The sequence below is a fragment of the Devosia sp. genome (genome assembly GCF_039927955.1).
In the GTDB taxonomy this organism is placed as follows: Bacteria; Pseudomonadota; Alphaproteobacteria; order Rhizobiales; family Devosiaceae; genus Devosia.
The window spans coordinates 1-57671 of the sequence record NZ_JBDSUA010000056.1; the positions used below are offsets into that span (position 1 = coordinate 1).

Sequence of the window (57671 nt, forward strand, 5' to 3'; positions counted from 1 at the left end):
CACGCCCTCCCCCTGATAACATTCGCCACAATTGACGCTTAGCTCAAGCGAACTGCCGCATGCGAGGCCTGCCATGAACTGGATCGATAACTTCGTCCGCCCGAAAATCCGCTCGTTTCTCTCCAACAAGCGCGAAACGCCGGAAAACCTCTGGGTCAAGGATCCCGAGTCGGGCGAGATGGTGTTCTATCGCGATCTCGAAGCCAATCAGTGGGTCGTGCCCAATTCGGGCTACCACATGAAGATCAAGCCCGCCGACCGGCTGGCCAATTTCTTTGACGGCGGCAGCTACCAGACCATGCCGGTTGCTGCGGTGCCGATCGACCCGCTGAAGTTCCGCGACCAGAAGCGCTATATCGACCGCCTCAAGGAAAGCCGCATCAAGACCGGCAATGAGGACGCGGTGATCGTGGCCACCGGCAAGCTCTATGAGCGCGACATCACCGTTGCCGTGCAGGATTTCGATTTCATGGGCGGCTCGCTCGGCATGGCCGCCGGGCAGGGCATCATCACCGGTCTTGAAACCGCTGCCAAAAGCAAAACCCCGTTCGTGCTGTTCGTCGCCTCGGGCGGCGCCCGCATGCAGGAGGGCATGCTCAGCCTGATGCAGATGCCGCGCACCACCGTGGCGGTGCTGCGCCTGCGCGAAGCCGGCCTGCCGTTCTTTGTGGTGTTCACCGATCCCACTACCGGCGGCGTTACCGCGTCCTATGCCATGCTGGGCGATATTCATCTGGCGGAGCCGGGCGCGCGTATCGGCTTTGCCGGCGCCCGCGTTATCGAGCAGACCATCCGCGAAAAGCTGCCCAAGGGGTTCCAGAGCTCGGAATTCCTTTATGAGCATGGCATGGTCGATATGGTGGTGCACCGCCATAACCTGCGCTCCACCATTGCTTCGCTGGCCGGCATTCTGACCAAGACCGGCGCCTTGCCTCAGGCCGATGGCAAGGATAGCCAGGCCCGTATCTCGATGCGCGACGCTGCCATGGCGGCCGAGGGCGGCGATGATCTGGTGGCCTCGCCGCAGGCTGCTCACGCCGAATAGGCCGCGCACGATGGGTACTCTGCGCGATTTTCGTGCAGAGCCCCGCAAATCCCCCGGCCCGGCGTTACGTCTTTACCCGCACTTAACGACGTTAGCTTACCCTTTCGGCTGATGGGGAAGTTGCGCCCTTTGGTGCGCAATGCGGTTTCCCCATGCCTCATGCTTGGGAGAGTACTGTGTTCAAACGTAGCGCCATGCCGATTGCCCGTAAGCTGCCTCTGGCGCTGTTAGGATCGGCACTGCTGGTGAGCCTTGGCGTCGGTATCGCCAGCTACATGATTGGCTCGCAGGCCCTGCGCACTGCGGCGGAGGGCAATCTTGCCACTCTGGCGGACGAGCGCGCCAGCCAGGTTTCAACCTATATCCAGGCGGTGGAAGACGATCTCGTCGCCACTTCGCGCATGGACACCACCATTCAGGCACTGCGCGACTTCGGCGGTGCCTGGCTCGGCTTCAAGGTCGATCCACCGGCTGAAATTCGCAAACTGTATGTCGACGACAATCCGAATAAGGACGACCTGGCCAAGCTCGATGGTCTGGGCACCACCGGCAGCTACGACGTACCGCACACCCGCATCCAGCCCGGCTATCGCGCCCAGGTCAAAAGCCGCGGCTATCGCGACCTCTACATGTTCGACCTCAAGGGCAACCTGGTCTATTCGGTCAACAAGGGCGCCGACTTCGGCTACAATTTCGGTGAAGGCGGCAAATATGCCGACACCGGTCTGGGCGTGATCGTGCGCAAGGCGCTGCTGATCGAAACCCCGGACGATTTCGTGTTCTCCGATTTCGCGCCCTATTCGCTGCTCGACAACAAGCCGGCCGCGTTCTTCGCCAAGCCCGTGTTTAACGCCACCGGCCGCAAGGTTGGCGTCGTTGCCTTCCAGCTGCCGTCCGAACGCATCGACGCGGTTGTCGGCAATCGCAAGGGCCTGGGCGAAACCGGCGAAGTGCTGGTGGTCGGCCCTGACCAGTTGCTGCGCTCGGACTCGACCTTTACCGATGGCAATGATGCCCTGGTGGGCAAGATCGCCAGCCCCGTCATCGATACGGCGCTGAGCGGCACCGCCGCCAATGGCCTGTCGACAGAGTATCGCGGCATGGAAATGCTGATCGCTGCTGCGCCCGTCGAAACCGCTGGCCTGAAATGGACCACCATTGCGGTGATGGCCACCGGCGAAGTGCTGGCTCCGGTCACCAATATGCGCAACATGATGCTGATCATCGGCGCCGCGCTGATGGCCGTGGTCGGCGCCATGAGCCTGCTGTTCTCGCGCACCATCACCAAGCCGATCACCCGCCTGACCGGCACCATGGAGGCGCTGGCCGAGGGCAATCTCGATCTCGAGGTCAAGGGCTCCGACCGCACCGACGAGCTGGGCGCCATGGCCCGCGCCGTCGAAGTGTTCCGCGCCAACGGCCTCAAGGTCGCCGAAATGACCGAGGCGGAGGCCGCCCAGATCATTGCCAACCAGGCTGAACGCAGCCGCATGATGCAGACGCTGGAGCGCTCCTTCGGCGAAGTGGTCGATGCCGCCATTGCCGGCGATTTCTCCAAGCGCGTCTCGGCCGAATTCCCCGATCCTGAACTCAATGGCCTCGCTCGCAGCGTCAATTCGCTGGTAGAGACGGTCGATCGCGGCCTCAGCGAAACCGGCGAAGTGCTGGCAGCCTTGGCCGATACCAATCTCACCTTGCGGGTGAAGGGCGACTATGAAGGCGCCTTTGCCCGCCTCAAGGACGATACCAACGCCGTGGCCGAAAAGCTGGGCGACATCGTTGGCCAGATTCGCGAGACCTCGGGCGCGCTCAAGACTGCCACCGGCGAAATTTTGTCTGGCGCCAACGATCTGAGCGAACGTACGACCAAGCAGGCGGCAACCATCGAGGAAACCTCGGCGACCATGGAACAGCTTGCCGGCACGGTGCTCAACAGCGCCAAGAAGGCCGAAGCTGCCAGCATTGAAGCCCAGACCGTGTCGCGCACCGCCGAAGAGGGTGGCGCGGTGATGGCCAAGGCCAATGATGCCATGGACCGGATCACCACCTCCTCGGGCAAGATCTCCAACATTATCGGCCTGATCGACGACATCGCCTTCCAGACCAACCTCCTGGCGCTCAACGCTTCGGTGGAAGCCGCTCGCGCCGGCGACGCCGGCAAGGGCTTTGCCGTGGTTGCCGTCGAAGTGCGGCGTCTTGCCCAGTCGGCCGCCAGCGCGTCCTCGGAAGTCAAAGTGCTGATCGAACAGTCGGCCAATGAGGTCAAGGGCGGCTCCAAGCTGGTCGCCGATGCCGCGAGCAAACTCTCCAGCATGCTGGCCGCCATTCGCGACAACACTGCGGCGCTGGAAAACATCGCCCGCGACAGCCGCCTGCAGGCCTCGTCCATTGACGAGATCAACGCTGCGGTTCGCCAGATGGACGAAATGACCCAGCACAACGCCGCTTTGGTGGAAGAAACCAACGCTGCTATCGAACAGACCGAGGCGCAGGCCACCGAGCTTGATCGCATCGTCGAACTGTTCACCATCGACCAGCCACAGGGTCGCAGCCAGCAGCGGGCCAAGCCCGTGGCAGCAGCTGCGCCCGCACCGACCGGCATTCGCGGCATGCAGGAAAAGCTCAAGACCGTGGCCAAATCCTATCTCAGCCATGGCAATGCCGCGATCGACAAGGATTGGAACGAGTTTTAGTCCCTGCTCACCTGCCCATTGAGCGGCAGCGGAATCAGCGATAGGTGAAGGCTTCCTGTTTCGGAGCCTTCAATGTCTCGCACCGATGCGATCCTCGGGCGCATGTTTTCCCTGCATCCCAAGCTGATCGATCTTAGCCTCGAACGGATCGACCGCCTGCTGGGCGAGCTTGGCAATCCGCAATTGCGGGTGCAGCCGGTAATCCACGTCGCCGGCACCAATGCCAAGGGCTCCACCATTGCCTATCTGCGCGCCTTCCTCGAAGCCTCGGGCAAATCGGTGCATGTCTATACCTCGCCCCATCTGGTGCGCTTCAACGAGCGCATAAGACTGGCCGGCAAGCTGGTATCGACACGACGGCTGAACCTGGCGCTCGAACATGTCGAGCGGGTCAATGCCGGAAAGCCGATCACCTATTTCGAGATCACCACGGCAGCGGCGTTCTACCTGTTCTCCGAAATCGAGGCGGATTATCTGCTGCTCGAAGTGGGCATGGGCGGCACTTTTGATGCCACCAATGTGGTGCCCCATCCGCTGGGGACGATCATCGCCCCGGTCGATCTCGACCACATGCATTTCCTCGGCAATACCATCGGCAAGATCGCCATTGAAAAGGCCGGCATCCTCAAACGCGGCGCACCGGCGGTGCTGGGTCGGCAGACCGATGAGGGTCTGGCCAGCATCGATCGTATCGCCCGCAAGCTGGGGGTGACCCCGTTTGTTGCCGGGCAGGATTACGACAGCTACGAGCAGGATGGCCGGCTGATCTATCAGGACGAAACCGGCCTGCTCGACCTTCCGCCGCCCAAGCTGATCGGCGCGCATCAATTCGAAAACGCCGGCATGGCCATCGCCGCCGTGCGCCATTTCAAGCTGCCAGTGGATCATGCGGCAATTGAACAGGGCCTGCGCAATGTGGTCTGGCCGGCGCGGCTGTCCCAGCTCAGCGGCAAGCTGCGCGACCTGCTCGGACCGAGTGCGGAGCTCTGGCTCGATGGCGGCCACAATGCCCATGGCACGCGCGCTTTGAGCCGGGCACTGGCGGATATGAACAGAGCCCGCCCGGCGCCACTGGTGTTGATCATGGGGATGATGAACACCCGCGATCCCGTCGCCGTTCTGGCCCCGTTCGTCGGCATGGCCGAACGCATCCTGACGCTGACCATTCCCGGCGAAACCAATGCCCACGATGCAAAATTCATCGCCGGCGAGGCACGCAAGGCCGGGTTCGATGCCCAGCCCAGCCGCTCGATTGTTGCCGCGCTCAAGCAAGCCGCCAAAACCCCGAACGCGCGCGTCGTGATCTCGGGCTCGCTGTACCTGGCCGGACAGGTGCTGCACAAGAACGGCACCGTGCCGGACTAGACCCGCCTTCAGACAAACAAAAAGGCCACCCGATGGCTCGGGTGACCTTCTTTCGCTGGCACGAAACCGGATTAGAACGGAGTGTTCGGGTAATCGAACTGGGCAGCATTGTCCTTGGTGATCAGCGTCGAATTGATGATCAGCTTGCCATCGACCTGAGCGTTGGCGGCAAAGTGCAGCGCGGTCAGATCGATTGCAGTGGCAACCATGTTGGGGTTGTAGGACACGTCAACCGGAACCTGGGCCGAACCAGAAGCCACCATCTTGATGATCTGGTTCATGCCGGCGCCGCCGACAGCCCACATTTCGTTTTCGCGGCCAGCTTCCTTGAGGGCCTTGAGCACGCCAACCAGCGTGTCATCGTCCTGGGCCCAGACAGCGTCGATCTTGGGGTACTTGGTCAGGAAATCCTGCATGATCTTGTAGCCGTCATCGCGGTTCCAGTTGGCGAACTGGGTGTCCAGAACCTTGATCTGGGTATCCTTGATGCCGGCCATGAACGCATCGACGCGCTGCGCATCGATCGGGATCGGCGCGCCACGCAGCACGACGATATTGCCGCCATTGGGCAGAGCCGACTTGAAGTAGTCGGCCGTGGTGGTGCCCAGACCCGGATTGTCACCGGCAACATAAAGGTCTTCGATGCCGGGCTGGCTGAGGGCGCGGTCAACGACGGTAACCCACTTGCCGGCGTCCTTGACCTTCTTGATCGAGGCCGTCATCGCGTCCGGATCGCCCGGCAGGATGACGAGGCCATCGATATTGCGGGTGGCGATCATGTCTTCCAGATCGGCAGCCTGCTTGGTCGAGTCTGGAGCGGTGGCCAGAACGAACGACAGGTTCGGATAGGCCTTGGTCAGGCGATCGACCGCCTGCTGGGCGAAGAAATCGACGCCACCGGTCCAGCCGTGGTCAGCCGTCGGCACCGAGACGCCGATGACATAGGTCTTGTCCTGGGCAATCGCCGCGCTGGCGAGTGCAAAGCTCGATGCCACCAAGGCAGCAAGCGCTGTGGTTTTCAGCAAATTCATAGTCGTCGTCCTCCCTAAACGCCCGTTATGGGCTTTGTTGAAACTGGATCAGTTGGTCGTGCGGCGCGAACGTTGCAGCAGCACCGCGACGATAATGATGGCGCCCTGGAACGCCTGATTGAGATAGGGGCTGATAAAGCTCTGCAGGTTGAGGATATTGCCGATCAGCTCGAGGATGATCACGCCGACAACCGTGCCCCAGATGCGCCCGAAGCCGCCGCGCAACATGGTACCGCCGATGATTACGGCAGCGATGGCCTGCAATTCCCACAGCACTGCCGTTGAGCTGTTGGCCGAGCCGAATTTTGGCACATAGAGCACGGCGGCCATGCCGACGAGGAACCCCTGCAGCACATAGGTCATCAGCCGGACGCGATCGACCTTGATCGCCGAATAGCGGGCGACCTGCTCATTGGAGCCGATGGCCGACAGGTGCCGCCCGAACGTGGTGCGCCGCATCACCACTTCGGCGATGATGGCGACCACGGCAAACACAATGATCGGCGCCGGAATGCCAAAGACATTGCCCGAATAGAGCGGCGAATAGGTGTCGGCCGCCTGGAAATTGAGGTTCAGCGTGCCGCCATTGGCCAGGAAGGTGATCAGCGCGCGGAAGATGCCGAGCGATCCCAGCGTCACGATGAACGGCTCGATCCGGCCTGCGGTGACCAGCAGGCCATTGGCCGCGCCGGCCAGTGCGCCGATGGCAAGCCCCGCAATGATGCCGAGTGCCACCACGGTCCAGCCCGTCCCCAAGGACGGCACGGCGCTGTTGATGATGATGATCATCATGCCGGCGATGAAGGCTGCCATCGAGCCCACTGACAGGTCCAGCCCGCCGGAGGTGATCACGAACGTAGCGCCGATGGCGATGATGCCGATGAACGAGGCGCGCGCCACGATATTGGCCATGTTGCCATAGGTCAGGAAATTGCCGTTGAGCAGCGAGCCCAGGATGAGCAGCAGCAATAACGCGATCAACGGCCCCAGCACGTTCATCTGCAAACGGCGGCTCTTGGCGCTTGGCGCGCTCTCTTTAACGGCAGTGGTCATGCGGCAGCCTTTCCTTCGATGCCCATCTGGTGGCGCACGATCTGTTCTTCGTTGATGGCGGTGCCTTCCAGCTCGCCCACGATCTGCCCGTTGCGCATCACCATGACGCGGTGGCTGAGCCCGATCACTTCCTGGAGCTCCGAGGAGATCAGGATGATCGACTTCCCCTCGGCGGCAAGCGCGGCGACGATGTGATAAATCTGCTGCTTGGTACCCACATCGATGCCGCGCGTCGGCTCATCCATGATGATGATGTCCGGCTCGCTCTCCATGGTCTTGCCCAGCATCAGTTTTTGCTGGTTGCCGCCGGAGAGCTGGCCGGCGCGCACCGAAGCGTCGCGGGCGCGAATATCGAACCGCCGCGTCGCGCGTTCCAGCGCCTTGGCCTCGCTGGCGCTGTCGATGAACATGCCGTTGAGGTGGCGATCCAGCGTCGGCAGGGTCAGGTTGGGTCGCAGGCCCATATTGACCATCAGGCCTTTGCCCTTGCGATCCTTGGTCATGTAAACGATGCCCGCGGCCAGCGACTGGGCGACATTGGCAAAGTGTACCTTCTGGCCATTGAGCTCCAGCTCGCCCGCATCGCGGTGGATCAGCCCGACCATGGTTTCGGCCACTGCGGTGCGGCCGGAACCGATCAGCCCGGCAAAGCCCAGGATTTCTCCCCGGCGCAGCTTGAACGAGACGCCGCGCACCCCGGCCGATTGCAGGTTCTGCACCGACAGCACCAGTGGCGCGTCGACATCGGGCTCATGCTTGGGCGGGTAGAGGTTGGACAGTTCGCGGCCCACCATCATCTGCGCGGCAGAATCGGGGGTCAGCGCGCTGGCATCGAGCGAGGCAATCAGCTGCCCGTCACGCAGAATGGTGACCCGGTCGGACAGCTGCATCACCTCATCGAGCTTGTGCGAGATGAAGACGATGGCAACGCCACGTTCGGTCAATCGATTGATCTGTTCGAACAGGGTTTCGGTTTCGGCCACCGACAGCACTGCGGTGGGTTCGTCCATGATCAACACCCGCGCATCGCGGCTGATCGCCTTGGCGATTTCGATCATCTGCCTTTCAGCGACGGAGAGCGTGGCAATGCGCGCCGTGGGATCGACCGGAACGTGCAAGGTGTCAAGCAGGGTCTGGGTCTGCGCGCGCATCAGGCGCACATCGAGCAGGCCAAAGCGCTTGAGTTCGCGGCCGAGAAAAATCGACTCGGTCACCGTCAGATGTTCGGCCAGATTGAACTCCTGATGGATGAGCACGATGCCCATGCCTTCGGCCTCGCCATTGGGCGGCAGCGTTACCGGCTTGCCATCAAAGGTGATGGTGCCAGAGGTGGGCTGTTCAAAGCCCGACAGGATTTTCATCAGGGTGGATTTGCCGGCGCCGTTCTCACCGATAATGGCGTGAACCTCTCCGGCGCGCACGTCGAAGTCGATGCTGAACAGCACCGGAACTTCGCCAAATGACTTGGAAATCCGTTCGGCCGCAAGAATCGGGGGCGCACTGGCGCCATTGCCCATCGACATGCAGTCTACTCCTCCCTGTGACGCGATACATTGGCTGCATTCTTCGTCAATCGACCGATGTAAAGGTTTTCATGAGCCATGTAAAGGTTTACACAACCGAGGTGGCTGTATATTTTTGGGCCATATCGCTTTATGTCGGTGATGAGACAACCGCGAAAATCCCGAGCCGGATCGCCGCTGGCGGAGCGCCAAGTGCAGCAACCCAAACTGGCCACCATTGAAGATGTCGCGGCGATCGCCGGCGTCTCCATTGCTACGGTGAGCCGGGCGGTCAACGAGCCGGCCAAGGTTGCCGACGAAACCCGCCGCCGCGTCAATGAAGCCATCGCCCGCACCGGCTACACCACCAACGCCATGGCGCGTTCGCTGCGCATGCGGCGCTCCAAGATGATCCTGATCCTGGCACCCGATGTCGGCGATCCGAACTTTTCCAATATCCTGGTCGGCCTTGAAACCGAGGCCAGCAAACGCGGCTATGGCGTGCTGATCGGCAATACCCAGAACGATCCGACCCGCGAGGCGGACTATCTGCGCTTCATCAGTTCCAACCAGGCCGATGGGCTGATCCTGCTCACCGGCCACCTGCCCTTTGGCTTGAGCCTTGATGAAGCCGTGGTCCGGCCGCCGGCCATGGTCGCGGTCAATGAACCGGTGCCGGGCGACCTGGTGCCGTTTGTCGGCGTCGACAATTTCGAGGGCGCCCGCATCGCGGCCGACCACCTGATCTCGCAGGGTCATCGGCGGATCGCCTTTATCGGCCATTCGACCAGCAAGATGGTCAATACGCTGCGCGAGGGTGGCTATCGGGAAGCCTTGAACAATGCCGGGATCGCCATCGATCCGATGTTGATTCTCGATGGTGATGGCACCACCGAAAGCGGGCGGCAGGCCGCCGAGCACATGTTCGTGCGCGACGTGCTGCCGACGGCGTTCCTCTGCGTCAACGACGCCACAGCGCTTGGGGTGATCATCGCGCTCAATGCGCGCGGCTATGACCTGCCGCGACAGTTTTCGATCATGGGTTTTGATGACATTTCCTTTGCCAGTTTCGTTACGCCCTCGCTGACCACGATGAAGCAGCCCCGCTCCAAGATCGGGGAAGCGGCGATGAACCTGCTGCTGGCGGTGGTTGAAGGTCGCGAAGTCGAACAGCGCAAGGTGCTGCTGCGCAGCGAACTGGTGCTGCGCAATTCGGTGTCGCGCCTGGGCCTCGGCGCGCGGTAGGGATTTTCACGTTTTAACTGAAACAGCATCGAGTTTTTGAGTGACTCAGTGCAATGATGAAACGCTCCGACGCCGGTTATGCCGCTTCAGGCAAAGCCTGCAACCGCACGTGCCCGCTCGGCTTCGATGATGAACTGCATCTGCTCGACGGCAGCGGCCGTATCGCTGCCCTCCACCGCCGTGACCAGGCTCTGATGCGCCGCGCAACTGGCCGCCTGATAGGCCAGATCAGCATCGGCGGAACGCCGCTTGGCTGCCAGAGCCAGGGTCAGTTCAACCACCCCGATGGCGGAGCGCAGCAGCGGGTTGCCGGAGCTGTCGGCGATTACCTGGTGCACTTCAAGGCTGGCCAGCGCATGGGCCTCCATCGCCTCCCCGGCCACGTCCATCTGATGGACCCAGTATTTCATCAGGCGCACCTGTTCGGCGGTGCGGCGCACACAAGCCAGCATCACGGCGCGCCGTTCGGTGTCCTGGCGCACATCGAACAGGCTGTCGTAAAAGCGCTTGTTGGGCGCGGCGTCATAGTGCCAGAACAGCACCTGCGGATCGAAAAAATTCCAGCGGCTGGAGGGCGAAACGCGGGTGCCCACCTTGGGGCGCGCCTCCACCATGCCCTTGGCCTCAAGCGTCTTCAGCGCTTCGCGCAGCACCGTGCGGGAAACCCCGTAGGTTTCCATCATCACCGCATCGCTGGCCAGAATCGAGCCCACGGGAAACTTGCCGGTGGCGATGCCATGGCCGATCTCGTTGATCACGAAAGTATGGAAGTTTCGTGCAGCCGGCCGCCCGGAAAGGGAGCGAATAAGGCTGCCAGCTTCGATCATGCTACACTTTCTCGGGCGTTTTCTCTCCGGAAGCGGAGGCCGCAAATATGATCCGCTGCAGCACGATGAACAAGAACAGCAGCACGCCAATGACGATTTTGGTCCACCAGCTTGAGAGCGTGCCATCAAAGATGATGTAGGTCTGCACGAGGCCCAGCAGCATCACCCCGACAAACGTGCCAAGCACGAAACCATAGCCACCCGTGAGCAGCGTACCCCCGATCACTACCGCGCTGATGGCGTCGAGCTCAACCCCGACCGCCGCCAGCGGATAACCGGCTGACGTATAGAGCGAAAACACGATTCCCGCCAACGCCGCCAGCACGCTCGACAGCATATAGATCTGCACCGTGGTGCGCGCTACCGGCACGCCCATCAGCGAGGCGGACACCGCATTGCCGCCCAGCGCGTAGACATAGGAGCCGAACTTGGTGCGATGCGCGACCAGCGCCCCGCCCAGAAAGATCACCACCATCAGGATGCCGATGAAACTGAGCCGTCCGCCGCCGGGCAGCCGGATGATCATGTCCGAGAGTTGCGCATAGAATTCGTGGTTGATCGGCACGGAATCCTGGGTGATCACCGAGGCGCCGCCCCGGGCGAGGAACATGCCCGCCAGCGTGACGATGAACGATGGCACCTGCAGATAATGAATCGCCAACCCCATTGCCGCGCCGAATGCTGCGGCGACCAGCAGGGCGATGGCGAACGCTGCCAGCGGGTGAATGCCGAACCACGAGATCAGCACCGCCACCAGCACCCCGGTGAACCCGATCACCGCGCCGACCGACAGGTCGATGCCGCCCGAGATGATGACGAAGGTCATGCCCACGGCGGTGATGCCGAGGAAGGCGTTGTCGGTGAGGAAATTGCCGAGCACCCGGGTCGAGAGCATGCCGGGAAATTGCAGCACGCTCACCGCATAGGCGATGGCGAAGATGACGGTGGTGGCCGCCAGGGGACGGAGACTGCGTTTCATCGCTTGGCGGCCTGTTTTGCGTCGCGCTTGAAGAAGCCGGCGAGGGTGCCGAGCAGCGGCGACTGAATGAGCAGGATCAGAATGATCATCCCTGCCTTGACGATCAGGTTGAACTCGGGGCGGAAGCCCGACACCAGAATGCCGGTATTCATCGCCTGAATGATCAGCGCGCCAACCACCGCCATCGGGATCGAGAAGCGCCCGCCCAGTAGCGAGGTGCCCCCGATAACTACTGCCAGAATGGCGTCGAGTTCCAGCCACAGGCCGGAATTATTGGCGTCGGCGCCGCGAATGTCGGCCGCTACCACAATGCCGGCAACGGCAGCACAGAAGCCGCTCAGCCCATAGACCAGCAGCAACAGCATCCGGCTGCGAATGCCGGCAAGGGACGCGGCGGCCCGATTGACCCCGATGGCCTGGACGAACAGGCCAATGGCGGTGCGGCGCACAAACAGCGTTACAATCACCATCAGCACCAGGGCAATCACGGCCGCCATCGGCAGGCCAAGGAAGGAGCCGGTGCCAATGAAAATCAACGACGGTTCATTGAAGGTGACAATCGAGCCCTCAGTGATCAACTGCGCAATGCCCCGGCCCGCCACCATCAGCACCAGCGTGGCAATGATCGGCTGGATATCGAGCACGGCAACCAGGAACCCGTTCCACAGCCCGCAGGCAATGCCGACGCCCAGTGCCGCAATGACGGCGATCGGCGTCGGATAACCGGCAACCACCATGGTGGCAGCAACTGCACCGCAGACCGCCATGATCGCGCCAACGGACAGGTCAACGCCCTTGGTGGCAATCACCCCGGTCATGCCGATGGCTAGGATCGCCACCGGCGCGCCGCGATTGATCACGTCGATCATCGAACCGAACAACCGACCGTCCTGCCAGGTGATGCGGAAGAAATTGGGGAACAGCAGCCAGTTGATCAGCAGCACGCCGACCAGAGCCAGCACCTGCGGATTGGCGAGACGTTCCAGGTGCAGCCGTTTCATGCGGTGGCCTCGTCAGGATGGTTGGCAATCGCCTGCACGATCACGCCGGGATTGATATTCTTGCCGCGCAGTTCGGCGACCATTTCGCGGTCCCGCATCACCACGATGCGTGAGCTATAGGCCACCACTTCATCGAGCTCGGAGGAAATCACCACCATGGCCATGCCATCGTCGCGCAGCCGGTTGATGGTGCGCACGATTTCGGCGTGCGCCCCCACATCGATGCCGCGGGTGGGTTCGTCCAGAATGAGGAAGGCCGGATCGGTGGCCAGCCAGCGCGACAGGATAACCTTTTGCTGGTTGCCGCCCGAAAGCAGCTTGACCGGCATGTCGAGCGATGCGGCGCGGATGTCCATCGCCTCGCCAAACTTGCCGGCGATCTCCATCTGCTCATCGCGGTTGAGCGCGCGGAACCAGCCCAGCTTGCCCTGCAAGGCAATGATGATGTTCTCGCGCACCGACAGGTCGCCCAGAATGCCCTCGGCCTTGCGATCTTCCGGACAAAAGCCGAAACCGTGTCCGATGGCCTCCGTGGTGTTGCGCAGCGCGCCCGCCTTGCCATTGATGGTGACGGTGCCCTGATCGGCCGGATCGGCGCCGAACATGATGCGCGCCATCTCGGTGCGGCCCGAACCGAGCAGCCCGGCAACGCCGATCACCTCGCCCTTGTGAATGGTCAGGTCGAACGGCTGCACGCTTTTCTTGCGGCCATAGCCGGTAAACTGCAGCAAAACCTCGGTGGTTGGCGCGTCGGTTTCGATGCTGCTGGCGCCCGAAAAGGCGATGTCCTTGCCTAGCATCAGGCGCACCACATCGGTGCGGCTGACGGCATTGAGCTGGCGGGTATCGACCAGCTTGCCGTTGCGCAGCACGGTGACGCGATCCGAGATGGCAAACACCTGGTCGAGGAAATGGGTGATGAAGATGACGGCAAGGCCGGAGCGCTTGAGATCGCCGATGACTTCGAACAGCCGTTCCACCTCGTTGCGGTCAAGGCTGGCCGTAGGCTCGTCCAGGATCAGCACTTTGCCGGACAATTGCACGGCGCGGGCAATGGCCACGATCTGCTGCACCGCCACCGAATGGCTGCCCAGCTCGCTGCCCGGATTGAGCTTGAGGTCGTAGCGGTCGAGCAGGACGCGGGCGTCCTTTTCCATCTTGCGATGATCGACCAGGCCAAAGCGGGTGGGCTGATGGCCCAGATAAAGGTTTTCCGCCACCGAGCGGTTCGGCAGCAAATTGACTTCCTGATAGACGGTGCCGATGCCGTGGGTCTGCGCATGCAGCGGATTGTCGAGTTTGACGGGGGCGCCATCGACATAAACGCCACCGCCATCGGGCTGGTAGGCGCCGGTAAGGATCTTGATCAAGGTGGATTTGCCAGCGCCGTTTTCGCCCAGCAGGGCATGCACCTCACCAGCGCGAAGCCCGAAATCGACGGCCTCTAGCGCGGTATGGTTGCCGAAAATCTTGGTAACGCCGCGTGCTTCGAGCACAAATTGGCCGTCCTGCATGCAAGCCTCCCCGCCCATGCGATAAATAACCCCGCCAGATACTATCTGGCGGGGGCAGTCGTCAGGAGATTATTTTAGTAGCCGAGGCCCTTGCGTGCGTCGTACTCGCCCTGGGGATTGTCAGCCGGGGTGTAGAGCTTGGATTCGGTGACGATGAACTTGGGCGGCACGGTGCCGTCCTTGAGGTAAGCCGCGAGCGCATCAAACGCCGGGCCGGCCATGTTCGGGGTTAGTTCAACCGAAGCGTTGGCTTCGCCGGCAACCATGGCCGAGAAGATGTCCGGCACGCCGTCGATCGAGACGACCTTGATGTCGGTCCCTGGCTTCAGGCCTGCGTCCTTGATTGCCTGGATGGCGCCAACGGCCATGTCGTCGTTGTGGGCATAGACAGCGCAGATGTCGGCGCCGCCGTTTTCGGCCTTGAGGAAACCTTCCATCACTTCCTTGCCCTTGGCGCGGGTGAATTCGCCAGTCTGGCTGCGGATGATGGTGATATTGGCGTGGGCCAGAACGGCTTCGTCGAAGCCCTTCTTGCGATTGATGGCCGGGGTCGAGCCGACGGTGCCTTCGATTTCCACGACCTTGCACGGTGCATCGCCGACAGCGCTGACCAGCCAGTTGCCGGCCACGGTGCCTTCCTTGACCTGATCGGAAGCAACCGAAGTCAGGTACAGGTCTTCCGGAGCATCGACGCCGCGGTCGAGCAGGATGACCGGGATATTGGCTTCCTTGGCTTCCTTCAGCACGTCGTCCCAACCGGTGGCGACCACTGGGGCCACGAGGATTGCGTTGACGCCCTGGGCGATGAAGCCGCGGATCGCCTTGATCTGGTTTTCCTGCTTCTGCTGCGCGTCGGCAAACTTCAGGTCGATGCCGCGATCGGCAGCCTGCTGCTTGGTCACCGAAGTTTCGGCAGCGCGCCAGCCCGATTCCGAACCGATCTGCGAGAAGCCGACAACCAGTTTGTCCGCAGCAAAGGATGCAGAAGTCAAAGCAGTAGCGAGGCTCGCCGCGATGGCGAGCTTGGTGATGATGTTCACGATGTCCTCCCAAAATGTGGTCGCAGCGGTGTGTTCACCTGCCGCGATGACCTAACGCTACATAAAGTACTATTATATGTAAAGGGGCCGCGAAGTGAATGGCGTGGTTTCCTTAAGTCGCTGCCAAGCCATTGTTCTAAAACGGTTTACTTTGCAATGGAGCCAGACCAAAACTGGATTGTCACCCCGGCGAAGGCCGGGGCCCAACCCGAGATTTCAAGATGCCCCCGGCCTTCGCCGGGGTGACATCGAGTTTTTGAGGGGCTCAAAACAAACGCTCTCGCTGATGATTTAAACAAGTCGCCGTGGCGCCGCGCGTTCAATACTTGCCTTGATCGCTGCCGCAGAATGGGTCGATCGGGTTGCTGCCAGAAAATTCGGCGCGTCCGACCAGCGCTTCCAGCACCGCAGCCTGGATCGGCTCGGCGCTGCCATAGGCATTGATATAGGTGGGCACGCGCGGCGCGTCGTAGAGGTAGTAGGGATAGCCGAACGAAATCATCAACGTCGGCACCTCGTACCAGAGCCGGTGCATGGCGCCAAAGATCGAGCCGGTGAGCTTGGTCCAGTCGAGAAAAATCCGGCTGCGGGTCAGCGTGGTTTCTTCGCCGAACAGGTACAGCACCAGATCGAACTGCGATGCATCGGCAGTCATGCCCTGCTGGAACAACGTCACCTCGAAGCCCTCGGCCTTGAGCCGCTCCGGCAGGCTGAACGGCACCGGATGCGGCACGAACGGCAAGATGATGCCACCGGAATAGATCAGGATGCGCTTGTGTTTTTTGGGATCGAGCGGCAGCAGGTTCTGTACATCCTTGACCAGTGTCGGCACCCGGGCGGTGACCTGATCGGCCAATTGCCGGCTGGCCGGACGAGCCAGCAACGCCTTGGTGGCACTAGGCTCGGGCAATTGCCGATGCTGCAGTTTCAGCGCCGCCTTCAGGCCCAGAATGCGGGTGACCGCTGCGTCGAGCCGCTCCGCCGTTAGGCGCCCATCGGCCAAAGCCGCGTGCAGAAAACCCACATCGGCATCGGGGTCATCGGAGAACAAAATGACGTCGCACCCGGCCATCACCGCTTCGGGCACGGTTTGCTCACGCGGACCCCAGTCGCCAAAACCGGCCATCGGGGTGGCGTCCGAAACGATCAGGCCGTTGAACCCCAGCCCGTCGCGCAACAGGTCGATATTGAGCACCGGGCTCAGCGTCGCCGGGCGGAAGGCTTCGGCGCCGGCGTCCGGATCGAGTTCACGCACAAAGCCCGGGAAAGCGATATGGGCGGTCATCACTGCCATCACCCCGGCGCCGATAGCGGCGGCATAGAGCCGGCCATAGGTCTCGTCCCATTCTTCCAGCGATAGCGGATTGACCGTGGTCACCAGATGCTGGTCGCGATCGTCATAGCCTTCGCCGGGCCAGTGCTTGACGGTGGCGGCAACCCCAGCCCGCTGGAACGCCCCGATCTGCGCCATGGCGTGATCATGGATGGTCCTTATGTCGCTGCCATAGGAGCGGGTGCCGACAATGGCACTGCGGAACGCCTTGTTGATATCGATCACCGGGGTGAACGACCAGTTCAGCCCCATGGCGCGGGCCTCTTCGGCCATCACCGTGGAAATCGCTTCGGTTGCCTCGACATCATTGACCGACGCCAGCCCCAGCGGATTGGGCACGATGGTGCCAAATGGCAGGCTCATGCGGCTGCCTTCGAGATCGGCGCTGATCAGCGGCGGGATGGCGCTGGCTTCGATATAGGACCGCGCCAGCGCGATTTCGGCATCCACGTCGGCCGAATAGATGCGGGTGATGCCGCCGGGCTTGAACCGAACCAGTTCCGCCAAGGTCTGCTCGGGCGGGGTGCGCGACAGCAGCACGAACAATTGGCTGATCTTGTCGGCGGTGGACAGCCCCACCAGTGTTTGCTCGACCCAGGCGATGGCCTCGTCATCCAGATTGAACGGGGCGGCTTGCAGATCGATCATCATATCCTCCGGGCTTTTTCTTGAGCTTTAGCAGAGGATGGCGGGGTGGCACAGGCGTCACGATGCGACTAAGCCGCGTGGCTTTCCAGCCATTTGACCAGTTGGACGCGCGATTGCCCGGCGCCTACTTTGATGTCAACTGGCTGGCCGTTCTTGAAAATCATCAACGTCGGCATGGCGCGCACATTATATTGGGTGACGATGCCGATATTGCTTTCCACATCGAGCTTGGCAATCTTGACCCTGCCGGCCAGCTCGCCCGAAAGTTGATCCAGGATCGGGTCCATCGCCTTGCAAGGTCCGCACCATTCGGCCCAGAAATCCACCAGCACCGGCTCGCTCGCATTGAGCACTTCGGCCGAAAAATTGCTGTCCGTCACCGTGATCGACATGTCCGTCTCCTTGCTTGGACGGACAAATCTAGGCCGAGTCGGCTGCCGTTGTTAGCGGCGCTTCGCGCAAAATCTTTGCCGGAAAGCGGCGCAAATAAAAACGCCGCCGAGATCAACCGGCGGCGTTTGAAATTCTTTCGATCAGCTTAGGCAGCGTGGCTGGTGAGCCACTTGCTGAGGCCGGCCTTTGGAGTGCCGGCGCCAATCTTCATGTCGATGGCTTCGCCACCCTTGAACAGGATCATGGTCGGGATCGAGCGGACGCCGTACTTGGTCATTGTCGAGGGGTTTTCATCGACGTTGAGTTTGACGATCTTCACCTTGCCGCTGAGCTCGGTCGAGAGTTCGTCAAGCAGGGGAGCGATTGCACGGCATGGTCCGCACCACTCCGCCCAGAAATCCACGAGAACGGGCTCTTTGGAGTTGAGGACTTCCTCGCCGAAAGTGGCGTCGGAAACATGTGAGGTCATCGGATGTGCCTTTGGGGTTGAAAGCGGTGGTCTGTGTGATCGAAAAATTGGGTAGAGTCCAGCAAGACTTCAAGCAAATTCACCTTATGGTGAAATCGATACAGGCTGCCGCCAGAGCGTCCGGCGGCAAATTCATCAACAATTCCAAGTTCGTCCACAAGATCGCTGCGGTTACAAGCCTTCCAGGGTAGAGCTGGCCTGCAACCATTGCATACAATCCCAACTGGGTTCGGTAGTTTTCCGGCACGTCCTCGGGCGTTAAGGGCACGGTCGCGTCGGATTTGTAGTCCACCACCTGTACCACATCATTGCTAACGATCAGCCGATCAATCCGCCCGGCCAGTTTTATCTTCTGGCCCCGACGGGTTGCTGGCAACAGGAACGGCACTTCGGCCCGGCTGGTTTCAACAAAAATTCCGGCCAGCGCCGGATTGGTCAGGATCGAGATTGCTTTGGCGGCAACCGACGCATGCAGATCCGGATGCGCCGGCAGCAGCACCGGCATGGCCTTGTCCACCACATTGTCCCAATCGGCGCGCGGCACGCGGCCCAGATGCTGCAGCAGGGCATGCAGCGCGATGCCGCGCTGCCGGGCGCTATCGGCATCGGCAAGGCCCTCAAGCGTCGTATCGAGCACCCGGATATCGCCGGTGGTTTCACCCGCCGAGGATGGCCGCACGACCGGGATGGTGCGGTAAGTCGGCAGTTCAGGCAGGGTGAGCGGCATGATCGCGGCCAGAGAAGCCTTCTCCAAAACCGTCGCAATCGACGCAGCGGGCCGCAGCCGCGGATAGATTAGGGCTGTCTCATTGCCCTGGGCATCCACCACGCTTTCGCCCAATGGACGCAGTGCCACGTCGATGGCCTCGTACCAGCTTCCCTCCAGCTGGGTTTCGGCTTTGCGGCCGGGCGTCAGCGCGCCGGTGATATATAGCTCGTCCTCGGCGCGGGTCATGCCGACATAGAGCTTGCGCCAGTATTCGGCCTTCTGATTGTCCTCGTCGGCGCTGCGGATCGGCGCGGTCTGCGGCGTATGCGTCTTGCCCGAGGAGGCGTGGATCAAGAGCGGACCGGGACTATCGGGCACCACATAGACCGGCTTGCCCAGCTTTTGCGCATCGGGCTTGCTCGCCGCATCGGCCAGAATGACGATCGGGGATTCCAGCCCCTTGGCGCCATGCACGGTCATCACCCGCACGCCAGAACCGGCCTCGGCCAGTTCGCGCTTGATCGAGACATGTGTGGCCCGCATGGCGGTGACGAACCCCTGTAGCGACGGCTGCTCGGTCTGTTCGTGGTCCAGCGCCAAAGCGAGGAATTCGGCGAACACGTCATCCACCTCGGTGCCCAGCCGGGCGTGGAAGCGCTTCAGCCCGCCTTCGGCATACAGCACCGCGGCAAAGAATTCGAAGGGGCGCTCGAAATCGAGCTGGCCGCGCCAGCGCTGCAGCCGTCCGGCGGCATCAATGGCTTGCGGCAGCGTCGATGCGGCAAGCGTCTGCCACAGGCTTTGCCTGCCGCGCCCATGCGCCAGCGCGAACAGCGCATCCTCGTCGATATCAAACAGCGGCGAACGCAACAAAGCCGCCAGCTGCAGGTCATCGGCCGGGTTGAGCAGCACATCGCACAGCGCCAAAAGGTCCAGCACGCCGATATGGGTGGTCACCGCCAGCCGATCGGCACCGGGCGTGGGCAGGCCCTGCTTGAGCAGAGCGCGGATCAGTTCGTGAAACAGGCTATTGCGCGACTGCACCAGGATCAGCACATCGTCCGCGGTGACCGGAGCACCATGCGGCGCGTGCGTCCGCCCACTATCGATCCAGCCGCGAATTTCCCCGGCAATGCGCTCGGCCACCTGCCGAGGCGCCGATTTTTCGATATCCAGCGCTTCGAGCGGCCATTGCGTATCAACCACATCGGCCTTGGGCTGGTGATAGGGTGGCCACAGCGTCACCATGCCACCGGCATCGGGGCGGGCGGTGTCGTGAATGACTTTGTCGTCGGCCAATAGCGCCGCCTGGATATCGGGCCGGTCGGCCACCAGGTCCACCGCCTGCAAAATGCCGGACAGGGTGCGAAAACTGGTATGCAGCGGCAGGCGCTCGAAATTGCGTCCCGCCGAAGCGGCGGCGCGGGCAAAATCGCGCCCGGTCTGCCCGAACAGACGCGGATCGGCGCCTTGAAAAGAGTAGATCGACTGCTTCTGGTCGCCCACCGCAAACAGCGACCTTGGCCGCTCCACCGCACCCTCGCCAACAAAGAACTCGCGGGCAATTTCGCGCACCACGCGCCATTGCTCGGGATTGGTATCCTGGCTTTCATCGACCAGAATGTGGGTGATCCCGGCGTCGAGCTTGTATTGCACCCACGGCCCCTGCGCCGTATCGGCAAACAGATCGCCCAGCTTCTCGATCAGATCGTCAAAATCCAGCAGCGACTGCGCCCGCTTGCGCGCTTCGAACCGATCCGAAATCGCGCCCACCACGTCGAGCAGCGCTTCGGAGCGTTCCACCAGCCAGACCGCATTGCGTTCGGCGGCAAGCTGTTCGAGCCGGTCGGCTTCCATCAGCGCCAGATCGGCCAGATCAGGATCGGCGGCACCAAAGGCCTTTTTCGGAAAGCCCTTGGGCACCGCCAGATCAGCGGTGAGGAAGGCCTTGAGCCAGTCGTCGAGCGACGGATTGGCTGGATCGATGCGCGCCAGCTTTTCCTCGAACGCGGTGCCCTGGCCCTTGGGCGGACAGATGGCCAGCAGCGCGGCGATTTCCACCGGCCCGATCAGCCGGGCGGACAGCATCTCGGCTTCGATGGCCGCCGAGGACGGGCCATTGCCCAGCCCGGTCAGCTGGCGCAGATTGGCTTTGGCCAGCGGGCGGTCGGCCAGCACCGGGCGCAGCTTGCGCCCTTCGGCTAGCGCTGCGTCGATGGCGGCGGTGATCTGCGCGTCGCTGAGCAGGGTGAACAAGGTCTCCACCGCTTGGGCCTGCGCCCCACCGGCGATGCCTCCGGCCAGCACGGCTTCGCGCGCCTCAAGGATCATCCTTGCCCGGTCATCGTCCTCGATGACCTTAAAATCGAACGGCACCCGCGCTTCGAGCGGGAACCGGTGCAGCACCGATTCGCAAAACGCATGGATGGTGACGATCTTGAGGCCCCCCGGCGTTTCCAGTGCGCGGGCAAACAGCGTGCGCGCCAGTTGGCGCTTGCGTTCATCAACCGGACGGCCGTCGAGCTTGTCCAACTCGGCATCAAGCTCAGCCTCCGGCAGCACCGCCCACTTCGCCAGCAGCGCAGACACGCGCCTCCGCATTTCAGCAGCTGCCGCCTTGGTATAGGTCAGGCACAGGATCGATTGCGGCGCCACACCCGACAGCAGCAGCCGCTGCACCCGCTGGGTCAGAACGTGCGTCTTGCCCGAACCGGCATTGGCCTCCACCCAGATCGACCAATCGGGATTTGCCGCCTTGCGCTGGTTGGCCGCCGTGGTGCTGGGAACGACGAACTTGGACTTCATTCGCCATCCTCGCCATCGGTCAGGGTCCATTCCGGGGTCCGCGCCAGATGCTCGTAGGCCCCGGCAAAGCGCTGTTTCGCCGAGGGATGAATGCGCGCCGCCATCGGCCGGTCTTCGAGCAAAAATGCGCTCACATGCCGCTGCATGCGGATCGCCGCCTCATCGGCAGCGCTCATCAGGTCGTGCTCGTCGCCAACCGAAAACGCTCTTTCGATAAAGGCATCCGGCCCGAGCGCGATCTTCACATAGGTCAGCGCGCTGGTATCGGCGGGCGGCAGATCGCCCAGCGCTCCGGCGCGGGCCATCGCCGCCTCCAGCAGCAATTGCGGGGCCTCGAATGCCTTCATTTCCCCCGGGCTGGGCGGCGTGCCGGTCTTGAAATCGATGATCTCGACCGTCCCGTCCATCATCTCATCGACCCGGTCGGCCCGGCCAGTGAGCCGGAACGGCTCGGCCACCTTCAGGTCCCATTCGCCCTTGATCTCGGCATGGCGCTGCTTGATCCGCGGCTGACGAGCCCGCTCGAATTCGAGGAAGGCGTGCGCCGCCGTATCGAAGCGCCGCAGCCAGATGTCGCGGCGTTCGCCGATGGCGTCGAGCCCGGCAAATCCCTCCCGCGCCATGGCGTTGAGCACATCGAGCGCCCCGGGGTCCATGACGTCACGGTTTTCTTCGACAAAGCGCGCAAAGATATCGTGGATGACGCTGCCGCGTTCGCGCCCGCCAGCTTCCTCGCCCAGCGGGTCCATCGGCCGCAGCCGCAGCACGTGCTTGGCATAAAGATCATAAGGCGAGCGGAACAGGGTTTCGATTTCAGTTATCGAAAGCTGGCGCGGCCGAATGCTTGCCGGTGGATTAGGGGCCGGACGCTGGGCCGCTCTGGTTTCGGCCACGGCATCGAGCCGGCGCGCCATGGTCAACCACTGCGCTCCCCGCGCGCGCCACTGCTTGCTGGCCTCCTCGCCTGCAAATGCTTCCAACCGCTGCACCAGTCGCGAGGCGATGGCGGGACTGGCGCCCAGCCGCTCCGAAAACGCGACAATGACTTCGCCATTGCCCAGCGCCATTTCAAAATCGTGCGCCGCCAGTCCCGCTTTGCGCTCGGGCGGCTCGAGCCCCGCAGCAAGGCGCATGCCCCGGCTGAGCCATGGACCAGGATCGGCCGCCTCTGGCCATTTGTCTTCATTCAGCGCCGCGATAATCAGCAGGTCAGGATTTTGCAGGCGGGCTTCCAACTGCCCCCAGATGGCAATGTCGTCCCGCCGCGCCAGCACATTGCGTACCTCAAAGCCCAGCATCAGCGCCTGCAACACGCCATCGAGCTGGCGCGGCGGAAAGGCAATGCCTTCGCCGCGATGCCCGGCCAGTTCATCGCCCCATTGCCGCAGTTCACGCGCCCCGGGCGTATCGACGCCGTCGATGACACCATAGGCCGCGAGCAGCGCAGCGGAAAACTGGCTGGCCTGAATGCTGGGTTGCGCCATCAAGGCCAGCAGCGGCGTGAGGCCGGTTTCAAGCTGTACCAGCAGCGCTTCGATCTCAACCGCATCCGTGGCGGTCAATTTGCGCACCGGATGCTTGGTCGTGCCATCGACATTGGCGGCCAGCAAAGCCCGCAGCCCGGCAAGACCGGGATTGGGACGCTGTCCGCGCAGCATGCCCAGCTCGATCAAATCAGCCACGCGGCTGACCTCGCTGCGCTCCATCCCGAACAGCGCGGCGCGATTGCGCAGCACCGCCATCAGATCAACCGGCGCACAATTGCCGCTGGCCAGCATCAGGATTTGGCGCAGCAGGCGGCCGGCGGCGGACTGGAACAGCGGCGCACCGGCGGCGTCATCGACCCGCACGCCGAAGCGCCCCAGTTCGGCGGCAATCCGGCGCGCCAGGTTCTGGTCGGGCGTGACGATGCCGCAAGTCTTGGCATTGGCTAGCGCGTCGCGGGCGGCGAGGGCGATGGCGCGGGCCTCCTCGTCTTCGGTCCGGGCGCTGAGCAGGGTCAGGCCGGCGCTGGCCTCGGCAAGTTGGGCTGGCAACAATCGGTTCTGGGCCCACAGCGCGGTGTCGTCGCTGAGTGCCAGGGCGCGGCGAACCAGCGTGGTGCGCGGCGACGTCTCGACCGCCAGTTCGGCCACATCCGAAATCGCCGCGTCCAGCGAGCGCAGCAGCTTGGCCAGGCCATATTGCGGATGACCGTGCGGATTATTGTCGGCCTTCAGCAGCGCTTCGTGGTCGGTCGGCGTCAGCGTTGTATCGAGGCCTGGCAGAACGATGGCGCCGCGCGGCAATTGGCTGATCGCCTTGAGCAGCGCCGCCGTGGCGGGGATCGAGCCGGTGGAGCCGGCGGCGATCACCGGTCGGTCGCCATAGATCAGTGGCGCGGCGCCAGCCTGCCGCAACAGGCGCTGATTGCGCAGGATCGACCGATCCGCCTTGCCGCGTTCATCCAGCACCGCAGGCCACACCTCGAACACGATCTTGAGAAAGCGCAGCGTCTGCTGCCAGTTCTCGGCCAGGTTTTCCGGCACGATGGCGTCAAGCTGGTGCGGGGCGCAGTCTTCGGCCGCCAGATCGTCCAGTAGTCCGCCCAGCGATTCCGACAGCGCCAGGATTTCGGCGGCATTGGGCGGCGAGGCGAAGGCGGCCTGGCCAGCCTCGGTATTGGCCCATTGTCCGACCAGCCGCGACAGCACCAGCCGCCGCTCCAGCGCCGAAACCGGCTCGGGCAATACGCTGACATCGATCGGCGGCAGGAACGGCTCCTCGTCCTTCTCTTCGCCGCCAAACGTACGGATATCGGGCAACAGACCCGTGCCGCGTTGGGAGAAGATATCGGCAAGGCTTAGCCGGGCACGGCGGGTTGGCAGCACGATGGTGACATCGGCGAGGCCAAATGGGCCGCCGAGATGCCAGCCGTTGAGCAGCGTGCCATCGAGAATCCGGTCGGCCAGCGTTTCGAGAAATTTGGCCTGCGGCGCGATGGTATAAAGCGGCTTCATGCCAGCGCCTGCTCGGCCAAAGCCAGCCCTTGCGGATCCCCGACGTGATACCAGGGTGCGTTCAGGGCAATGCCTTGCAGCGTGCCGCGCTCCAGCGCTTTTTCAAACAACGGGTAGAGCGAAAATGGCCCGTCCGGAGTGCCGGCGAATATGGATTTGCTCAGCAGCGCCACGCCGCCATAGATCACCGGCGCACCAAAATCATTGGTGATATTGCCGCGCGGATCGAGGCAGAAATCATGGCTGCGGCCAAAGCCGGTAGCGCGCGCCGGATGCACGCAGAGCAGCACGATATCGCTGCCCGAAGCGTCGAATTTCTCGATCATCCGGCCCATCGGCGCATCCGCTCCGGCGGGCCAGAACGCATCGGTGTTCATCACCAGGAACGGGTCGGCATGGAGCATCGGCAGCGCCTGCTTGATCCCGCCGCCAATGCCCAGCAGCGTCTCCTCGCGCGAGATTTTGATGCCACCGGCGAAATGGGCGATCACCTGCTCGGCCAGGTAATGCGTATTGGCGATGAAGCGTTTAGCCCCTTCGGCGCGGGCATTGAACATCGCCCGCTCGATCAGTGGCATCCCGGCGACCGGGATCAACGGCTTGGGCGTGGTCAGGGTCAGCGGCTGCATCCGCTTGCCCAGTCCGGCAGCCAGCAGCATCACGTCGGGGAATCGGTCGCTCTCGTTCATCGCCGGATTTGATGGGGCGGGGGCAGGATTGTCCAGCGCCTTGCCACTACCGGCGGGAGATCACCACGTCGCGGCCCATTCCCCCGGCACCGATGCTGAGCGTGATTTCCAGCGTCGCCGCGTCCAGCAGTTCCGGCGCGCGTTCCGGCCATTCGATCAGCACGATGGCGTTGGGATTATCCAGCAGCCCCAGTTCATCGATCTCGCGCGGATCGCCCAGCCGATAGAGATCGGCGTGCAGAATGGCGACGGGCCCGGCCTGATAGGGCTGCACCAGCGCAAAGGTGGGCGAGGGCACTTCGTGGTCGGGATCGCCCACCAGCGCGCGGATGATGGCGCGGGCCAGCGCGGTCTTGCCGGCGCCCAGATCGCCATGCAGCAGGATCAGGTCACCGGCCATGAGGGTCGTCGCAAGGTGCTGCCCGAGTGCCGCCGTCGCCTGGTCGTCCGGAAGGAACCGGTGTTCGGTGGCCATTATTCGGCGACAGCGGCCATGGCGCTGTCGCGGGGCAGGTTGACGGTGATGCGGCTGCCGCGCGGTTCGCGCTTTTCGGCAGTGATGATGCCGCCATGCAGGTTGACGAAGGTCTTGACGATCGCCAGCCCCAGCCCGGCACCGCGCTGGCGCCCGCCACCGGCCGGTGCGTCGATGCGGGTCAGGATGGCGGTCTTCATCTCGTCGGTCAGGCCCGGGCCTTCATCTTCGATGACGAACAGCATGCGTTCGGCGCGCGAGGAAACGCTGAGCCGGATTTCCCCGCCTGGCGGCGAGAAGCGAGCCGCATTGGACAGCAGGTTGTAGAGTATCTGCACGATGCGGGTACCATCGGCGATGAACGGCGGTAGGCGATCCTGGATATCAACCACCAGGTTGATCGGCTTTTCGCCCGAAATCTCGGGAAAGGTCGCCGATAGCCCGGCACGGGCCTTTTCCACCAGATTGTCGATCACCTGCAATTCGGGCCGCAGCTCGGCAATGCCGGCGTCGACCGAGGCCAGGTCCAGAATATTGTCGATCAACACGCCAAGGGTAACGCTCGAGGCGCGGATATAGTCGGTATAGGCGCGCTGGCGCTCATTGAGCGTGCCCACTTCGTCATGGGCCAGCAGGTCGGCAAAGCCGATGATATTGGTGAGCGGCGAGCGCAACTCATACGAGACGTTCTCGACGAACGCGTCCTTGAGCACGTCAGCAGCCACCAGCGCATCGTTGCGCTCCTTGAGCACGCGGCTGTAATTGGCGCTTTCGGTGACATCAAGGAAGGTCATCATCGTCTGCCCGTCGGGCAGGCGGGTAATCGCATAGTCCAGCAGACGCCCATCGGCGCGGTTGATGCGGCCGGTGGTGTCCGAGCGGGTCGGATTGAGATCGATGATCCCGCGCTTCAGGTCGCGCCAGATGGTGGCGCCATCGTCGGGCATCGCCCGGCCACAGGCTTCGGCGATCTGGTCGATATGGGGGTTCTGGCCCAGCGTGTTGGTGGGCAGTTTCCACAGCGAGGACAGCCGCGGATTGGATAGCGTCAGCCGACCATTGGTGCCGAACACCGCCACGGCCTCCGACAGCGCATTGAGCGATTCTCGCTGCACATTGGAAAGCGCCTTGTTGGTGCTTTCCAGCTTGAGGCGTTCGGTAATGTCGTCGAACACATAGATGACGCCGCCGCGTGGGCCGGCCGGGGCCGAAATCACCTTGATCGAGCGGCCATCGGGCAGGTGCCACGGCGGATTTTCGCGCGGCACCTTGAGCGTATAGGAGGTCAGGTGCTGGGCCCGCCAGGTCTGGTAATCGACCTGGGCCGGCAGCATGCCCTCGGTGCGCAGCTTGTCGAGGATGGCGCGTTCATCCAGCCCCAGCACCAGGAATTTCGGATCCAGGTTCCACAGCGCCGCATAGGCGCGGTTGAACTGCAGCAGTTCGCGATTGGCGTTGAAAATGGCAATCGGGGTAGCCAGCGCATCGATGATGCCACTGATATGGCTGAGCCCGATATCGTTCTGGTTGCTGTCGGCGTCCTGCTCCGGTCGGAAATAGCCGGCCATGCCACCGCCAATGGCAAACTCCACCAGCTCAAAACTCCCCTGGCCCGGCCAGGATACGTCGGTGTGGGTCGGCTCTGTCGCGGTCTTGCACGAGGCCAGATGCTGTTTGAGCAGCGGACCATCGAGCAGTTCGGGCGGCGCAGTTTCGCTGCCACTCTTGCCCAGCGCCTTGGCCAGCTGCAGATAGGCCACGTTGGCAAACATCAGCCGCCCCCTGGCATCGCGCGCAAAGGCAGGTTTGGTCAATACTGCCAGAATGGCGCGCACGCTGGCCAGATCGGTACTGGCGGCGCTGGCTTCGATGGTCGGCGCGACGTCGGTCTGCAGGAAGGCCGGACGCAGCCGGATGGCAGCGCCGCCGCCCAATACCCAGCCATTGGCGCGCATCAGCCTTCCGTCGAGCGCTGTCAGGCTGGCATTGAACGAGCGGCCATGCACGCGCAGCCCTTCGACCAGTTGCGCCAATTGGGTGGCACCGGCATCGGTCAGCCAGGAATTGAAATTGAGCAGGCTTTCCGGGCGACGGCCGGCCGGCAGCACGGCGGAGACCTGACCGAGGAACTTCGGTGCGTCGGCATTTTCGGTCCACAGCACGGTGACTTCGCGCGTGCCCGAAAGCAGGGCTTCATATTCATCGACAAGAGCGCGCAGGCCCGCAACCTGTTCGGCGGCCCGCAGGCGCTCGGCTTTGCTCTGGCGGGTGAGCGTGCGGACAACGGCCATGGCCAGCAGCGCAAAGCCTCCGGCGCCGACCGCGATGGCCAGCGGCGCGGCTCCGGCAATCGAGCTGCCGGTAACACCTTGGGCAAGACACGGCGCGGCGGTCAGAAGGGTCAGCGGAGCTGTGGCGGTTGCCACGAATCCCCAACGGTTCCGGAAGTATTCCGGCGTCATATGCTGCCTCATGTTTTATATTGATCGCTGCCAGTCAGGCCCGCTGCAACAGCAGGGTGGAACACGCGCACAAGAACTCAATCGGCAGTCTATGAACTGGCGATTCACCCGGTGGCGAAAACTCCCGACCGCCGAATCACTTCAACATAGCGGGCCGTGGAATCAGCTAAAAGAGTCTTAATGGCTGTGCGTTATGGGCATAAGATTGATTAGCCCTATTGACCGGAGAACGAAGCAGAAACGTTTGCGGTCGGCAACAAAACGGCCCGTCCATTTCTGAACGGGCCGCCATCCGATAAGTTCGTTCAGACCAGTCGATCAGTAGCGGTATTCGCCCGATTTGAACGGCCCGTTCTGCGATACGCCGATATAATCGGCCTGTGCCTTGCTCAGCTTGGTCAGCTTGGCGCCCAGCTTGGCTAGGTGCAGTTCGGCGACCTTCTCGTCCAGATGCTTGGGCAGCACGTGGACCTTGGTCTCGATGTTCTTGCCATTGGTCCACAGCTCGATCTGCGCCAGCGTCTGGTTGGCAAACGACGCGCTCATCACAAAGCTCGGGTGGCCGGTGGCGTTGCCCAGGTTGACCAGGCGGCCTTCGGACAACAGGATCAGGCGCTTGCCGCTCGGCTGTTCGATCAGGTCGACCTGTGGCTTCACATTGGTCCACTTGAAATTGCGCAGGCCCAGCACGTCGATTTCGTTATCGAAATGGCCGATATTGCAGACGATGGCCATGTCCTTGAGCTTGCGCATGTCATCGACCATCAGCACGTCTTTGTTGCCGGTGGCGGTCACCACGATATCGGCGCGATGGGCAGCCTCTTCCAGGGTCACGACTTCAAAGCCTTCCATCGCCGCCTGCAGCGCGCAGATCGGATCGACTTCGGTCACCAACACGCGGGCGCCAGCGCCACGCAGCGATTCAGCCGAACCCTTGCCGACGTCGCCATAGCCGCAAACGATGGCGACCTTGCCGGCCAGCATCACGTCGGTACCGCGACGGATCGCGTCGACCAGCGATTCACGGGTGCCGTACTTGTTGTCGAACTTGGACTTGGTCACCGAGTCATTGACGTTGATCGCCGGGAACGGCAGTTCGCCCTTGGCGGCAAGCTGGTTGAGGCGCAGCACGCCCGTGGTGGTCTCTTCCGACACGCCGCGGATATTGCCGCGAATGTTGGAGAAGAAGCCCGGGTTCTTGGCCAGGCGCTTCTTGATGGTGGCAAAGAAGATTTCTTCTTCTTCATTGCCCGGCTTGTCGAGGAACGATGCGTCCTTCTCGGCCTTGGCGCCATTGAGGATCAGCATGGTAGCGTCGCCACCGTCATCCAGGATCATGTTGGGGGTGAGCCCATTGCCCCAGTCCATCATGCGATCGGTGAAGTCCCAATATTCCTGCAGCGTTTCGCCCTTATGGGCAAATACCGGGATGCCGGCGGCAGCAATCGCTGCGGCTGCATGATCCTGGGTCGAGAAAATGTTGCACGACACCCAGCGCACTTCGGCCCCGAGCGCCACCAGCGTCTCGATCAGCACGGCAGTCTGGATGGTCATATGCAGTGAGCCGGCAATGCGCGCGCCCTTGAGCGGCTGCGCGGCGGCATATTCCTCGCGGATCGACATCAGACCCGGCATTTCGATTTCGGCGATCTGGATTTCCTTGCGGCCGAAATCGGCGAGGGAAATGTCTTTGACCGCATAATCGGTCGGGGTCTTGGTCATGGCGTGCTCCAGGCATGGCTTTGGGATGTTGCCGCCTTATAGCCGGAGCAGGGGTTCGGATCAACGGGGGATATAAAGATAAGTTTATATCCCGTTGCTATCCGTTTCTCTCTTCCTTCTCCCCTTGAGGGAGAAGGTGCCCCGAAGGGGCGGATGAGGGGTTTCTTGCTTACTTCAAAGTGTGCGGAAGCAACCCCTCACCCTGCAATTCTGCTGAACGCAGAATTGCTATCCCTCTCCCGCAAGGGGCGAGGGTAGGAAGAGGAGCTACCGATACCGATAACCCGGATACCGCCGCCGGAACGGCAGCATGACAAAACTGTAAATCCCCGAGACCACCAGATATCCCGCCAACAGCCCGATCCCGGCATAGGCAAAGCCCTCGAAGGTCACCGGCACTGCAGGCTCGAACGCTTCGAGCGTGCGCGAACCCACATCGGTATCCAAAAACGCCGGCAATTGCTGGAACCGCTCGATGGCATTGGCGCTTTCCAGCCGGATCAGCGCTGCACTCAAGGTTTCGTAGCGATTGATGGTTTGGGCGATGCTGATGCCGCGGCCTGCAACAAAGCTGTCCGGCGAAGCCTCGAACCGCGCCAGCGCCTGTTGTCGATCCAGCCCGCCCTCGCGCGCCGCCTTGTCAAAATCGGTGACGATGACGCGCAACTCATCGACCGCGCCGCCGAGGCGCTGGGTATATTGCTGCGCATATTCGGGAAACTGGCTGAGCGCTATGGCCAGGCCAATGCCGCCGATTCCCGCTAAAGTCCGCCGCATGGAAGTGACTCCGGTTCGCAGAGCATCAATGTGGGAGACGGCGCAGCGTTCCGCAACCCGATTGTAGAAGGGTTTCAGAAGTGGTCCATCTCGCCGGTGGTGGGCCGTGCAACGGCGATAATACTCAGCGTAGTCTCGCCACCACGCCATCGATGAACGTCGCCTTGGCGTTGGTATAGGCTTCGCGATCGTGCCAGAACCGCTCGGCCAGTTCGGTCTTGAGCCCCTGATAGGCCGCCAGCGTTGTCGGCTCAGAGCGCAAGGCGTCACGAAACACCATATGGCGGTCGAACTCGCTTGCGTCGGTATAGACATGCAGATGATGCGTGCGCTGCGGGGCCGGCGGCAGGCCCTTGACCAGAAACAGCTTGGACGTATCGGGATTGGCTGCCCAATAACTATAACCCGTCGCCTCCAGCGCCGGCACGGCCAGCTTTGCCTGCGCCAGATCATCGACCAGAACAATCAGGTCGATCACCGGTTTGGCCGACAGGCCCGGCACGGCCGTCGAACCCATATGCTCGATCCGCAACGGCCTGTGAGGAAAACAGCTCAGCACCAGCGCCGCCTCGGCTTGATAGCGCTTGGGCCAGTTCGGATCGTAGGCAACGATATGGACCGCCTCGGCCATTAGTCCGCCGCGCCGTCGCTGTCTTCGTCAAATCCGTTATTGACCAGTTCGGCGATGGCCTCGAGCGCTTCGCGCGCCTGCTTGCCGCTGGCCTGCACCAGGATGGTCGAGCCGGGGCCGGCGCCCAGCATCATCAGCCCCATGATCGAATTGCCGGCCACCGACGTGCCGTCCTTGATCACCTGGATAGTCGCATCGAAAATTTCGGCGGTGCGCACAAAGCGGGCGGAAGCGCGCGCATGCAGGCCCTTGCGGTTGACAATGGTCAATTGCTGGGCGACCGCCCGGCCGGAACCGGCAGCGCTGTCCATCAAGTCCCGCCCAGGATCGAGTTGGCGACATTGATATATTTACGGCCCGCTTCCTGGGCCATGTTGACTGCAGCCTTGATCGGCATGTCGGCGCGAATGCGCGCCAGCTTGACCAGCATCGGCAGGTTGACCCCGGCGATCACTTCGACCATGCGGTTCTGCATCACCGAAATGGCCAGGTTGGAGGGCGTACCGCCAAACATGTCGGTCAGGATGATCACGCCAGCGCCATTGTCGGCCTTGTCGACCGCCGCCAGGATGTCGTCGCGCCGGTTTTCCATATTGTCATCGGGGCCGATGCAGATGGTTTCGCAGAATTCCTGCGGCCCCACGACATGCTCGAGCGCTGACTTGAACTCGACGGCGAGCGCACCGTGCGTCACCAGAACCATACCAATCATGCACTGCCCCCAGAGCGCGCTACTACGCCCGCTATCGTCCGGTCGCCGCGCCTCAATATAACCTGCTCTGCTGCCCCGTCCAGAATTTGCGCAAGCCGTTCCACGGTAAAACGCAAGGACGCGCACAGACAGTGCGCAATTGTTTCCGCTGCGAGCAGGTGTTTCAAGCTGTTTTTTGTCACGCTGCGGCAGGGGATGGAGACAGCGCCCGGATCGCTTCGATCACCAACAGCATCTGATGGCCCAGGCCGATCTGGCTGACATGGGGCACTGGCGCTCGCGCCACGGTAACGCCGAACAGGTCGGTGACCAGCGCATCCTCTTCGAGCATGCGCACCATGTCCTCGACCAGATCAATCACCAGATGCAGTCGCGCGCTGGCCGCCATCGGCCGCTCGACAATGCCGCGCCCGCGCAATTCGATCTTGCCGGCAAGGCTGGCCGGCGCTCGCAGCACCAGCACCCCGGCTTCGGGTGCCACTTCCACCCGATCGTCGGAAACCAGCAGGGCCTTTTGCCCGCGGCCTTCCCACCGGTCCAGCAGCGTCAGCGCCAACACCGATTTGCCGGCACCCGACGGGCCGCGCAGCAGCACCCCGATATCTCCCAGAACCAGCCCGGTTCCATGCACGTTTTTTGCTTTGCTCATCTGCACAATCTATTTGCGCGCCCGCGGCAACACAACCGAGAACACGGCGCCCGACCGGTCATCGCGATTATACGCCTTGATCGTGCCCTTGTGGGCTTCAACGATCTGCCGCGAGATCGACAGGCCCAGCCCCGAATGGTCACCGAACCCGTCGGTATCGGGCCGGTCGGTATAAAATCGCTGGAAAATCCGGCTGGCGTCGGTAATGCCCGGACCTTCGTCGGTCACCGTGATCATGATGTTTTCCGGGTCGGTCGCCAGTGCCACCCGCACCGTGCCGCCCTTGGGCGAAAACGAGATGGCATTGTCGATCAGGTTGGAAAACACCTGCGCCAGCCGGCTCTCATGGCCGAGCGCGATCGCGGCCGCTTGCCGCCCCGAGCGTTTGTCGAGCACCACATTGACCGCGTGCCCGGAGGCCAGGTCGGTCTGGATCGCCACCATCACTTCGGCCAGTTTTTCCACGTCGACCCGCTCGGCACTTTCGCGCGCCAGTTCGGCGTCGAGCCGGCTGGCATTGGAAATATCGGAAATCAGCCGGTCGAGCCGGCGCACGTCGTGCTGGATAATGGCGTTGAGCCGCGCCTGATCTTCCGGGCGCTTGGCCCGGGGCAGGGTTTCCACTGCCGAACGCAGCGAGGTCAGCGGGTTTTTCAGCTCATGGGCCACGTCGGCGGCAAAGCGTTCGATCGCCTCGATGCGGTTGTAAAGCGCGTCGGTCATCCGTCGCAGCGCGCCGGACAGATGCCCGATTTCGTCGGGCCGATCAGTAAAGTCAGGGATTTCCATGCGCGAATTGCCGGCGGTCTGAACCTGTTCGGCAGCTTCCGACAGCCGCCGCATCGGTCCCGCAATGGTGCCGGCCAGCAGCAGCGACAGTGAAATGGTCACCGCCGCAGCGATCAGCGCGATGCGCAAAATGCCCCAGCGTTCGGTGGTGACGATGGAATCGATATCGCCCGGCGCCGTCGACAGCAGCAAGACGCCGACCACGGCGCGCAGGCGCTGCACCGGCACGGCGACCGAAACCACCAGTTGATTGTGGGCATCGACGCGCACGAAATCGGCCGGTGCACCGGACATCGCCGAAGCCACTTCGGGGTATTTGCGGCCTTCATCGACGCCATATTCGACATAGGGCGCGAAATTGTCGCCCGGCACCCAGGCCATGAAGGCGTTCCACCAATCCTGCAAAAAGAACGTGCCGGAAGCGTCGGGCTGGTTGATCTGCTCCATCACCTCGCCGCGCACATAGATGTTCTCGCTATCCAGAATCATCAGCCCGCCCTCGTCATAGATGCGGGCGCGAGTGCGGGTGGGCGTTACCAGATTGCGCAGCAGCGGCGCGACGCGCTCCGGGCTGATCGGGAATTCCAGGGTCGGATCGAAAAAGCTCAGCGGTGACTGCGAACTGTCGCTTTGCAGGTCGAGCAGGCGATCGGGATTGATCGAAATCACGTCGCTGTCGACCGTCGCCGACGCGGCGATGGCGGCGGCGATGATTTCGCCCTGCACCCGCAGCGATTGCACGCGCGCATCGATCAGCCCGGCGCGCCACTGGTTGAGGTATAAAATGCCCACCACCAGCACCAGCAGGCCCGCCATGTTGAGCACGATGATGCGGCGGGTCAGGCTGGAGAAAATGGTGAAATCGAGAAAGCGCTGGATGGCGTGGCCCAGCTGATGCACCGGCACCACGACAAACCGGTTCCAGCCGCCGGCGCGGCGGCTGGTCTCAGGCGTTACCGGTTCGCTGGTCTTGCCTAGCTCGGGGTCGAGGGTCGCCACATGCGCCCCTATTGTTCCTTGAAGCGATAGCCAACGCCGTAGAGGGTTTCGATCATTTCGAAATCGTCGTCGGTGGCTTTGAACTTCTTGCGCAGCCGCTTGATATGGCTGTCGATGGTGCGGTCATCGACATAAACCTGGTCGTCATAAGCCGCATCCATCAAGGCATTGCGCGATTTGACCACGCCGGGCCGCAGCGCCAGCGCCTGCAGGATCAAAAATTCGGTGACCGTCAGGGTGACGCGCTGGTTCTTCCAGGTGCAGGTGTGGCGTTCTTCATCCATCACCAGCGAACCGCGCTCGATCAGCGCCTTGCCGGTGCCCGGTTCGCCCGGCGCCCCAACTGGGGCCGACGGATCGCGCGGCGCGGCGCGGCGCAGGATCGCCTTGACCCGCTCGACCAGCAGGCGCTGGGAAAACGGCTTGGTGATGAAATCGTCGGCGCCCATCTTGAGGCCGAACAATTCGTCGATCTCTTCGTCCTTGGAGGTCAGAAAGATCACCGGAATGTCGGACTTCTGGCGCAGGCGGCGCAGCAGTTCCATGCCGTCCATGCGCGGCATCTTGATGTCGAGGATCGCCAGATCAGGCTTGTCGGTGGTCAGCCCTTCGAGCCCCGAAGCACCATCGGTATAGGTGGCGACCTGGTAGCCCTCGGCTTCCAGCGTCAGCGATACCGAGGTCAGAATATTACGGTCGTCGTCTACCAGAGCGATCTTGGGCATGACGTGCCTTCCTTGTTCGTCGGGACGCAGCGGGCGAACAACGCGCTTTGCCACAATTGGTGCAGCCCGTTGCATGGGATAATTACGCGCTAAATAAGGCGTGGCCAAGCGACATACCAGTGCTGCCCATTAAAGCTGCAGCATCAGACTTCCGTCGTAAGACCGATTTCGGGATGGTTGAAGGCTGCACAACCCCGCAAGATTACTCCCAACAGGCCGCTGAAATCTTTGCGGTATTGCCTTTGGGAGCCTTGCATGAGCCAGTTCGATCACACCAGCCTGCGCAGCCAGATTGAAGATCTTGGCGCGTCGCTGAGCCGCAACGACATTGCCCCGACACTGGTGGCCCGCGCCATGGTGCAGGGCGGCGCGCAACTGACCGCCGATGGCGCCGTCTCGGTGCGCACCGGCGCCTTTACCGGCCGTTCGCCCAAGGACAAGTTCATCGTCCGCGACGCGCTGACCAGCGATCGCGTCTGGTGGGACAATTCCGGCGCCATCAGCCCGGCCCATTTCGATGTGCTGCTGGCCGACGTCATGACCTCGCTGGCGGGTGGCGAGCTGTTCCGGCAGGACCTGCTGGCCGGCGCCGATCCACGCCATCAGTTCGGCGTCACCGTGCTGACGCCTTCGGCCTGGCACGCCCTGTTCATCCGCAACCTGTTGATCCGCCCGGGCGAAATGGTCGAAACCGGCAACAACCCGACGCCGGTCACCATCGTTCACGCGCCACACTTCAAGGCCAACCCAGCCCGCCATGGCAGCCGCACCGATACGGTGATCGCGCTGGATATGAGCCGCAACATCGTCATCATCGCCGGCACGCTCTATGCCGGCGAGATCAAGAAGTCGGTGTTCTCGCTGTTCAACTTCCACGCACCCTTGAACAACGTGCTGCCGATGCACTGCTCGGCCAACCTGGATGCCAGTGGCCAGACCGCTTTGTTCTTCGGTCTCTCCGGCACCGGCAAGACCACGCTGTCGAATGACCCGGCCCGCCCGCTGATCGGCGACGACGAACATGGCTGGAGCGAAGACGGCGTTTTCAACCTCGAAGGCGGCTGCTACGCCAAGACCATCAAGCTCAGCGCCGAAGCCGAGCCGGAAATCTTTGCCGCGACCCAACGTTTTGGCACAGTGTTGGAAAATGTCGTGCTCGACGCTAACCAAATGCCAACGTTTGACGACGTTTCGCTAACCGAAAACACCCGCGCTGCGTATCCGATTCACGTCCTGCCCTCGATCGCCAAGGGCAGTGTCGGTGGCACGCCCAAAACCGTGGTGTTCCTCACCGCCGACGCCTTTGGCGTCCTGCCGCCCATCGCCAAGCTGACCCCGGAACAGGCCGTCTATCACTTCCTCTCCGGCTATACCGCCAAGGTGGCCGGCACCGAGCGCGGCGTCACCGAGCCGCAGGCGACCTTTTCGGCCTGCTTTGGCGCCCCCTTCATGCCGCTGCATCCCAGCGTCTATGGCGAAATGCTGGCCGAACGCCTGCGCACCAGCGGCGCCTCGGCCTGGCTGATCAATACCGGCTGGACCGGCGGCGGCTATGGCGTCGGCAAGCGCATCGACCTCAAATCCACGCGCCGCCTGCTCAATGCAGCGCTCAGCGGCGCACTCGACACCGCACCGATGCGCGAGGATGAACTGTTCGGCTTTGCCGTGCCGCTGGCCGTCGAGGGCGTTGAAACCCGCATCCTGACGCCGCGCCTGACCTGGGCCGATGCCAACGCCTATGATCGGCAGGCCGCGCATCTGGCCGGGCTGTTCCAGCAGAACTTCCTCAAATTTGGCCCCCACGCCGCCAATTCTGCCGGACCGCGCCTGGCACAAGCTGCCGAATAGCTGACCGCTCCCAAATCACCCACAAGGTGCTATGGGAGCGGCATGGCTTTTACCCCACTCAAATTTCTCGGCATCGCCGCAGCAGCCGCGGTTGCCGCACTGACTCAGCTGCCGCGCCGCGATGACCTGTCCAATGTCGCCGAGGCGCTGCGCCGTATCGGCATCGATGCCCCGGCGCTGCAATCGTCCGCGGCTGATAACTGGATTGGCGGTGGCGTGCTGCTGGTGCTGGCGGCGCTGGCCTTCTGGCTGACCTTCAAGCCCGAGCCGCGACAGCCGGCGAGCGAGCCGCGCGTCATTGCGCCCGCAGAGCCGGAAGCACCACCGGTATCGCAAAATCCCGACATGCCCATCCGGGAGCTGTTCCTGCGCCTGGCGCCCGACTTGGCCGATCTCAACCAATCCAAGCAAAACGCGCAACTGGCGGGCAATCTGATCCGGCAGTACCTGGCCAGCGGTACCCTTCTGGCCTGGGGCAAGCCGGAAGCCGATAGCCGGATGCTGTATCCAATCGATCCGGCATTCTGGCAGGCCGCCGACTGGACCTTCTGGTTTCTGCCCGCCGATCCGCGCAACCGCGATCTGGTGCATGTCGCGCTGCCCGACGGCAGTTCACCCTGGCGCGACGTCCACGTCAGCATCGCCGGCGTTGCGGCCGTGCTGCAGTAGGCGCGCGCCCCGCCCCAACCGCCTCGCCATTTTCAACCACCGGGTCATTCCCGCTGGGCCCCAGAATGACCCGGTGGATGAAGGAGCCATAAGGGCAAAACCCGGCATCACAGGATTAACCCCAGCCCGCTCCGGAGTGACATCGTGTGTGCAGATGATAGGGGCCGAAAACGAGCGCTTACTTGTTCGGCGCGTAGAACAGGTGCGAGCCGATCTGGGCGACCTGGGTATAGGTGTTGGACCAGCCCGGATTGACCGAGGTGGTGTGGTAGAACAGCGCCGAGCGCGGCAGGGTCGGGATTTTTTCGCCCTGGGCGAATTCGGCATAGACCTTGGCGGCGACGCCAGCCGAGCGGTTCCAGGCGGCGCGCTCGGAGGGCGCATCGGTCTTGCCGTCACAGGCAAAGGTAAACTGGCAGCGGTGGTAGCCCTTTTCGGCGTTCTGGTAGATCACCCCGCACAGGGTCGACGGGAACCGGCCCGACAGGGCCCGGTTGACGATGATATTGGCGACGGCCCACTGGCCCTCGACGCTCTCGCCGCGCGCCTCATGATAGATCGCCTGCGTCAGGCAATCGCGTTCCTTGTCGGCGATCGCCATGCGCTTCTCGGTCGGCTTGAAGCGGTCGCTGACATATTCGGCGAGCACATCGGTGTTCAGTGCCGAGACCGGCTTGGCCTTGGCCAGGCCCTCGATGGCGGTCAGCGCGCCATTGCCTTCGGATGAGCGCGAGATATAGCCCAGCAGCATGTCCGAGGTGAGCTGCGGGTCTTCCGCTTCATCGAAGGCGTTGAACGCGTGCAGCGCATTCTGGCGCTTGATGTAATTGGTCAGCAGCGCTGCCGTCAGCGGCTGGTCGCCGGGCGCCAGTGGCTGCATTACTGCACCCAGCGCCGGCTGGGAGCGGAGCTGCGCCAGCTCGACCGGAACCGGCAGCGGCATTACGGCGTTGGGTTGAACAGTTTCGGCGTGTGCCGGATTCAGCGTGATCGCGAGCACGAACGCCGCGGCGCACAGAGCAAGCGCATGCGCCAAAGCGCGCGCAGCAGTGGTGAGCCGAGTTGGCTGCAATATGCCCGTCCTTCCCCGAAGGTCGCCTGGCCACGCCGGCAGACCGTTTAATCCCCTGGCTGGCCCTGATGGGTCAGCCTTGCCCGAGCGGCACATTAGCCGAGGCAGTCTGTGGAGGGAACCCAGAATTTACCACCGGTTAACTATGCGGCTTAGGAGATTAAAACAGGGTTAACCCGGAAGGGCGGCGCTGAAAACCCATTGATTTCAGGGGTTTGGTTTTTGGCGAACGGGGCTTTAAGACAAAACCGACAAGTTTACGCATCTGCGACGCGGCGCCGCGTTAACACTTGTGCACCGATTTTCGGAGTCTAGCGGGCGGGAAATGCCGCTCGGTGAACGTGCTCGAGGCTCTCGACGATGGCGATGCCCAGGGCCCGGATTTCTGCGCTGGGATGCACCAGATCAGGCACCATGATGGTCTGCATGCCGGCAGCGTGCGCCGCCCGGACCCCCGAATAACTGTCTTCCAGTGCCAGGCACAGCAGTGGATCGACACCCAGGCGCCGTGCCGCGGTCAGATAGGGTTCCGGGTGCGGCTTTGGGTTGATCACGTCATCGCGCGTCACGATGGTCTGGAACAGGCCGAGCAGGCCGGCAGCGCCCAGATTGTTGTGGGCATGCGGGCCGCGCGAGGAGGTGGCGATAGCTGTCGGGATATTACGCTCCCGCAACGCCAACAGGATTTCCCGCGCCCCCGTCTTGATCGGGATGCCGCCGGCATCCATCACCTTGTGCATCGACTTGCGGCACATGTCGTCAAACAGCGGATAGGGAAAGCTGACGCCATAGGCTTCGACCAGCAACTGGTTGGTGCGCTCGTGGCTGGAGCCCACCATATTGGCATGCAGCGCATGGGTCATTTCAAAGCCGAGATCGGTACACACCTCGAACACGATGGTGCGAAACACGCTTTCGGTATCCAGAACGGTGCCGTCCATATCAAAGATGACGGCGTCGAAGGGCTTTAGGCTCAATTGGCTTTGCATGGATTCGATATAGGACCGCGGGGGTGGATTCGCCAGACGGTTGGCGGCATTGCTGGCTTGCAGCGGCGGAACCAGCGGCTAGATTGGCCCTAAATCAGGGGTCGTCCATGTCCAAGCCAATCCTTTCCCGCCTCAAGGCCGAAACGCTGATGTTTGTCGGCCTCGTCGCCGCCATCATCGCCTTCAGTATCGAGCATGCGATTGTCGAGGCGGGACAGATGGCCAGCCTGATCGGCGCCGTGGTGCTGATCGGGGTCATAGTCGGTGTCTCGATGCAAGTGGCCCATCATGCCGAGGTCTTGGCCCACAAGGTCGGCGAGCCCTATGGCACGATGATCCTGACGCTCTCGGCCGTGGCCGTCGAAGTCATTATCCTGGCCATCATGATGAGCAATGGCGCGTCGCCGACTTTGGTGCGTGACACCATCTATTCGGCGGTGATGCTCGACATCAACGGGTTGATCGGGCTCGCGGCCCTGCTCGGTGGCATCAAGCATGGCGAGCAGCCCTATAACGATGATAGCGGCAAGACCTATTCGGTGATGATCCTGACCGCGATGTCGATCTCGATGATCGTGCCTGAATTCGTGCCGGTGGACCGCTGGCACTATTATTCGGTGTTCACTATCGGCGCGATGATCATGCTCTACGCGCTGTTCCTGCGCCGCCAGATTGGGGAGCACTCGTATTTCTTCTCCTATGTCTATCCCAGGGCCGAGGGTGAGGAGGAAGAAGAGGAGGTCCACGGCTCGGTGCCGGTTTCGATCGGCTGGCTGATCGCCGGCGTGGTGCTGATCGGGGCGATTGCCGAAGTGATGAGCCAGTTGCTCAATCATGGGCTGGAAGGCACTGGCGCCCCGGTGGCGCTGGCTGCCATTGTCGTTGCCGCGATTTCAGCAGCGCCCGAAATCCTCACCGCCCTGCGCTCGGCGCTGGCCAATCGGATGCAGGCGGTGATCAATATCGCGCTCGGCGCCTCGCTCTCGACGGTCATTCTGACCGTGCCGGTGATGGAGGCGATCGCGCTTTATACCGGCCAGCCCTTCGTGATGGCGATGACCCCGGCGCAGACCACCATGGTGGCGGTGACGCTGATTGCGGCAGCGATCAATCTCAATGATGGGGAAACCAATGCCATCGAGGGCATGACCCATTTCGTGCTGTTCGCCACTTTCCTGATGCTGAGCTTTATCGGTTTGTAGGGAACCAGCTTGGGTCTGGGCGGTTGCTTCCCAACAAGGAGAGCGTCATGCCCAACCCACTCAATCCGCCGGAAATCCCGGTGCTGCCCGACGAAGTCCCGCCGCAGCCGGTGAGCCCGCCGACACAGCCTTCTCCGCCCGCCCCGGTCGAACCGCCGCTGCTGCCCGATGATGATCCCAACCATAATCCGGTCATGCCGCCGGTCAGCGATCCGGTGCCCGACAACGGCTGACCCCAGCGTGTACGCACCATCCCGCATCCAAACGGGGTGACGTCATGTAAAACAAACTTGACACGGTGTTAGCTCTGCCTTACACCGGCGATGTCAAACATGCTTTACATGAGGAAGCCATGTCCTTCGAAGAAAAGAGCGCCTGGGCATTTTTGCTGGCCACCGTTATTGCCTATGCGGTCTATCTCAAGCTCGTGCTGGAGCAGGCCGGTGGAATGCCGCTCACCCAGGTGCCCTATGTTTGGCCCCTGCTGTGGAGCATTGGCGGCGCCATCGTGCTCTCGATCCTCCTGCACATCGTCATCGCGACGATCGACCCGCGCGACGGCGGCAAGAAGGACCAGCGCGACCGCGATATTTACCGGCTGGGTGAATATACCGGCCAGTCCTTCGTGGTCATTGGCGGCATCGCCGCGATGGCCATGGCGATGGCGCAGTGGGACTATTTCTGGATCGCCAACGTCATCTACCTCTGCTTCGTGCTCTCGGCCATTCTGGGCTCGATCACCAAGATCGCGCTGTATCGCTTCGGCTTTCATCCATGGTGAAACCGACACGGCTGACCAACGCCATTCGCAATCTGCGCTTTGCCAATGCCGAAATGACCCAGGCCGATCTCGCTGAAAAGATCGGCGTCACCCGGCAGACCATCATCGCCATCGAGCAGGGCAAATATTCGCCGACGCTGGAAATGGCCTTCCAGATCGCCCGGGCGCTGAAAGTGCCGTTCGACGAGGTGTTCCAATACCCCGACGGCGCAGCGGACTGAGCTGAACCAACCCCATTCATTTTAAGCACCGCCGACCGGCGGCGCCGGCGAAGCCTTGCCGGAATTTCGGAGATCGATATGCGCGCCATCATTCAGAATGCCTACGGAGCGCCCAGCGTTCTGCATTTGACCGAACTGTCCAAACCCGTGCCGAAAGACCACGAAGTGCTGGTCAAACTCGCCGCCACCACGGTGACATCTGGCGATGCGCGGATGCGTGCTTTTGACGTGCCGGCAATGTTCTGGCTGCCGGGGCGGCTGTTCATGGGCATTACCAGGCCACGCAAAAACGTGCTGGGCGCCGAGTTTGCCGGCACTATCGAAGCGGTGGGCAAGGCTGTCACCAAGTTCAGGACTGGCGATGCGGTCTTCGGCCTGCATGTCTATGACTGCTATGCCGACTACAAGACCGTGCCGGAAACGGCAGCGATCGCGCTCAAGCCGGCAGGCATGAGCTTTGACGAGGCGGCGGCACTGCCCTTTGGTGCGCTGACGGCGCTACATTTCCTGCTGGCAGGCAAGATCAAGGCCGGCGACCAGGTGCTGATCAATGGCGCATCTGGCGCGGTGGGCACGGCGGCGGTGCAATTGGCCAAATATTTCGGCGCGACGGTGACCGGCGTTTGCAGCACCGCCAATGTTGATCTGGTCAAATCGCTGGGTGCTGACGCGGTGATCGACTACGCCAGCGCCGATTTCACCACGGGTGGGGCGCGCTACGACATCATCTTCGACACCGTCGGCAAGACCAGCTTCGCCAGATGCCGCGCGATCATGCAGCCCGATGCCCGCTATCTGGCAGCGGTAATGAGCCCGGGCGCCATCGGATGGGCGCTGTGGACGTCGCTGTCCGGCCGCCGCAAGCTGATCGGCGGCATTTCGGTGCCCAGGCAGGAGAACTTGCAGCTGTTGGCTGGCCTGGTCGAAGCGGGGCGGCTATGGCCCGTGATTGACCGGCACTATGACCTCGACGAAATCGTCGCGGCACATGCCCATGTCGATACCGGGCACAAGCGAGGCGCGGTGGTGGTTAGGCTGTGAAGGAGCTTAGCGCAGCCCGGCTTCTTCGAGCAGGCCCTTGCGCTTGGCGTCGTAGTAGTAGCCCGAGGCGTAATAGCGCAGCGCCTGGTCTTCGTTGCCGCCGGCGGTGACATAGGCCCCGGCCAGATATTTGACCGCGTAATGCAGGTTGGTTTCGGCTTCGAGCAGGCCCGAGGCATTGCCGGTATAGCCCATGCCGCGCGCGGTATCGTGGCGGATCTGCATCAGGCCCCAATAGGGACCATTGCGGGCGGCCGCATTGTAATTGCTTTCGCGCACGATGATCCGCCGGATCAGCCGCTCAGGCACATTGTAGGCGGTGGAGTACTTCAGGATCAACTGATCCATTGGTGCCGCGGTGGTCGATGGCTCGGCAAAAGCCAGCACGGCGGATTCAGCGGTCGGCGCAGTTGCTGCCGCCACTGCGGTTGCGGCCCTGATTGCAGGTTTGGGCGCGGCGATCGAGGCCGTGCTGTGGTGTGGTGCGCCGGGCCGAACGATGGTCGCCAGCGAAGCCATGCTGCAGCCCGACAAAGCCATCGCTGCAACCGCTACACCTGCAACCATTGCTGATTTCAATGCCACCAATAGACCGGTCTCCGCTGATCGCTGCCAGTTTACCCGGCAAGACCACGGCGCGATAGCCCTGAAAATGGGCAGCTCTGTGGCAAAAACTGGGCAAGAGCGATCAACAGCGCCCGCACCCCATTTCCCTGCCGTGTGCTCCTCTATATGACGGTAGTGAAATATTAAGCAAAATCGCCGTCAACGGCGGTGTTGGGGACAGTATGGCACAGCGTAATTCACTCGGGGCGCGCCTCCGCTACCAGTTCGACAAATCCATGGCGGCGGGCCCGATCGCGCTGATCGGCTATCTCGGGCTGGTGTCGCTGGCGATCATTGCCGTGGCGGGCGCCATCATCGTGGCGTTGCGCATTGCCCCCGAAGGCGGCGAAGTGCCGGGCTTTATCGAGGCCAGCTGGGAAGCGCTGATGCGCACCCTCGATAGCGGCACCATGGGCGGCGACGCCGGCTGGGGTTTCCGCATCGTCATGCTGCTGGTCACCATTGGCGGCATCTTCATCGTCTCCACCCTGATCGGTATCCTGTCCTCGGGCATCGAGGGCAAGCTCGACGAGTTGCGCAAGGGCCGCTCCAGGGTGCTCGAAGCCGACCACACCGTCATTCTCAACTGGTCGGCCTCGGTATTCGACATCATCTCCGAACTGGTGGTGGCCAATGCCTCGCGCAAGAGGCCGCGCATCGTCATCATGGCCAATATGGACAAGGTGGAGATGGAAGACGAGATCGCCGCCAAGGTGGAAAAACTCGGCAATACCAGGATCATCTGCCGCTCCGGCGATCCGACCGATCTTTATGATCTGTCGCTGGTGTCGCCCCAGACCTCGCGCTCGATCATCGTCGTGTCGCCCGCCACCAGCGATGCCGAAGGCGACGATCCCGACAGCCAGGTGATCAAGACCGTGCTGGCGCTGGTCAACGATCCCAAGCGCCGCCCCGAACCCTACCGCATCGCCGCCGAAATCCGCGACGCCAAGAATGCCGATGTCGCCCGCGTCGTCGGCGGCAATGAAGTGCAACTGGTGCTGGCCGACGATCTGATCGCCCGTATCGTCGTCCATTCCAGCCGCCAGTCCGGTCTGTCGGCGGTCTATTCCGAACTGCTCGATTTCGATGGCTGCGAAATTTACACCATCGAACAGCCGACCCTGGTCGGGAATACCTTTGGCGACGCCATCATGGCCTATGAGGCCTCGGCGTTGATGGGCCTCTGCCTGCCCGATGGCACGGTGGTGCTCAACCCCGACATGGCCATGGTCATCGAAGCCGGTACCAAGGCCATCATCATTGCCGAGGACGATGCGGCCATCAAAGTCACCACCGCCAATATCCAGGTCGACGCCACAGCCATCCGCCCCGCCGTGGTGCCGCAGCGGGTTGCCGAACGCACGCTCATCCTGGGCTGGAACCGCCGCGCGCCGGTCATCGCTTACGAGCTGTCGCGCTATGTGGCGCCGGGTTCGGTGCTGACCATTGCCGCCGATACCCCGACGCTGGACGACGATATCGCCAATCTGCAGATCGCCAGCAACAATCTGTCGGTCGAATATGGCCGCATCGACACCACCAGCCGCGATGCGCTCAAGACCCTTGATGTCACCGCCTATGACCATATTCTGGTGCTCGGCTATTCCGATATCCTGCCGCCCCAGCCCACCGATACCCGCACGCTGGTGACCCTGTTGCACCTGCGCAAGCTGGCCGACGCCATGGGTATCCACGTCAATGTGGTTTCCGAAATGATCGACGTGCGCAATCGCGAGCTGGCCGAAGTCACCCGCACCGACGATTTCGTCGTGTCCAACAAACTGGTCAGCCTGATGCTGGCTCAGGCTTCCGAAAACGACAAGCTGGCGGCAATCTTTGACGACCTGCTCGATGAGGAAGGCTCGGAAATCTACATGCGCCCGGCGCAGGATTACGTGGCGCTCGACACCCCGGTGACCTTCTATACCGTAGCCGAAGCTGCCCGCCAGCGCGGTGAAGTTGCCCTCGGCTATGCCCGCCCACGCCCCGGCGCTGCCGTCGGCGGCATTATCGTCAATCCCAAAAAGTCGCACCTGCTGGACTATGTGGCCGGCGACCGGCTGATCGTTCTGGCGCGGGACTGAGACAATGGCCGGGGAGCCAGTCGACCCAGATCTGCTCCACCGCGGCTCGTGCCTGTGCGGCGCGGTGCAGTTCACCGTCACCGGCCCACTGCCGCCGATCATGGCCTGTCATTGCAGCATGTGCCGCAAGCATACCGGCCACTATGAAGCCGGCACCGACGTGCCCCGCGACCGCGTCGGCATCACCGGAACGGACGCCATTTCCTGGTATCAATCCTCGGAAAAAGTCCGCCGCGGCTTTTGCCGCATCTGTGGCTCGTCGCTGTTCTTCGATCCGGTCCACGCCGACTGGATCGGCATCATGATGGGCGCCTTCGACACGCCTACGCACGCCAAGCTGTCCCTGCATATCTTCGTCGCCGACAAGGGCGATTACTACGAGATTAGCGACGGCCTGCCCCAGAACCAGCAATAGGCGCGGCGACCGAGAAATTCGCGCCAATCCCGGTTGCGCGGATCACGCCCTTTGGTTAGGTTGCGCCCGTTCAGCCGGGGCATCGCCCCGCCTCACGGATGCACCCGTAGCTCAGCTGGATAGAGCGCTGCCCTCCGAAGGCAGAGGTCGGGGGTTCGAATCTCTCCGGGTGCGCCAATATTTTCAATGGGTTAGGTAGTGCTGACCGTTCAAAATTTGGACTTCGGTAAGCACCGGGCAATCACGCTGATCGTTCGGATAATTGCTCTTTTGATCGCACCTTGCAACCAACCGGTCGATTTGCTATTTCCTCGTCGCCGGGACAAACCGTCATCGGCCGAGCGGGAACTGCCGCTTGCGGGATCGATGCATTCCGTGGGTGGTACCTAGGCCCAACAACGCCTACATCGGCATCAGCCGTATGTATTGCGCTCGAACAACTCTCGCGAGAGTATGTTCGGCTGTGCAATTGACGCTGCGAACAGCTCTCCATTTTTTGGAGATGCTCTATGACGCAAATGCCTACCTTCCCTGACCTCGATCTTGATGGACTGATCTCTCCCTCTGAAGCCGGAAGCCTTATCAAAAAGGCGACTGGAACGCTGGCCAATATGCGGACCGCGGGTACCGGACCGCAGTATATCAAACTGGGCAACAGGGTTTTTTACACGCGGCGGTTCTTGCTCGAGTATCGTGAAGAAAACACCTTCCGCAGCACTAGCGAGCATCCGCATGTGCGAGCGGAATGTTCAACGCCCCGAACCTCTATGCCTCTGATCTCCAGTCCCTCTGGCGTAGGTGAGGTCCGCAATGGCTAAGATTGAGAATGACGCCGTGGCTGCATTTGCTTCGGTGAGTGCCGACGGTAACTTCGTGAATCCCGAAATTGTTCGCGCGGTAGCAGCGCCCATGCCGTCCCAGAAATCGGGCGAACCCGACCTGATCGATCTGGTAGAGCAGTGCTACCGAACTAACGACAGCAATGGCCTATTTGCGGGGCAGCACGTCCTGATTTCGGCGTTAGCCGAGGCTTACGCGTTGGCGCTAGCCCTTTTGATACTCGGCGAACCGGCCTGCAAAACCGTTCTGGAGCACGTCTATTTTCACGGCCGAGGGCGGAAGCCTCCACCCGATAAGCAGTTCTTGATTGCCGTGCAGCTCGCGGCCAAGCCAGACACGACCCCGGCTCATAAGATGTGCAGCGACTATGCGTGTGTCCTAGAGCGTGCTGCGGACCTTGGTACCCCGGTCGAAAAGTTTGGCGATTGGTTTCCGCTAACCACAGTTGCTGCATGCTTGAAGGCGGTCCGCACGAAGCGGGGTGCTGGTAAAGTGAAGCCACCGGGCAACAATAACAGTGATGTATCGCTGCAATCACCGCTGTCGGCTGCCAAAATCGCATCCAGTGCGCCGCCTGATGGCGACCAGTCGTTTATCAAGCTGCGCGGTCAGCGCGATCCCATCCCGCTGCCCGGCGTCCTGAATGACGCCTTGGCTGAAGCTATCGGAATGATCGACTTCGATGGCTCCGATGACGACCTGCTGTCTGTGTTCGAGTTGGCAATTGCGTCAGCTCGAGAGCGGTTCCAACAAGGCGCAACAGCTTCACCGCCGTTCCGCAAAGACGCCACGCGGGCGAATGCGCCATCGTAGGCGTTTCATGCACCCAGGACGCGAGTCGGCCGTCCGGCTCGCGGCTCTTCAAATCACCAATCATGGAGAAGTTAGATGGCCCATTTGCCGCGCCCGTCTATCGCAACAACGGGATTGATAGACAAATCTACGCGGGTGAAACCGCGAAAAAAAAAGATCACTCATGCCCGCGCTTTAGCTGCGGACGGTCTCGCCGTGCTACCAGTGTTCGGAATAACTAATGGAATTTGCACGTGCGCCAAGGGATCAGCATGTCAAAAACCCGGCAAGCACCCCATCATTAACGACTGGGTAAGTCTTGCCTCAAAAAGTAAGGCTCAGATCATTCAATGGTGGTCCGATCACCCTTCGGCCAACGTTGGTGTGGCCACTGGTGAAAAAAGTGGAGTGTTAGTCCTCGATATAGATCCAAAAAACGGTGGCACTGATAGCCTGGAATCCGCCATCAAGCTCCTTGGCAAGCTCCCTGAGACTCCGACTGTGAACACCGGTGGTGGCGGAAAGCACTACTATTTTCGCTATCCGACGGTGGGCGTTAAAACCAGCCGAACGGCTTTCGGCCCCGGCATCGACGTCCAGAGCAATGGTGCCTATGTCGTTGCGCCGCCAAGCCGCCACGTGTCCGGTGAGGCATACAAATGGCAGGCCGAACACAACTTCGGAGAGTTGTCGTTGGCCGAACTCCCAGACGCTTGGCTTAACCGTCTGTCGTCAACGGCGGAGAGAGCCAAGAAAATCAAGCCAGATTCAGCTGGAACGCCTTCGGCATATGTCGAAGGGGGGCGTAACGACGGCCTCACTAGGCTTGCCGGTAAGCTGCGCAACGACGGCCTCTCGGACGATGCAATGCTTGAAGCTCTTCTAGCGCAAAATCGGGACAAATGCCGTCCACCGCTCTCGGATGACGAAGTGCGCCGGATTGTTATGAGCGCGCAGAATTTTACGCGGCATAAGGAGGGTGGTGATGATGCTGAGAACCTCGCGCACGAGGTATTAGCTAAGCATTTTCAAGGTGGGGAGACATTGATTTTCGCAGATGACGGCCAGTTGTGGTCTTTCAAGGGCACTCACTGGTCTCCCCTCAAGAGCAAATCCCTCGACAAGGATGTCTTGCTCACCATTCAGGCTCGGGGCGAGCGGCGTCGGAGTAGCACAACTAATCTGATCTCTCAGACGCGTGCGCTCATTCAGATGCTCAGCGTAAAAGACGGGGATCCCCTGCGATTCAATGGCGAGCCTCCGCGAGTCATTAACACACGGGGCGGGGAGCTCTGGGTCATGGACGACGGTCATGTCGAACTGAGGAAGCATGCGCCGGGGTCGTACTTGCGGCATTGCCTGGATGTCGACTACGACAAGGAAGCTACCTGCCCGAAATACGACGCGGCTATTTCGACTATCTTCTCCGGCCGCAAAAAGATGGTCCGCTTGTGGCATGAACTGGCTGGTTACGCGATCCAACCCGGCCGGGAGATTGCACTGGTGGTGATCTGTAAAGGAGAGGGCAGCAACGGCAAGACGAAACTTGTGGAAACCCTTACTAAATTGATCGGCAAGGACTCCGTCGCTGCAATGCCTGTCGCTGATCTCGACAAGAGCCGGTTCACTACGGGCAGTTTGATCGACAAATTGCTATTCGTAGACGATGACGTGAAATCCGGCACGGTACTGCCTGATGGTCAGTTGAAGCGGATCAGCGAGGCCAAGACGGTTAGCGGTGAACACAAGTTCGGAAACCAGTTCCAGTTCATCGTTCGCACCCTCCCGATCCTGCTGTGCAACAATCCGCCCAGCCTCAATGACGTGTCGAACGGCATGACTCGCCGTCTGCTGGTGATCCCTTTTGATCGTCGGTTTGAGGACAAAGATATCGATCACAAGCTGTTCCCTGCCATCTGGGCTTCCGAAATGCCGGGCATTTTGAACCGAGCTGTCGAAGGCCTTAAGCGCGTCATGGCGAACAATTGGCAGCTATCACCACCCAATCCGGTACGGATGGCAAAGGTCCGCTATATCAACGAGGCGAATCCTGTTCCCGGTTTCATTGATGCACAATGTGAGAAAGGAAACGGCACCCTTCTAGGTGAACTCTACACGGGCTTTGAAGTTTGGTGTGAGTCTACTGGTATTAAGGCTATCCAGCGATCCGCGTTTAAGCGAGGTCTTGAAAGTCGCAGTTACCGCACGAAGAAGAGCAACAAGGGTGTGATGGTGTTGGGGATCGAACTTAAAACGGGGCTGTAAATTGTCACTAGGTGACGAAAGTTACGACTAGTTCAATTGCATAATTTGGTTTTTCTTTTTTTACAGGTTGCAATTACAGTTATTCATCGCTTGAACAGTCGTCACTTTCATAACCACCCTATGGCAGGCGGTGAAGCAACGGCCGCTATCGGCAGAGCGAGGCGAAATTGTCGGATAGGACAGTATTATTGACCTAAATGCCTGAATCTGATATAGTCAAACGGCTGCCAGTTCGCGTGCAGTGTTCATGAGGCCACCGGTAACCCCGGTGGCCTTCTTCATTGAAGGATGTAAAAATGCCAGCCCTTGCCATCGCCCAAAGCCAATTACCCCTTGATGACACTGACCTACCCGCACTGATCGTGTTGGGTCGCGACGACGCCAACAAGGCTCACGCCAGTTGGTTCGATCAAACTGAAGCTGTCCAGGCTCGAGCCGCCGCTGGGCTGATGGGCATGATGAGCTTGGTGGTCAGCGGCACCGAAGTGCAGGCACTGGCCGACAAGCTGCCACACGGCAAGATATTCGGCAGCGGCAAAGCCTTCGTGCCCTTTGTGAAGGGTGATCTGTACGATCAGTTGATTGCCCACGTGCCGGTATCGGAACAGGTCCGGCCGCTGCGGGTGGTACGGGCACAAGCAGAAGGCGACGAGACTAATTCGGCGACCACGGAACCCAAAGCCGCGGATAAGGCTCCACCTGCAACGATGCCTGCCGACTGGTCGAAGATTATTCCAGGCAGCATCGTCCTGGTCACCGAAGACCGCGCAGAGGGTTGGTACGAGGCGGTGGTCGTCAAAGCCAACCCCCAGGACATGTTTGAAGTGAAGTGGCTGCACTACCCAGAACTGGCGCATCTCAACCGGCATCGCACCCACTTGGCGCTGCTGCATCCCGCTGGTTCGCCGCAGGGCTGATTGGCTCCTGGTGGGCTGGCGCAGGTCGGCCCACCGACACTTTGGGGATCAGGCAAATGCAGCCAGATGAGACATCAGAAGCAGGTGGAACAATTCGCAGCCTCAACGACGCCTTGCGAATGTTGGGGCTGGGCGGGTCTGTGGTGATGACACCGGGAGTCGGTGCGTTATCGGAAGTCGATAGGAGCGACGTCGTGGCGGCGATACGCGCCTTCGATGCCTTCACTCAGGATAATGACCCTTATGGGGAACACGACTGCGCGGCCGTTGCAGTCGGCGATCTGCGGGTGATTTGGAAGATCGACTACTACGATCGGACGCTGAGCGGGCATAGCCTTGATGCGGCCGACACATCAGTCACGGTTCGCATCCTGACCATCATGCTGGCGGACGAGTACTAGTCGCGGACCGCTCAGCTTGGCTTCCGACCGCGTTTGAGATTTTCAGGCTTCACAGAGCCGTCGGCTGGCATTTCCACCAGCTTAGACACATCGACGCCAAGGGCACCGGCCAACCTGTCGAGAAGATCAATCGTCGGGTTGAACTGACCCCGCTCGATGCCACTGACATAGGTCCGATCAACGCCAGCGTCGACCGCCAAGACCTCTTGAGTGACGCCTTGCTCGGACCGAATACGCCTCAGGTTTACAGCAATTCGCTCACGTCCAACCATAGACGCATAGCGATCAACTTGCTGCGGCGTAAACCATCGAATATATTCGACATAATTCGGTTTCTTGTTGGCAAGCCTACGTCAGTTGTGCGCCCGCCACCTTCTCTCCAACCATGGACTAGTCATTGAATGCGTAATTGGACCACCTGTTTTGTTGTCACAGCTTGCTCGTTAGCGGCCTTGCTGCCTGCATCGACGCAAGCTGCCCCACCATTCTCGGCCGTTGAACCCGGGTTTGACGGGACGCAGTTTCGCGGCCTGTCGTTGGGCCAGACCCGGTCCGAAGTCGAAGCGGCGCTGTCGGCCAATGGCCTAAGGTGCCTCACTCCTAAGGAGGTGCTCGGCGGCGGTACGCCTGCGGTGGAGGGTATGAATGGGTTCACCACCTGCCGGATCGTGGCCGCCGGTGATCGGCCTCAGTACTCCGTGGTCGGTTTGAATGAAGCGCTCAACCGCGAGCTGCTGTTTGGCATGCCATTCTATGGCGTTTCATTCCTGAACGATGTGGCCTCGGCCCTGTCGTTCACGCCGGACTATTTCAACGTCGGGGCCAACACGACGCCGCTAAGCTTCGCCCAAAGCATCGCCGACAACTACGACCTGCCAGATGGATTGGAAGGCACGCAGTCGGGATGGCAGGGTCACACATCCAAGGGTGAGGTGGTGACGCTGTATCAAATCGATCAGTGGTTTCCCATGGTCATGACCGTCCAGGCACTGACGCCAGCCAACACCCCAAGCTTTGACTGATCTGGAGCGATCCCCAGCCCCTGTGCCAACACCCACCCAAGGATGCCGTCGTGACCGCCTATTTCGCCAGCATGAGAAACTACTTTGGACTTTCAGGGCGTCTTTCGCGCGCTGTCTATTGGCAGTTCATGTTGGTGGTCGCGCTGCTGTCAGTGGCCGGTGTGTTCATTGACTATAGACTGGGTCAGCGCGTGTTCGCCTCGGGCAGGCCCGGTAAGGCGCTTTTGCTTGTTTGGGTAATCCACCTGCTGCCCTTTATTGCGGCATCGGTACGCCGGATTCACGACAGTGATCAATCCGGTTGGCTGTACTGGCTGATCTACATACCGGTGATCGGCTGGATACCGTTTTTGGGCCTTGTCCTGGCCAAGGGCAGCGACGGACCCAATCGCTATGGACCGACAATGCAGATGCCAGAAAGGCCGACGCCAGAGCGATGGAGCCTGAGCCGCCACATGCAGGCCGACTATAAGATTTACAGCGGGCCGGATGATACGGCCGCGTCGCCAGTAGAGTCGCCCGCCGCTGCACCGTCAGCACCGCGGCCCAGCGAGCAAGGATCGCAACCCCAGCCAGCCCCGCCAGCTGCCATTGGCCCCTTGATCGATCAACTCGAGCGGCTGGCGAGTTTGCGAGCCTCAGGGGCCATTGATGACGCAGAATTCGCATTGATGAAGGCCGACCTGCTGGCAAGGGCGGCGAAATGAACCGGGAAATTGTCCAACGCGGCGGGTTGGCGACGGTGGTCAGTTCGCTAGCAGTGCCTTTCAGCACCAACGCTCATGCGCAAGACGGAACGGGGCTGGCCGATGATGGAACTACCGTTGTCGTTGTGCTGGGCTTTTACGGTGTCGTTCTCATTGTCGGGCTGATCATTTACGTCCTTCCCAGCATCGTGGCCTTCAAACGCCAGCATCCCAATCGTTGGATTATCCTCGCTATCAACCTCGCGCTGGGCGGCACGGGCATCGCGTGGCTCGGTTCTCTAGTTTGGGCCTTTAACGCGGTACACAAAAGCCCAACCGGCAGCGATGGTGGCGAAAGTGGGATCAATTTATTTGCTAATGATCCAGTGATTGTCAGAACCGAACGAGCCCCATCGACAAGATCGATTGCTGAGTCAGTCGATCTATTGGAACGTGTCAATGACCTGCTGGCCAAGGGGCTCATTAGCCAGGACGAGCACGGGTCAATGCGCCGGGCGGCGCTGGACGAGATAATGCGGTAGCAGCTACCACTCTTGCGCAGTCTGTGCTGCTAAGGGCGGTCAGCATTCCTTTGCAATCGCCACAACTCTCGCGAGATCAGCCCTTTGCTGGCGTCGGCTTTTGGCCTCGACAGGGCGTTGATTGAATGGCCGAGATGGGGCCGAGGCTGTGTGAAAACTCGATCTTCCAAAATGTCGTTAGAAAGCTGTTCCGCATGGGCGCCTCCCAAGCCGGAGTTCTGCAGGTTTCACACCAAATTCGTGAGCGCGAATGGCCTAAAAAGGCTGTGGGTGCCAGAGCCTCTGTTGACGCGGGAATCGTTTTCTACTCGCTGCTTTTCTCGCCGAGTTTCCCCACAGCCTCGACCCCATATCGGCCATCCCGCCGACTTGAGAGAAATCCCAGTAGCTGACATTCGGGCCAACGCGCTCCAGGAATCTGCGGGTGATTAAGGCGCCAACAGCTGCGCTACAGATCGCGGCATCGGCGAGATTGAATATCGACGTCAGCAAGAACTGTCCCGCCCACGGATGGCGACGTGGTCGACGAACGAAATCCTCTTGCTACGTGCGGGGTCGGGGAAGTGCTGGGTTCTCAAAGGCGCTTGGCTGCCTCTTTTGGCGTCGGGCGATTTAGAAGGCGAGCGATATCGGGCTCAGCCTGAGGCGGCGTCTTCGTATTGGCATGTGCCAACAACAACCAATGCAGACCAGAAAAGATTTGTTGACCCCCTATGCCCTGCACCATGAAACTATCACACCAAGACAATGTTAGCCGAAAACACTCGATTCTCTTGTTGATTCGGCCACAGGTTGTGGCAAAATATAAATTTCTTTCCATAGAATAGGGTCGACCAAAATTTCTGAAATTATTGGCCAATGCCAATTGAATGTTACGACCTAAATAGCGTACGTATCACAGATAGAAATACTAAATCATAATATGGTGTTCAAGCTGGCGATTGGGCTTTGGTCGAGACTGAATGTTTCAATGGTTTTCTCGGTGTTCATAATTACCTATCGTTACAAACAATTCTCATGGGAGGTGGGCATGCTAGGCACGGATATCCTCACGAAAGCGAAGAGCCACGTTGGCGAGAAGTACATTTTTGGTGCGAATGTCCCGCTGGATAATCCCAACTGGACGGGCCCTTGGGACTGCGCGGAATATGTCTCTTGGCTCGTCTATCAAACCTATGGGGTAGTCTTTGGCTGCGGGACACAAAATCTCGATGACGCAGAGCCTTACACCGGCTACTGGGCCGAAGACGCGCCTAGCCGCGGAATTGTCATACCCGCCGACCAAGCAAGTAAAACCCCTGGTGCGTTTCTAATTCGCAAGCCCTCCACAAACCCGAAGCGCATCGGGCATGTCGGCGTTTGCATCGGCGACGGGACCATTTATGAAGCCGCCGGTGCAAATCTGGGCGTGCGCATTGGCCCGATCGAGGGGCGCCGCTGGGATATCGGCATGTTGCTGCGCGGGGTGAATTACACTGCTAGCTCCGGAGGTGCCATACCGGCTCCGACCAACCCAACATTGATACTGCGGAAGCAGAACCCCGCCGTTTTCGATGAGAGGGTAGTGGACGTTCAGGAGGCTCTCAAGTCGAACCGAGTTGACCCGGGCCGGGTGGACGGCTTGTTTGGACCTGGCACTGAGCGGGCCGTTTCCAGTTTTCAATTGAGTAAGGGCCTGATCGTTGATGGTGAAGTCGGGCCGTCTACGGGCCGGGCGCTTGGGCTTACCTTTTGGGGGATAAGCGATCCGGTGCCGCCTACACCAGACAATCCACCACCTCCCCCGATGGTCATCGGCACCGACGCTTTCGGCGCTGTGGTGAACAAGTCCAAAGACTTTGCCACCCTTCGCTCGGAATACGAGCGGCTGTTTGCGACCTGCGTTGTACAAGACAAAAACCAGGAAATCGCGTCCCTGGTCAGCAGGATAGCGGCCTCGCGGGACCGATATCTAGGATTTGTAAGTGATTATGCCGGCCAAAGCGCGGAGAACATGCCATGGTATTTCGTGGCCCTCGTGCACTCCATGGAAGCGTCGGGCGACGTCGGCCGGTTCCACACCCACCTGCATAACGGCGATCCACTAACAGGCCCGACAACTCACTACCCCCCTGGCCGACCAAGTGCCACTGGGTCAAATTTTTCTTGGGACGAAAGCGCAAGAGACGCCCTTTCTTTGGAAAAGCTCGACCAGGAGACCGATTGGAGCCTCGCGCGGATGCTCTATAATTTTGAGCGATTCAATGGGATGGGCCCACGCGGCAAGGGCCACACTACTGCCTATCTCTGGAGCTACTCAAACCACTACATCAAGGGCAAATACATTGCAGATAACGTCTGGAGCGACGACGCTGTGTCCAAACAGCCCGGGGTCGCTGCAATCCTGAAGATGCTCGTCGACAACGGTGTGGTCTCAGTCATTTAGGGGATCAAAATGCTTGATGAACCTCTCAGCGGCGATATCGTCGCGGCTCTGAAGGTGGGCGGCGACAATGCGGTTGTTGCCGCCCGTCGGGTTGCAGATCAAGTCCGCCAAGACCAGATTGCCAAGGATGAGGCGGCCGCGAGTAATCTCCCGCCTTCCACTGCCGCGATAAAACTTGTGGCAGCGGTTGACGAGCTGCTTGCCGATCCAAAGGCCTTGTCCGACCCGAAGGCGGCAGCGGTAGTTGCCCGGCTTGTGGCTCTGATTGACGTTTTCGCGGTCATAAATGCCTCGGACGAGGTGTGCTGGCAGGCAGAGACAGCGGCCCGTGCGTTAAAGACCGGCCCGAACATTGCCTATGCCGAGGCCGTCGTTAAACGGCTTGAATACAAGCTTTCATCAAGCGCGCCGATCTATGTTGTCCTCCGCGGAATGTTGGCATCCTGCGCTATTTTTATAGTGCTGGGCGCCATCGCCATTACGATTTACGCGATGAGCGATCTGCAATCGAGCGGTGGAAAAGGGTCGTTCTTCCTGTCGTTGGTGGACGCCTGGTCCGAGTCTCAGACCAACTACGGCGCCGTGGCTGCCTTTTACGGCCTGCTTGGCGCGGTAGTGAGCATTCTGCTTCGAATTCATGAATTCGATCGAATTCGACGTAGCCAGCAATATCTGTTCGTCAGCGGCGCCGTCTTGCCAATCGTCGGCGTCATCTTCGCAGCTGTAGCGTGTGGCATCTTTGCTTCCGGGCTGATCTCGTCCAGTGCCATAAGCGGCGATGCCGAGGTCGCCGTGTATTTCTACGTGGTTCTAGGTTTCCTGTCGGGGTTCAGCGAACGTTTTGTTCGCGGACTCTTAGAGACGATTGACGGCCGACTTAGCGGTGGGGAGACTACCGGAAAGCCCGCTACAGGCATAGAACAGCCGAAGGCGGGTCAGCAGACGCAACCTGCGGGGTCGGCAAATTGACCGCGCGACGACTGCCGTCAGTTTGGTTAATGATCCTTGGATTGATCTTGACCTTCATTGGACCATCCGTTCACCAAGCGCTGGCTGGACCAGTGGCCCCACCCTGCGCTCTCATCGTGGATTGGTTGAAAAAGAAAGACCGGGTTGCGAAAGTAGCCCTTGGTCTAGATGAGAAAGGGATTTCGTCAGCTTACATTTTACTGTCGAGCCTACAAAACTCCGACGATGGCGACATCCTCTCCCTCGCCGACATTGTGCTAGGCTTAAAGCCAAAGCTAGTCCTTATTCACCTTTCTAGTTTTTTCAACCAGATGAAGGGGCGCGACAACGTCTCAATGGCAAAATTTCTAACTCTGGTTGAAGCGAACCGCGATGCCAGCTACCTCCCAAAGTTTGTTGTTTATTCCCGAGCTGCCCTAAGAACCGGTGACATTGGCGAGTGGATGGATGCGCCAAATGATACTTTTGCTGATCGCGTTTCGCTGCTCCACGTGCGGGGGGGGAGCGATAAAGAGGATGCGGAGGTCATTTTGAAGTCGATTGGAAGCCTTGGCAAGCAGGAGTGCTCGGCATCAGAATAGGAGAGGGGAAGAGTAGCTA

General features: G+C 61.3%; 50 protein-coding genes, 1 tRNA gene and 1 pseudogene. 24 read left to right on the forward strand and 28 right to left on the reverse strand.

Annotation, left to right across the window (positions count from 1 at the left end; translation table 11 throughout):
- The first annotated feature begins 73 nt into the window (after nucleotides 1-73).
- From accD to ABIT12_RS13625, 3 genes are all read left to right on the forward strand, one after another.
- Nucleotides 74-1045 (forward strand): acetyl-CoA carboxylase, carboxyltransferase subunit beta, encoded by a 972-nt coding sequence (gene accD, locus ABIT12_RS13615; RefSeq protein ID WP_348044698.1) that lies wholly within the window; start codon nucleotides 74-76, stop codon nucleotides 1043-1045.
- 176 nt (nucleotides 1046-1221) lie between these two features.
- Nucleotides 1222-3738 carry a methyl-accepting chemotaxis protein gene (locus ABIT12_RS13620; RefSeq protein WP_348044700.1) on the forward strand — a complete coding sequence of 839 codons (2517 nt, stop codon included), beginning with the start codon at nucleotides 1222-1224 and terminating at the stop codon, nucleotides 3736-3738.
- Between the two features lie 72 nt (nucleotides 3739-3810).
- Nucleotides 3811-5103 carry a folylpolyglutamate synthase/dihydrofolate synthase family protein gene (locus tag ABIT12_RS13625; protein WP_348044702.1) on the forward strand — a complete coding sequence of 431 codons (1293 nt, stop codon included), beginning with the start codon at nucleotides 3811-3813 and terminating at the stop codon, nucleotides 5101-5103.
- Nucleotides 5104-5174: 71 nt separating this feature from the next.
- On the opposite strand, the gene ABIT12_RS13630 is transcribed toward ABIT12_RS13625, so the two are convergent.
- From ABIT12_RS13630 to ABIT12_RS13640, 3 genes are read right to left on the reverse strand one after another with little or no spacing between them, the layout of a single operon-like run.
- Nucleotides 5175-6134, reverse strand: coding sequence for a substrate-binding domain-containing protein (locus ABIT12_RS13630; RefSeq protein WP_348044704.1), 960 nt, complete (start codon nucleotides 6132-6134; stop codon nucleotides 5175-5177).
- Between the two features lie 48 nt (nucleotides 6135-6182).
- The gene (locus tag ABIT12_RS13635; protein WP_348044706.1) at nucleotides 6183-7187 is read right to left on the reverse strand and encodes an ABC transporter permease; all 1005 of its coding nucleotides are present in this window, start codon (nucleotides 7185-7187) and stop codon (nucleotides 6183-6185) included.
- Entirely contained in the window at nucleotides 7184-8710 is a 1527-nt protein-coding gene (locus tag ABIT12_RS13640; RefSeq protein ID WP_348044708.1) for a sugar ABC transporter ATP-binding protein, read from the reverse strand. Before ABIT12_RS13640 ends, ABIT12_RS13635 begins: the two co-directional genes overlap by 4 nt.
- Before the next feature lie 192 nt (nucleotides 8711-8902).
- Between ABIT12_RS13640 and ABIT12_RS13645 the strand changes: the two genes are divergently transcribed.
- Nucleotides 8903-9934: a LacI family DNA-binding transcriptional regulator gene (locus ABIT12_RS13645; RefSeq protein ID WP_348044710.1), complete on the forward strand. Its 1032-nt coding sequence runs from the start codon at nucleotides 8903-8905 to the stop codon at nucleotides 9932-9934.
- 86 nt (nucleotides 9935-10020) lie between these two features.
- Here the strand turns inward: ABIT12_RS13645 and ABIT12_RS13650 are convergent, their stop codons facing one another.
- The 21 genes from ABIT12_RS13650 to ABIT12_RS13750 all read right to left on the reverse strand — a co-directional run bounded on the left by ABIT12_RS13650 (nucleotide 10021) and on the right by ABIT12_RS13750 (nucleotide 35281).
- The gene (locus ABIT12_RS13650) at nucleotides 10021-10761 is read right to left on the reverse strand and encodes a FadR/GntR family transcriptional regulator (RefSeq protein WP_348044712.1); all 741 of its coding nucleotides are present in this window, start codon (nucleotides 10759-10761) and stop codon (nucleotides 10021-10023) included.
- 1 nt (nucleotide 10762) lies between these two features.
- A complete protein-coding gene (gene yjfF, locus ABIT12_RS13655) occupies nucleotides 10763-11740 on the reverse strand; it encodes a galactofuranose ABC transporter, permease protein YjfF (protein WP_348044714.1) in 978 nt (325 codons plus the stop codon).
- Nucleotides 11737-12741 (reverse strand): ABC transporter permease, encoded by a 1005-nt coding sequence (locus ABIT12_RS13660; protein ID WP_348044716.1) that lies wholly within the window; start codon nucleotides 12739-12741, stop codon nucleotides 11737-11739. Before ABIT12_RS13660 ends, yjfF begins: the two co-directional genes overlap by 4 nt.
- Nucleotides 12738-14255, reverse strand: coding sequence for a sugar ABC transporter ATP-binding protein (locus tag ABIT12_RS13665; RefSeq protein WP_348044718.1), 1518 nt, complete (start codon nucleotides 14253-14255; stop codon nucleotides 12738-12740). The genes ABIT12_RS13660 and ABIT12_RS13665 overlap by 4 nt, the downstream gene beginning before the upstream one ends.
- A 74-nt stretch (nucleotides 14256-14329) precedes the next feature.
- A complete protein-coding gene (ytfQ, locus tag ABIT12_RS13670) occupies nucleotides 14330-15271 on the reverse strand; it encodes a galactofuranose ABC transporter, galactofuranose-binding protein YtfQ (protein ID WP_407065624.1) in 942 nt (313 codons plus the stop codon).
- A gap of 343 nt (nucleotides 15272-15614) precedes the next feature.
- Nucleotides 15615-17276, reverse strand: a complete 1662-nt coding sequence (locus ABIT12_RS13675) for a glycoside hydrolase family 3 protein (protein WP_407065622.1) — start codon at nucleotides 17274-17276, stop codon at nucleotides 15615-15617.
- A 68-nt stretch (nucleotides 17277-17344) separates the two neighbouring features.
- Nucleotides 17345-17668 (reverse strand): thioredoxin, encoded by a 324-nt coding sequence (gene trxA / locus ABIT12_RS13680; RefSeq protein ID WP_348044724.1) that lies wholly within the window; start codon nucleotides 17666-17668, stop codon nucleotides 17345-17347.
- A 146-nt stretch (nucleotides 17669-17814) separates the two neighbouring features.
- Nucleotides 17815-18138 (reverse strand): thioredoxin, encoded by a 324-nt coding sequence (gene trxA / locus ABIT12_RS13685; RefSeq protein WP_348044726.1) that lies wholly within the window; start codon nucleotides 18136-18138, stop codon nucleotides 17815-17817.
- A 79-nt stretch (nucleotides 18139-18217) separates the two neighbouring features.
- The gene (gene addA, locus ABIT12_RS13690) at nucleotides 18218-21652 is read right to left on the reverse strand and encodes a double-strand break repair helicase AddA (RefSeq protein WP_348044728.1); all 3435 of its coding nucleotides are present in this window, start codon (nucleotides 21650-21652) and stop codon (nucleotides 18218-18220) included.
- Nucleotides 21649-24651 (reverse strand): double-strand break repair protein AddB, encoded by a 3003-nt coding sequence (gene addB, locus ABIT12_RS13695; protein WP_348044730.1) that lies wholly within the window; start codon nucleotides 24649-24651, stop codon nucleotides 21649-21651. Before addB ends, addA begins: the two co-directional genes overlap by 4 nt.
- Nucleotides 24648-25340: a nucleotidyltransferase family protein gene (locus tag ABIT12_RS13700; protein WP_348044732.1), complete on the reverse strand. Its 693-nt coding sequence runs from the start codon at nucleotides 25338-25340 to the stop codon at nucleotides 24648-24650. Before ABIT12_RS13700 ends, addB begins: the two co-directional genes overlap by 4 nt.
- 46 nt (nucleotides 25341-25386) lie before the next feature.
- Nucleotides 25387-25815, reverse strand: coding sequence for a tRNA (adenosine(37)-N6)-threonylcarbamoyltransferase complex ATPase subunit type 1 TsaE (gene tsaE / locus ABIT12_RS13705; protein WP_348044734.1), 429 nt, complete (start codon nucleotides 25813-25815; stop codon nucleotides 25387-25389).
- Nucleotides 25815-28241: a PAS-domain containing protein gene (locus tag ABIT12_RS13710; RefSeq protein WP_348044736.1), complete on the reverse strand. Its 2427-nt coding sequence runs from the start codon at nucleotides 28239-28241 to the stop codon at nucleotides 25815-25817. The genes tsaE and ABIT12_RS13710 overlap by 1 nt, the downstream gene beginning before the upstream one ends.
- A 354-nt stretch (nucleotides 28242-28595) precedes the next feature.
- The gene (gene ahcY / locus ABIT12_RS13715) at nucleotides 28596-29999 is read right to left on the reverse strand and encodes an adenosylhomocysteinase (protein ID WP_348044738.1); all 1404 of its coding nucleotides are present in this window, start codon (nucleotides 29997-29999) and stop codon (nucleotides 28596-28598) included.
- Nucleotides 30000-30266: 267 nt separating this feature from the next.
- Nucleotides 30267-30776 (reverse strand): DUF2937 family protein, encoded by a 510-nt coding sequence (locus ABIT12_RS13720; RefSeq protein ID WP_348044740.1) that lies wholly within the window; start codon nucleotides 30774-30776, stop codon nucleotides 30267-30269.
- Between the two features lie 124 nt (nucleotides 30777-30900).
- Entirely contained in the window at nucleotides 30901-31407 is a 507-nt protein-coding gene (locus tag ABIT12_RS13725) for a GrpB family protein (RefSeq protein WP_348044742.1), read from the reverse strand.
- Nucleotides 31407-31718 (reverse strand): HPr family phosphocarrier protein, encoded by a 312-nt coding sequence (locus tag ABIT12_RS13730; protein WP_348044744.1) that lies wholly within the window; start codon nucleotides 31716-31718, stop codon nucleotides 31407-31409. The genes ABIT12_RS13725 and ABIT12_RS13730 overlap by 1 nt, the downstream gene beginning before the upstream one ends.
- Nucleotides 31718-32119, reverse strand: coding sequence for a PTS sugar transporter subunit IIA (locus ABIT12_RS13735; RefSeq protein WP_348044746.1), 402 nt, complete (start codon nucleotides 32117-32119; stop codon nucleotides 31718-31720). The genes ABIT12_RS13730 and ABIT12_RS13735 overlap by 1 nt, the downstream gene beginning before the upstream one ends.
- A gap of 178 nt (nucleotides 32120-32297) precedes the next feature.
- A complete protein-coding gene (locus tag ABIT12_RS13740; protein ID WP_348044748.1) occupies nucleotides 32298-32768 on the reverse strand; it encodes an HPr kinase/phosphatase C-terminal domain-containing protein in 471 nt (156 codons plus the stop codon).
- Nucleotides 32769-32777: 9 nt separating this feature from the next.
- Nucleotides 32778-34556 carry a sensor histidine kinase gene (locus ABIT12_RS13745; RefSeq protein WP_348044750.1) on the reverse strand — a complete coding sequence of 593 codons (1779 nt, stop codon included), beginning with the start codon at nucleotides 34554-34556 and terminating at the stop codon, nucleotides 32778-32780.
- Between the two features lie 8 nt (nucleotides 34557-34564).
- Nucleotides 34565-35281 carry a response regulator transcription factor gene (locus ABIT12_RS13750; protein WP_348044752.1) on the reverse strand — a complete coding sequence of 239 codons (717 nt, stop codon included), beginning with the start codon at nucleotides 35279-35281 and terminating at the stop codon, nucleotides 34565-34567.
- 255 nt (nucleotides 35282-35536) lie between these two features.
- Here ABIT12_RS13750 and pckA point away from each other — a divergent pair, with 255 nt between their 5' ends.
- Complete coding sequence (gene pckA / locus ABIT12_RS13755; RefSeq protein ID WP_348044754.1) at nucleotides 35537-37129, forward strand: phosphoenolpyruvate carboxykinase (ATP); 1593 nt, start codon at nucleotides 35537-35539, stop codon at nucleotides 37127-37129.
- A gap of 42 nt (nucleotides 37130-37171) precedes the next feature.
- Nucleotides 37172-37798 (forward strand): hypothetical protein, encoded by a 627-nt coding sequence (locus ABIT12_RS13760; RefSeq protein WP_348044756.1) that lies wholly within the window; start codon nucleotides 37172-37174, stop codon nucleotides 37796-37798.
- Between the two features lie 178 nt (nucleotides 37799-37976).
- Here the strand turns inward: ABIT12_RS13760 and ABIT12_RS13765 are convergent, their stop codons facing one another.
- Nucleotides 37977-38870: a cell wall hydrolase gene (locus tag ABIT12_RS13765; protein ID WP_348044758.1), complete on the reverse strand. Its 894-nt coding sequence runs from the start codon at nucleotides 38868-38870 to the stop codon at nucleotides 37977-37979.
- 311 nt (nucleotides 38871-39181) lie between these two features.
- Nucleotides 39182-39847, reverse strand: coding sequence for an HAD family phosphatase (locus ABIT12_RS13770; RefSeq protein WP_348044760.1), 666 nt, complete (start codon nucleotides 39845-39847; stop codon nucleotides 39182-39184).
- 119 nt (nucleotides 39848-39966) lie between these two features.
- On the opposite strand from ABIT12_RS13770, the gene ABIT12_RS13775 reads away from it, so the two are divergent.
- The 5 genes from ABIT12_RS13775 to ABIT12_RS13795 all read left to right on the forward strand — a co-directional run bounded on the left by ABIT12_RS13775 (nucleotide 39967) and on the right by ABIT12_RS13795 (nucleotide 43104).
- Nucleotides 39967-41061 (forward strand): calcium:proton antiporter, encoded by a 1095-nt coding sequence (locus ABIT12_RS13775; RefSeq protein WP_407065623.1) that lies wholly within the window; start codon nucleotides 39967-39969, stop codon nucleotides 41059-41061.
- 47 nt (nucleotides 41062-41108) lie between these two features.
- Nucleotides 41109-41294 carry a hypothetical protein gene (locus ABIT12_RS13780; RefSeq protein ID WP_348044769.1) on the forward strand — a complete coding sequence of 62 codons (186 nt, stop codon included), beginning with the start codon at nucleotides 41109-41111 and terminating at the stop codon, nucleotides 41292-41294.
- A 119-nt stretch (nucleotides 41295-41413) separates the two neighbouring features.
- On the forward strand, nucleotides 41414-41842 hold the full coding sequence (locus ABIT12_RS13785) for a hypothetical protein (RefSeq protein WP_348044771.1): 429 nt from the start codon (nucleotides 41414-41416) through the stop codon (nucleotides 41840-41842).
- Nucleotides 41836-42063: a helix-turn-helix transcriptional regulator gene (locus ABIT12_RS13790; RefSeq protein WP_348044773.1), complete on the forward strand. Its 228-nt coding sequence runs from the start codon at nucleotides 41836-41838 to the stop codon at nucleotides 42061-42063. Before ABIT12_RS13785 ends, ABIT12_RS13790 begins: the two co-directional genes overlap by 7 nt.
- Before the next feature lie 78 nt (nucleotides 42064-42141).
- Nucleotides 42142-43104 (forward strand): NAD(P)-dependent alcohol dehydrogenase, encoded by a 963-nt coding sequence (locus ABIT12_RS13795; protein ID WP_348044775.1) that lies wholly within the window; start codon nucleotides 42142-42144, stop codon nucleotides 43102-43104.
- A 6-nt stretch (nucleotides 43105-43110) separates the two neighbouring features.
- On the opposite strand, the pseudogene ABIT12_RS18340 reads toward ABIT12_RS13795, so the two are convergent.
- Nucleotides 43111-43449: pseudogene (locus tag ABIT12_RS18340) on the reverse strand (transglycosylase SLT domain-containing protein); the annotation flags it as partial.
- A 443-nt stretch (nucleotides 43450-43892) separates the two neighbouring features.
- On the opposite strand from ABIT12_RS18340, the gene ABIT12_RS13805 reads away from it, so the two are divergent.
- The 7 genes from ABIT12_RS13805 (at nucleotide 43893) to ABIT12_RS13835 (ending at nucleotide 51427) form a co-directional block, all read left to right on the forward strand.
- Nucleotides 43893-45797, forward strand: coding sequence for a CASTOR/POLLUX-related putative ion channel (locus ABIT12_RS13805; protein WP_348044779.1), 1905 nt, complete (start codon nucleotides 43893-43895; stop codon nucleotides 45795-45797).
- A 4-nt stretch (nucleotides 45798-45801) separates the two neighbouring features.
- Nucleotides 45802-46212 carry a GFA family protein gene (locus ABIT12_RS13810; protein ID WP_348044781.1) on the forward strand — a complete coding sequence of 137 codons (411 nt, stop codon included), beginning with the start codon at nucleotides 45802-45804 and terminating at the stop codon, nucleotides 46210-46212.
- Nucleotides 46213-46312: 100 nt separating this feature from the next.
- Nucleotides 46313-46389, forward strand: a tRNA-Arg gene (locus tag ABIT12_RS13815).
- Nucleotides 46390-47022: 633 nt separating this feature from the next.
- Nucleotides 47023-47865: a hypothetical protein gene (locus tag ABIT12_RS13820; protein ID WP_348044783.1), complete on the forward strand. Its 843-nt coding sequence runs from the start codon at nucleotides 47023-47025 to the stop codon at nucleotides 47863-47865.
- A 75-nt stretch (nucleotides 47866-47940) separates the two neighbouring features.
- Entirely contained in the window at nucleotides 47941-50109 is a 2169-nt protein-coding gene (locus ABIT12_RS13825; protein WP_348044785.1) for a phage/plasmid primase, P4 family, read from the forward strand.
- Nucleotides 50110-50405: 296 nt separating this feature from the next.
- Nucleotides 50406-51026, forward strand: a complete 621-nt coding sequence (locus tag ABIT12_RS13830) for a hypothetical protein (protein ID WP_348044787.1) — start codon at nucleotides 50406-50408, stop codon at nucleotides 51024-51026.
- 56 nt (nucleotides 51027-51082) lie between these two features.
- Nucleotides 51083-51427, forward strand: coding sequence for a DUF3768 domain-containing protein (locus ABIT12_RS13835; RefSeq protein ID WP_348044789.1), 345 nt, complete (start codon nucleotides 51083-51085; stop codon nucleotides 51425-51427).
- A gap of 11 nt (nucleotides 51428-51438) precedes the next feature.
- Here ABIT12_RS13835 and ABIT12_RS13840 read toward each other — a convergent pair whose 3' ends face one another.
- Nucleotides 51439-51699: a helix-turn-helix transcriptional regulator gene (locus ABIT12_RS13840; RefSeq protein ID WP_348044791.1), complete on the reverse strand. Its 261-nt coding sequence runs from the start codon at nucleotides 51697-51699 to the stop codon at nucleotides 51439-51441.
- A 180-nt stretch (nucleotides 51700-51879) separates the two neighbouring features.
- Here ABIT12_RS13840 and ABIT12_RS13845 point away from each other — a divergent pair, with 180 nt between their 5' ends.
- The 6 genes from ABIT12_RS13845 (at nucleotide 51880) to ABIT12_RS13870 (ending at nucleotide 57652) form a co-directional block, all read left to right on the forward strand.
- On the forward strand, nucleotides 51880-52449 hold the full coding sequence (locus ABIT12_RS13845; RefSeq protein WP_348044793.1) for a hypothetical protein: 570 nt from the start codon (nucleotides 51880-51882) through the stop codon (nucleotides 52447-52449).
- Nucleotides 52450-52499: 50 nt separating this feature from the next.
- Nucleotides 52500-53156 (forward strand): DUF805 domain-containing protein, encoded by a 657-nt coding sequence (locus ABIT12_RS13850; protein ID WP_348044795.1) that lies wholly within the window; start codon nucleotides 52500-52502, stop codon nucleotides 53154-53156.
- Nucleotides 53153-53677: a superinfection immunity protein gene (locus tag ABIT12_RS13855; protein WP_348044797.1), complete on the forward strand. Its 525-nt coding sequence runs from the start codon at nucleotides 53153-53155 to the stop codon at nucleotides 53675-53677. The genes ABIT12_RS13850 and ABIT12_RS13855 overlap by 4 nt, the downstream gene beginning before the upstream one ends.
- A 922-nt stretch (nucleotides 53678-54599) precedes the next feature.
- Nucleotides 54600-56102 (forward strand): peptidoglycan-binding protein, encoded by a 1503-nt coding sequence (locus ABIT12_RS13860; protein WP_348044799.1) that lies wholly within the window; start codon nucleotides 54600-54602, stop codon nucleotides 56100-56102.
- Nucleotides 56103-56111: 9 nt separating this feature from the next.
- A complete protein-coding gene (locus tag ABIT12_RS13865) occupies nucleotides 56112-57071 on the forward strand; it encodes a hypothetical protein (protein WP_348044801.1) in 960 nt (319 codons plus the stop codon).
- A 47-nt stretch (nucleotides 57072-57118) separates the two neighbouring features.
- On the forward strand, nucleotides 57119-57652 hold the full coding sequence (locus ABIT12_RS13870; protein WP_348044803.1) for a hypothetical protein: 534 nt from the start codon (nucleotides 57119-57121) through the stop codon (nucleotides 57650-57652).
- Nucleotides 57653-57671: the final 19 nt, after the last annotated feature.

Excerpts from the sequence above, each read along its gene's own strand:
- accD (WP_348044698.1), top strand. The coding sequence starts at position 74 with ATGAACTGGATCGATAACTTCGTCCGCCCGAAAATCCGCTCGTTTCTC.
- ABIT12_RS13625 (WP_348044702.1), top strand. The coding sequence starts at position 3,811 with ATGTCTCGCACCGATGCGATCCTCGGGCGCATGTTTTCCCTGCATCCC.
- ABIT12_RS13630 (WP_348044704.1), bottom strand. The coding sequence starts at position 6,134 with ATGAATTTGCTGAAAACCACAGCGCTTGCTGCCTTGGTGGCATCGAGC.
- ABIT12_RS13635 (WP_348044706.1), bottom strand. The coding sequence starts at position 7,187 with ATGACCACTGCCGTTAAAGAGAGCGCGCCAAGCGCCAAGAGCCGCCGT.
- ABIT12_RS13640 (WP_348044708.1), bottom strand. The coding sequence starts at position 8,710 with ATGTCGATGGGCAATGGCGCCAGTGCGCCCCCGATTCTTGCGGCCGAA.
- ABIT12_RS13650 (WP_348044712.1), bottom strand. The coding sequence starts at position 10,761 with ATGATCGAAGCTGGCAGCCTTATTCGCTCCCTTTCCGGGCGGCCGGCT.
- yjfF (WP_348044714.1), bottom strand. The coding sequence starts at position 11,740 with ATGAAACGCAGTCTCCGTCCCCTGGCGGCCACCACCGTCATCTTCGCC.
- ABIT12_RS13660 (WP_348044716.1), bottom strand. The coding sequence starts at position 12,741 with ATGAAACGGCTGCACCTGGAACGTCTCGCCAATCCGCAGGTGCTGGCT.
- ABIT12_RS13665 (WP_348044718.1), bottom strand. The coding sequence starts at position 14,255 with ATGCAGGACGGCCAATTTGTGCTCGAAGCACGCGGCGTTACCAAGATT.
- ABIT12_RS13675 (WP_407065622.1), bottom strand. The coding sequence starts at position 17,276 with ATGATCGATCTGCAAGCCGCCCCGTTCAATCTGGATGACGAGGCCATC.
- trxA (WP_348044724.1), bottom strand. The coding sequence starts at position 17,668 with ATGTCGATCACGGTGACGGACAGCAATTTTTCGGCCGAAGTGCTCAAT.
- trxA (WP_348044726.1), bottom strand. The coding sequence starts at position 18,138 with ATGACCTCACATGTTTCCGACGCCACTTTCGGCGAGGAAGTCCTCAAC.
- addA (WP_348044728.1), bottom strand. The coding sequence starts at position 21,652 with ATGAAGTCCAAGTTCGTCGTTCCCAGCACCACGGCGGCCAACCAGCGC.
- addB (WP_348044730.1), bottom strand. The coding sequence starts at position 24,651 with ATGAAGCCGCTTTATACCATCGCGCCGCAGGCCAAATTTCTCGAAACG.
- ABIT12_RS13700 (WP_348044732.1), bottom strand. The coding sequence starts at position 25,340 with ATGAACGAGAGCGACCGATTCCCCGACGTGATGCTGCTGGCTGCCGGA.
- tsaE (WP_348044734.1), bottom strand. The coding sequence starts at position 25,815 with ATGGCCACCGAACACCGGTTCCTTCCGGACGACCAGGCGACGGCGGCA.
- ahcY (WP_348044738.1), bottom strand. The coding sequence starts at position 29,999 with ATGACCAAGACCCCGACCGATTATGCGGTCAAAGACATTTCCCTCGCC.
- ABIT12_RS13720 (WP_348044740.1), bottom strand. The coding sequence starts at position 30,776 with ATGCGGCGGACTTTAGCGGGAATCGGCGGCATTGGCCTGGCCATAGCG.
- ABIT12_RS13725 (WP_348044742.1), bottom strand. The coding sequence starts at position 31,407 with ATGGCCGAGGCGGTCCATATCGTTGCCTACGATCCGAACTGGCCCAAG.
- ABIT12_RS13730 (WP_348044744.1), bottom strand. The coding sequence starts at position 31,718 with ATGGACAGCGCTGCCGGTTCCGGCCGGGCGGTCGCCCAGCAATTGACC.
- ABIT12_RS13735 (WP_348044746.1), bottom strand. The coding sequence starts at position 32,119 with ATGATTGGTATGGTTCTGGTGACGCACGGTGCGCTCGCCGTCGAGTTC.
- ABIT12_RS13740 (WP_348044748.1), bottom strand. The coding sequence starts at position 32,768 with ATGAGCAAAGCAAAAAACGTGCATGGAACCGGGCTGGTTCTGGGAGAT.
- ABIT12_RS13750 (WP_348044752.1), bottom strand. The coding sequence starts at position 35,281 with ATGCCCAAGATCGCTCTGGTAGACGACGACCGTAATATTCTGACCTCG.
- pckA (WP_348044754.1), top strand. The coding sequence starts at position 35,537 with ATGAGCCAGTTCGATCACACCAGCCTGCGCAGCCAGATTGAAGATCTT.
- ABIT12_RS13760 (WP_348044756.1), top strand. The coding sequence starts at position 37,172 with ATGGCTTTTACCCCACTCAAATTTCTCGGCATCGCCGCAGCAGCCGCG.
- ABIT12_RS13775 (WP_407065623.1), top strand. The coding sequence starts at position 39,967 with ATGTCCAAGCCAATCCTTTCCCGCCTCAAGGCCGAAACGCTGATGTTT.
- ABIT12_RS13780 (WP_348044769.1), top strand. The coding sequence starts at position 41,109 with ATGCCCAACCCACTCAATCCGCCGGAAATCCCGGTGCTGCCCGACGAA.
- ABIT12_RS13785 (WP_348044771.1), top strand. The coding sequence starts at position 41,414 with ATGTCCTTCGAAGAAAAGAGCGCCTGGGCATTTTTGCTGGCCACCGTT.
- ABIT12_RS13790 (WP_348044773.1), top strand. The coding sequence starts at position 41,836 with ATGGTGAAACCGACACGGCTGACCAACGCCATTCGCAATCTGCGCTTT.
- ABIT12_RS13795 (WP_348044775.1), top strand. The coding sequence starts at position 42,142 with ATGCGCGCCATCATTCAGAATGCCTACGGAGCGCCCAGCGTTCTGCAT.
- ABIT12_RS13805 (WP_348044779.1), top strand. The coding sequence starts at position 43,893 with ATGGCACAGCGTAATTCACTCGGGGCGCGCCTCCGCTACCAGTTCGAC.
- ABIT12_RS13810 (WP_348044781.1), top strand. The coding sequence starts at position 45,802 with ATGGCCGGGGAGCCAGTCGACCCAGATCTGCTCCACCGCGGCTCGTGC.
- ABIT12_RS13820 (WP_348044783.1), top strand. The coding sequence starts at position 47,023 with ATGGCTAAGATTGAGAATGACGCCGTGGCTGCATTTGCTTCGGTGAGT.
- ABIT12_RS13825 (WP_348044785.1), top strand. The coding sequence starts at position 47,941 with ATGGCCCATTTGCCGCGCCCGTCTATCGCAACAACGGGATTGATAGAC.
- ABIT12_RS13830 (WP_348044787.1), top strand. The coding sequence starts at position 50,406 with ATGCCAGCCCTTGCCATCGCCCAAAGCCAATTACCCCTTGATGACACT.
- ABIT12_RS13835 (WP_348044789.1), top strand. The coding sequence starts at position 51,083 with ATGCAGCCAGATGAGACATCAGAAGCAGGTGGAACAATTCGCAGCCTC.
- ABIT12_RS13840 (WP_348044791.1), bottom strand. The coding sequence starts at position 51,699 with ATGGTTGGACGTGAGCGAATTGCTGTAAACCTGAGGCGTATTCGGTCC.
- ABIT12_RS13855 (WP_348044797.1), top strand. The coding sequence starts at position 53,153 with ATGAACCGGGAAATTGTCCAACGCGGCGGGTTGGCGACGGTGGTCAGT.
- ABIT12_RS13860 (WP_348044799.1), top strand. The coding sequence starts at position 54,600 with ATGGTGTTCAAGCTGGCGATTGGGCTTTGGTCGAGACTGAATGTTTCA.
- ABIT12_RS13865 (WP_348044801.1), top strand. The coding sequence starts at position 56,112 with ATGCTTGATGAACCTCTCAGCGGCGATATCGTCGCGGCTCTGAAGGTG.